Here is a 56,786-nt window from a genome sequence, read left to right as displayed (position 1 = left end):
ATCACCATCGCCTCGGCGGCGACGACCTGTTTCTGGAATGGCTTCCAGGTCAACATCATCGACACGCCAGGGCATGTCGACTTCACCGCGGAGGTGGAGCGTTCGCTGCGGGTGCTCGACGGTGCGGTCGCGGTCTTCGATGCCAAGGAGGGCGTCGAGCCGCAGTCCGAACAGGTGTGGCGTCAGGCCGACAGGTACGACGTGCCACGGATCTGTTTCGTGAACAAGATGGACAAGCTCGGTGCGGACTTCTTCTGCACCGTGCAGACCATCAGGGACCGTCTCGGCGCGACGCCGCTGGTCGTGCAGCTGCCGATCGGGGCCGAGGGCACCTTCGAGGGTGTCGTCGACCTGGTCGAGATGAACGCCAAGATCTGGTGTGGTGCAACGGATCTCGGTAAGCACTACGACGTTGTCGCGATTCCGGCCGAGCTGCGTGCGCTGGCCGAGCGGTACCGGGCCGAGCTGGTCGAGATCGTCGCGGAGTCGGACGAGGCGCTGCTGGAGAAGTTCGTCGGTGGCGTCGCCTTCACGGTCGCGGAGATCAAGGCGGCTATTCGGGCAATGACGGTGAAATCCGTTGTGTACCCGGTGTTGTGCGGTTCGGCGTTCAAGAACACCGGCGTGCAGCCGATGCTCGACGCCGTGGTCGACTATCTGCCTTCGCCGCTGGACGGCGGCGGCACGGATGGTTGCCCGCCGCAGGACGAGACGCAGGTGATCCACCGAAGTGCCAGCAGCAGTGCGCCTTTCGCGGCGTTGGTGTTCAAGATTGCCACGCACCCGTTCTTCGGCGAACTCGCCTACATCCGGGTGTATTCGGGCCGTGCCGAGCCGGGCACGGTCGTCAGCAATCCAGGACGAGGTCGAAAGGAGCGTTTAGGCAGGCTGTTCCAGATGCACTCCGACAAGGAGATTCCGGTCGGCGAAGCCATGGCGGGCCATATCTATGCCGTGGTCGGGTTGAAGGACGTCAGCACCGGCGACACCCTGTGCGATCCGCAGCACCAGATCGTGCTCGAGTCGATGACGTTCCCCGACCCGGTCATCGAGGTCGCCATCGAGCCGAAGACCAAGTCCGACCAGGAGAAGCTGAGCCTCGCGATCCAGAAGCTGGCCAGGGAGGATCCGACCTTCTCGGTGGCGCTGGATCAGGAGACCGGTCAGACCGTCATCGGCGGCATGGGCGAGTTGCACCTCGATGTCCTGCTCGACCGCATGAAACGGGAATTCCGGGTCGAGGCGAACATCGGCAAGCCACAGGTGGCCTACCGCGAGACGATCACCAAGAAGGTCGACAAGCTCGAACACACCCACCGCAAGCAGCGCGGTGGGAACGGGCAGTTCGCCAAAGTGGTTGTCGCCGTTGAACCGTTCCTCGGGTCCGACGGGGAGATCTACGCCTTCGACAACCGGGTGACCGGTGGCCGGGTGCCGAAGGAGTACATCCCCGCGGTCGACGCCGGTGCGCAGGATGCCATGCAGTCCGGCGTGCTTGCCGGGTACCCGCTGGTGAACGTGCGGGTGATCCTGCTCGATGGTGCTGCGCACGAACAGGATTCGTCGGAACTGGCCTTCCGCACGGCAGGTGCCCAAGCCGTACGAGAGGCGGTGCGTAAGGCCGGTCCGGTGATTCTCGAGCCGCTGATGGCGGTGGAGGTCATCACGCCCGAGGACTACATGGGTGATGTGATCGGCGACCTGAACTCCCGCCGTGGCCAGATTCAGGCCATGGAGGAACGCAGTGGTGCCCGTGTCGTCAAGGCGCTGGTTCCGCTCTCGGAGATGTTCGGCTATATCGGTGATCTGCGGTCGAAGACCCAGGGCCGGGCGAACTACTCCATGGTGTTCAACTCGTACGCGGAGGTTCCGGCCAACGTGTCGAAGGAGATCATCGCCAAGGTTGCCGGTCGCTGATCCGTCGGCGCCGCTCCTACAGGGAGCGGCGCCGGTCGGCGTTGTCGGGTCGGGCTTGTCCACCCTCGTGAGGTGGGCGAGCTTTTGGCCGCGGGCGAGACCGAGGATGCGGTCTACGTCGAGGGGTGATCTTCCGAGTGCTTGTCGGCGTCAGTCCTGCTTGCCGGGTTTGATGGGGTCGACGTGCAGGAGTTGGTGGGCAGGCTTGGTGCAGGCGTCGACGCTGAAGGGGAGGGGGCGTGCGGGCTGCGCCGGCGGGGAGACCAGGAGGTATTGGGCCGGGGTGCGTTCGCAGTCGAAGTTGCCTGCTTGGGCGTAGCGGAGGGTGGCGTGGGCGGCTTCGGTCGGGGCCAGGGTGACCGAGGCCGGGGCGGTGCTGTCGGTCTTGTGGTCGGCGGCGGGGCCGAGGGGCGTTGGGGGTGTGCCCGCGGCGAGAGAGATGTCGGGGTAACCGGCGAGCGTGCACGGGGTCTTGCCGGTGTTGGTGAACACGACGGGAACGTAGATGCTGCCTGCGGCTCCGCCCTGCCTGCCGAGTGCTATGTCGAGATCGGCTGCGGTGCAGGCAGCTTCGGCATTGGGGGCCGGGGGCGCCGCGGGTCGGTTCGAGGTCGGCTCGGCGGCAGGCGTGCCCACCACCGAGCTGGCTGTGGGCGACGGTCCTGGCGAGGAGTCGGTGCATGCGGCCAGGGTGAGTGCCGCAGCGAGGACGACCAATGCTGTGCCGCGCATAAGGCAACCCTAGACCTGTCGGTGGTGGTTCTCGGCCGATTGCGATGGGCGACCCGGGTTCGTCGCTGCCGCGGTCAGCACTTGAAGACTTGGCCGTCGTACTGCTCGCGGCGAGCGTCCGGGATCTCGTGCAGGCAGCCGAAGGGGACGATGCCGTCGTCGCTCAGTTGCACACCGCTCTTGGTGGTTGGGTTGACACAGGTGAGGCCGTTGGTGGCGATGCGGCAGGAGTATTTGCCGAAGGTCAGCGCGCTGTCGTAGGGCAGCGTCTGGCCGTCGCCGTAGATGAAAAGGCCTGGGTCGCCACGGAATTGGCCGACGGTGAGGGCGGAGCCCGTGTAGTGCACGTAGCCGCCGTCCCAGTTGCCGATGCCCTCGGCCGGCTTGGGGACCGGGTTCTTCAGTTTGACGACACAGTTGATGCCATCGATCTGGTATCCGGTGCCGGTGATGCAGCTGATCTTCCCGGACGGGCTGACGAAGGCGATATCGCTTTTGAGATCGGTGGCGGGTCCGGTGCCGGTGCTGGCGGAGTGGTATCCGCCCAGGTCCGCTTGGGTGCCGGCCTGGACCCAGGCGATCCGTTCCTTGAGCTGGCTGTCCCGGCTCGGCGGCTTCGAGGGTGTCGCCGCGGTCGAGGTCTCCGGGGGTCGGTCCGAGCTCGACTGTGGCTTGCCTGGGGTGGACTGGGAGCAGGCGCTCAGCGCCAGGATCAAAGCAGCGAGCGCCGCGATTCGCATGATCATCACACTAGTCGTTTGCGCCGCAACAGGTTCCGGCGGCGGACCCGGCCAGCCTGGTCGGAGCACATTTCCACACCTGGGAAAAGGTTGTCACGGCTGGTCGACACCGTCCGTTAGCGTCGACAATGGCAGACAACGATCAGTCGATCCGGAGGAACCATGAGTAAGTCATCCCTCGCCGCCGAGCTGAATATCACCGAGGGTGCCTTGAAGCATGGGATGCCGTACCTGGCGATGGGTTCCGGGCGACCGCTGGTCTTCCTGCGCTGGTTCACCCCCGACCACGCGAATCCCAGCGGCTGGATGCGCGACGCCGAGATCAAGATGCTCGCCCCGCTGGCCAAGCATTTCCGCGTGTACGCGGTCAACCGGGCGCCCGGCCTGTCCGAGGGCATCACGATGACCGACATCGCCACCCAGCATGCAGCGGCATTGCAGGACGAGTTCGGCGAGCCGGTAGACGTGCTCGGCATTTCCTCGGGCGGCTCGATCGCCCTGCAACTCGCCGCCGACCACCCGAAGGTCGTGCGCCGCTTGGTCGTCGCCTCCTCCGGCTACCGCCTGGATCCGCTCGCAAAGGAAATCCAACTCCGCTACGGCGAAGCGGTTTTCGCAGGCCGTCGCGCTCTGCACCTGATGGCCCCGATCGCCGTCTCCTCCCGAGCGCTCGCCCGCGTCCTCGGCGTCGCCATGTGGCTGTTCGATCCGCTGGCTCGCCCGAAGAACCCCGCCGACACGTATGCCTTCATCCGCGCCGAAGACGCCTTCGACCTGGATTCTCGCCTCCACGAAATCACCACGCCCACCCTCATTCTCGGCGGCGAACGCGACGCGGCTTACAGCATCGACAACTTCCGCCACACCGCCGACGGCATCCCCGACTCCCGCCTCACCATCTACCCCCGCACCACCCACACCGGCGTAGCCAAACACCCCAACTTCGCCACCGACGTCACCACCTTCCTCACCGCCGAAACCCCCTAACCCTCAAACCACGCCGCGAGTGGGACATGACAGAGGCGACACGCCGCAAACGCCTCCACCATGTCCCCTCACCCAACCCGCCCTCATCGAACAGGACACAGCCGAGCCAACTTTCGCCCCGATCACTCGCTCCCGGCCCGTTCTGGAGTTGGTCGGTTGATCACGGGGAACTGGTGTAGGCATCGCCCGAGAAGCCACCTGCACCAGTACCCCCTCGGCGCGAAACCACCCCGGTGATCCCACATACCGGGATCACGGGCACTCTTGAGACCGGCAAATACGGCGAGTGGCGCCCTAGCATCGAAATCCGCACCCCTTCCGTGCGTCCGCACCCCTTCTAGCAGCCCAGAACGAGTGCGAATCCCCAGAAGGGGTGCGGATCCGAGTCTTCGATCTTGAAACCCCCGCAGCCGCACACCTGCTGTCTTCCCGCACACGATTTGGCTAGCAAAATCGTGTGCGGTAACTCAAAAAGTGTGCGGCTGAGAGTTTTTGATCTTGAATCTCTGTCTTCGATCTTGAAGTTCTCGAAACGGGAGCACAGCCAAGTGACCCGGCTGGAACGAGAGAACCCGTGACTGACTGCGGAGGTCAGCCGGGTACGGCAGGCGACGCCACCACGCTATCCGGTGCAAACCCTTGGCTGCCGAATTCACAGGAGACCGTGGAGCCGAGGAAGCCTTTGCCTTCGCCGAGCCCAAAGCGGCACGGCCACAGCCCAACCCGCCCCGTGGGCCGCGGCCTCGGGCGGGCGCGGCTTCGGGCGGGCGCGGCTTCGGGCGGGCGCGGCTTCGGGCGGGCGCGGTCTCGGGCGGGCGCGGCTTCGGGCGGGCGCGGTCTCGGGCGGGCGCGGCTTCGGGCGGGCGCGGCTTTGGGGGTTGGTGCGGGTTTCGTAGGGCGTGTTGCGTTTGGGGTGGTGGGTTTATCCGCGGGTTCGACGGTTTCCTGGCGAGCGGGACGGTCTCGGGGTTTGCACTGGATAGCGTGGTGGCGTCGTGTGCCGTACCCGGCTGACCTCCGCTGTCAGGTGCGGGTTCTCTTGTCCCAGACCGGGTTGCTTGGCTGTGGTCCGGTTCAAAGATCTTGAAAGAAATCGACGGTAGTCAAATGGTGGGCGTCTCGGTGCGTACTGCCACCATATGACTCCCGTCGATGAAGTTGATCAACCATTTCACTCCCGTCGATGGGCCAACAACCATTTCTCTCCCCTCAACGAGGCTCACCAACCATTTGACTACCGTCAACGAGCCTCACCAACCTTTGACTACCGTCAATGAGGCTCACCAGCCATTCGACTCCCGTCAACGCGCCTCGGCAACCATTCGACTCCAGCCGATCCACGGTCTAACAGTCACTGGTGAAAACGCCCGGGCGGTCGATGTTTACGGCTTCGGACTAGGGATCCAGCTTCCCGAGCGGCGGGTGCGGGCGGCGATTGCCGCGGCGGCGTGGACCTTTCTGGCCAGGCGGGTGGGATCGTTCAGGTCGGTCCAGGTCCAGCGCACCACCATCCAGCCGAGAGAGCGGAGCTGGTCTTCGCGGTTCTTCTCCGCGATGACAACCTGTTCGGGCAGGTGTGCGCCGCGCAATTCGCTCCGATACTCGACCGCTTCGTCGAACTCGCCGATCACACCGAGTTCTGCGAAGAGGAAGTCGACTCGGCCGACGCATGCTTCCTCATCGGTGAAGACTCGCGCCTGCAATTCGGGTGCGGGTAACCCACCTCGTTGGATCGCTATTCGGCTCAGGGACTCGCCGATGCTTTCGCTACGGCCGTCCAGGAATGCAATGGCGTGCGCGGCTTTTCGGGCTCCCCGGCGCTGGCGTGCGCGCTCCAGGTGTGCCCGCAGTTCGTTGGTGGTCGTGAGCCCCATGCGCAGTGCGTTGTCACCGATGACGACCGCCTGCTCGAAATCCATGGAGCGTGCGATGTCTAAAACAGTCCTGGGTGGGGTGGTGACTCGGAGGTCGTTGACGATGGTGATCTCGTCCGGTTCCAGATGTGCTGCGTGGACGACGAGTTGTTTCTGGATTCGCCCACCGTTTATTCGACCCTGGGTCAGATGCACTCGGTCCAAAGGGATGGTCCAAGTGGGTATTCCGTGGAATACCAGCGCGGAGCAGTGGCTCAGGACGGGTTCAACGGACATCGCGTCGCACGTCGCGACGGCGAGCAGAATATGTCGCCCTTCGGGTGTGGGGTCCGGTTCCGGCGCATCGAGATAGCGCCCGGGACGAATCCGGCGCCATTGCCCGGATTCGCAGCGGCGCTGCAGTTCCCGGTCGGACATTCCCGAGGCGAGCGCCTGGCGCCGGGAGATCAGGTGCGGTGCGTCCATGTCCCGAGCGTGCCTGCCTGCTGAGCGCGACAACAGCCCCGCGTCAGCGAGTGTGCACAACACGCACCCTGTGGATAACTGGGGAAGGCCGCTAGCCGAGCTGCGTCATCCCGGCGGCGACCACCTGGGCGACGTTGAGGAGTTCCTCCGCGGTGGGGATGGGCACGCCGTCGAGGGCGTGCAGCCGATCGGTGCTCGCGATCGCGAACATCGCGGAAACCCAGGCGGCGGCGCAGGCGCTCAGGGTGCCGGGACGGACCGGGTTCGGCGCGCTCGCCTGCAACACCCGCGCGGTGACGTCGAGCAATTGGTCACGCAGACGGCGTAGTTGGCGGCGCACGTCGGGATGGGTGTCGGCCTCGCGCCACATGATGACGCGTAGCACGGAGGAATGGTGATCGCGCAGGTTGAGCGCGGCGTCGAGCGCGACGAGGCTGGCGGCGGGATCGCCGGGCGCGACGACGGTGCCGATGTCCTCGATCGGCTGCGCGGGCACCCGCTCGGCCATCAGCGCCGACAGTATCGAGTCCTTGGTCGGAAAGTAATAGAAGACAAGACCTTTCGGCACACCGGCGGCGCCTGCGATGGCCGCCGTCGCGGTGGCGTCGAATCCCTGTGCCGCGAAGAGCTTTTCGGCGGAGTCGAGAATGAGCTGGCGGGCGTCGCCGTCCACTTTCGCGCTACGGCGACGCCCGGCCCTCGGTTCCTTTCCCGGCCGTTGCCGGCCGGGTTTCGGCATCTGCATCAGTGGTGCGGCGCCATGTTGTGCAGACGTCCCGACACCGTCGGCAGCGCCGCTACCGCGACTACCGCCGTCACTACCCCGACTACCCATGCGGTCCAGGATGCGCCCCGGTATTCGGTGAAGTCCATGGCCCACGGGGAAATGAAGAGCAGCAGACCGAACAGACCCATCGCATAGTCGGCGGTCGCGCCCATGGCAGGCCGGTACATCTGGGCGAGACCGGTGAGCGCGATGAGGACGCCGAGCACGATCAGTGACCACTGCGCCTTGTCGGTGGTTTCCACCCACAGCGGTGACAGCGCGGCGAAGACGCCGAGCACGACGGCCAGTAAATCTTGTGCGCGACTTTCGGTGAACATGATGTGCCTCCTTGGGCTCAGGAATATGTCCTGCCTCTCGGTATAGACCTGATTGACCGCCCGATCAATATCGGTATGGCTACGATTGCACAGCGATCGCCGCGTGACCGGCCTCACTCCGGCACCGAACCAAGCAAACGTTAGGGTGAGCTCTGTGTCGCCTTCACCAACAGACCCCGGACCGATCGTGATCGTCGGCGCCGGGCTCGCCGGCCTGCGTACCGCCGAGGAACTGCGCCGCGCAGGCTATGCGGGTCCGCTGATCCTGCTGGGCGACGAGTCCAGGCCGCCCTACGACCGGCCGCCGCTGTCCAAGCAATTCGTCCGCGGCGAAACCGACGACACCACGCTGCGGCCGCCGGAGTTCTTCGCGGAGAAGCAGATCGACCTGCGGCTCGGCACCGAGGCGGTCGGCGTCGACACCGCGGCGCGGCAGCTGAAGCTCGCGGACGGCAGCACGCTCGACTACGACCAGCTGATCATCGCGACCGGCTTGCGCCCGCGCCGCCTGCCGGGCCTGCCGGAACTGCGCGGCGTGCACGTGCTGCGCGGCCACACCGACGCCACCGCGCTGCGCGCCGAATTGGCCGATGCCGCAACCGCACTCGTGGTCGGTGCAGGCTTCATCGGCTGCGAGCTCGCGGCCAGCTTCCGCACCCGCGGCGTCGAGGTGATCCTGGTCGAACCCCAGCCGACGCCGCTCGCCTCGGTGCTCGGCGCGGAGATCGGCGCGCTCGTTGCCAGGATGCACATGGCCGAAGGCGTCGATCTGCGCTGCGGCACCGGCCTGGACACGCTCCTCGCCGACGGCGACCGGGTCCGCGGTGCGCGCCTGTCCGACGGCGCCGAGGTGGCCGCCGACCTGGTGGTGATCGGCGTCGGATCGCGTCCGGTGACCGAATGGCTCGCCGACTCCGGCATTGCCCTCGCCGACCCGGCGGCAGGCGGCGGCGTGCTGGCCGACGAGGTGGGCCGCACCTCGGCCGACCGAGTCTGGGCCGTGGGCGATGTCGCCGCCTGGCTGCACCAGACCGGCCACCGCAAGCGGGTCGAACACTGGACCAACGCGGGCGAACAGGCGCGGCTCACTGCCTGCGCCCTGCTCGGCGCGGCCGCACCGACCGTTGCCCGCGTCCCCTACTTCTGGAGCGACCAGTACGACGTCAAGATCCAGGCCCTCGGCACTCCCGCCGCGACCGACGACGTCCATCTGGTCACCGACGACGGCCGTAAATTCCTCGCCTACTACTCCCAGGACGGCACGCTGACCGGCGTCGTCGGCGCAGGCACCACGGCTCAGGTCATGAAGACCAGGGCGAAGATCGCCGCTGGCGCGCCGGTCGCGGAACTACTCACCCCGAGCTGAGTCACCGACCCCGAGCTCCGGGCCGCGCGGTGCCCGACGGCCGGTCCGGGCGCTACCGCGCAAATCGCGTCGGAGCGCTGTAATACGGTTGTCGATGTGATCGTCGCGCTCATCGATTCGGGTCTCGGATTGCTACCCACATCCGCCTGGCTGCGCAAGCTGCGTCCAGACGTGGATTTGCTGCTGCAACTGGACCCGGATGGCGCGCCATGGGGGCCGAAGCCGGAGCAGTGGACGATCGAACGGGTGGTGCAGACGGCGCGGATATCGATCGATCTCGGCGCGGAAGTCATCGTGATTCCCTGTAATACCGCGAGCGTCACCGCGCTGGAGCACGTGCGCGCCGAGGTGGGGCCGGACGTACCGGTGGTCGGCACCGTGCCCGCGATCAAACCCGCAGCGGCCGTCTGCCGGTCGGTGGCGGTGTGGGCCACCGCGGCGACGACGGCAAGCCGGTATCAGGCGGATCTGATCGCCAAGTTCGGCGGCGACGCGGACGTGGTCGGCGTGGCCTGTCACGGCCTGGCCGATGCGATTGATCGGGGCGACCTGGTCGGCGCCCGCGAATCGATCGCCCGCGCGGTCGAGCAGACCCCGGACGACGTCGAGGGCGTTGTCCTCGGTTGTACGCACTACCCCCTGGTGATCGACTCCATCGTCGCGGCCCTGCCCGACGGTGTCCGTCTCTTCGACAGCGCGCAAGCCGTTGCCGCACAAACCATCCGGCGCATGGACGCGCTCGGCAGGCCCAACCCCGGCAACGGGGAAGTGCTGGTGCGCAACAGCGGACGGCCTGGCTCGTTGCCTGCCAGCGCCGCCACCTTCGAATCAGGCCGAATCCTCGGAGCCCAAGGCTGAATCGCTAAGGAGCCGTTCGATGAACGAACTCGCGCAGACCGCCGCCGACGTGCAGGCCGCCCTGGTTGCGGTCGCCGACGCCAAGGACGCGATCCATCTGCAGCGGTTCTTCAAAACCGGGCCGGGGGAGTACGGCGAGGGCGATGTCTTCCTCGGTGTGCGCGTCCCGATGACCCGCGGCATCGCGAAACGCTTTGCGGCACTGCCGCTCACCGAGATCGACGCGCTGCTCGACAGCGCCGTGCACGAGGATCGGTTCGCGGGGCTGATCATCCTCAACGCCAAGTTCGCCGCGGCCTCCAAGCCACGCACCTTCGACGACGAGGCGCGCGCCGCCATGGTGGATCTCTATCTGGCCGCCGTGCGCCGCGGCAGGGTGAACAACTGGGACCTGGTCGACGCCTCGGCCGAGAACATCGTCGGCCCATGGCTGGCCGACAAACCCCGCGACCTGTTGTTCGAGCTCGCTGCCGCCGATTCGCTGTGGGAGCGCAGGGTTGCTTTGCTCTCCACCTTCGCGTTCATCAAGAACGGCGACGCCACAACGACTTTCGCATTGTCCGAGCGGCTGCTCGACGACCACCGCGACCTCATCCAGAAGGCGCTGGGTTGGATGCTGCGCGAGGTCGGGAAGCGGATCGATCAGCGCCTGCTGATCGGCTTCCTCGACAAGCACGCGGCCCAGCTCGGCCGTACCGCGCTGAGCTATGCCACCGAGCACTTGGACGCCGTGGTTCGCGCCGACTACCGGGCGCGCTAGGGCCCCGTCCAGGAAGTTCGTTCCTGGCCGAGACACCGCTTCAGAACTGGATTTTCAGGTGGTCGGTCACCGGATGTGCCTGGCAGCCGAGGATGTAGCCGTTCTCGATGTCCTCCGGGTCGAGGATCTCGGCGTTGTCCATCTCGACCTTGCCCTCGAGCACCGTGCAGGCGCACGACCCGCATTCGCCCTCCTGACAGGAGTACGGCACGTCGAGACCCTTGGCCAGCATGATGTCCACCAGGGTCTGCTTGCGCGGCCAGCTCAGCTCGTGCACCTCGCCGTCGAGTTCCACCTCGACGGTGGCCGCATCGGCCGCTTCCTCGTCGGAAACCTCGACCGGCGCCTGATCCGCGAACGGGTCTCCTGCAAGGGAATTGAACACCTCGGCATGGGTCCGCGCGCGTGGCACACCGAGCTGGCCGAGCGCGTCGTGCACCCGATCCATGAACGGCTTCGGCCCACACATGAACGCCTCGAACTCCTGGTACGGGGTGACCAGGGTGGCCAACGCGTCCGCGGTCGGCAAGCCCTGCAAATACTCGAGCCAGTGAATGACGGTCAACCGCTGCGGATGCTTGTCCGCCAACTCACGCAGCTCGGCCGCGAAGATCACCGATTCGTGGTCGCGATTGGCGTACACCAGCACGACTCGGCCGTTGCCGCGGGCGAGCGCCGACTTGAGGATCGACATCACCGGCGTGATGCCGCTGCCCGCGCCGAACAGCAGCAGGTCGGCGTCGAGATCCTTCGGCGTGAAAACACCTGAGGGCGGCAGTACTTCGAGCGAGTCGCCCGCTTTCACGTTGTCGCACACCCAGTTCGAGCCGTAGCCGCCGACCGTCCGCTTGATGGTGACCTTCGGCCGATCGTCGGTGTACGGCGAGCTGGCCAGCGAATAGCACCTGGCCACCGAGCCGGTCAGCTCGCTCGGGATCCGCAGCGTGAGGAACTGGCCCGGCTGGTAGCGGAAGCGATCGTGCAGCTCGTCGGGAATGTCGAAGACCAGCGAGCAGGTATCGATCGTCTCGGTGATGACCGCGGCTACCCGCAGCACGACCGAACGCGAGCCATGCGGCACCTCGACTGTGGTCATGTCGTCCTCTCGAACCCGGCGCAGGCGGCCCGTGCCACGGGGCAACCGGGTTCCGCCAAAACTAGAACGTGTTTCAGTTTCATCGTACGTCGGACTTCGGCTGCCGGACAAGCTGGGCCTCGAGGCCTGCGACCAACACCTCCATGCCGAAGTCGTATGCGTACTTTCCGCGCAGGTCCGCCATGTACTTGGTGGCGCGTTCGACGGCGTCGGGCAGTGCCACATCCGACAGCGGCGCGCGATCGCGCGGGTTCACCCGGCTGCGGCCGAACAGGTAGGTGTGGATCGTCGCGTACGCGGCGAGCACGTTGCGCTCGGTGAACCCGGCCTCGAACAGGATCTCCATGATGGCCGCGATCAGATCCAGCTGTTTGCCGAGCATCTGCTCGATCAGCACGTCGCCGAGGCCGGGATGCTTGCGCAACTTGTCGTCGATCTGATCGATCAGATCGCGCAGCCGGTGCTGCCACGGGCCGGATTCCGGTGGTGGCGTGCGTACTCCGGTCAGCGCGGCGGTGGCGACCAGGTCGAGTAACTCGCGCTTGTCGGCGACGTAGTAGTACGGCGCCATCGGCGAGACGCCGAGTTCGCGGGACAGTCGCCGCATCGACAACTTCTCCACACCGTCTTCGCGGACCACCCGCAAAGCCGCCTCGACGATCTCGGACTCCGACAGAGTATTGCCGCCCCCGCTCGTCTGCATCCGTCCGACTCCCATGCCACCTCTACCACCGCGGGCGCGTGTCGCCCGTCACGTCTGTTCAGCAACTTTCCATCCGAAGTCTAGAGGGCGTCGCCGTCGGCCGGTTCGCCGTGCAGAGAAGTGGGCGCGACGGTGGCGACCAGCAAGATCGGCCTGCGACCGTCCCGCTTAGTGGAACATGTTCCATTTTGTCAGCGAATGACGTTATCGTGTGATCGCGGCTACATCGGGTGGCCGCGGCCACGGACCGCTCGCTCGGAGGTACACATGCCGGAATACGGAGCCACCGCACACACCGACACCGACAACTCGGGAACCGTCGGCACGGTCGAGACGACACAGGAATCCGCACCGCTGGTCGAGGAGACCCTCATCGAAGAGGTGTCCATCGACGGCATGTGCGGCGTCTACTGACAAGGCGGGACAGACCATGCTCGATCTCGATACCCGATGGCAACTCCATCCCCGGGTGGCGCTGCGGCCCGAACCGTTCGGCGCGCTGCTTTACCACTTCGGCACCCGCAAGCTCTCCTTCCTGAAGAGCCCGCGGATCGTCGAGATCGTGCGGTCGCTGCCCGCGCACCCGTCCGCGCGCACCGCACTGCGGGCGGCGGGCGTTTCCGACGAAAATTCCGCGCTCTATGTGAAAGCGCTGACACAGCTGGTCGATTCAGACATGATCGTCGGTGCGCCGACCGATGCCCCGTCGGCGCCCGCCGCCGAGCCCGCGCGATCGAGCGCGGCTCCGGCGCCGTCGACGGCGGGGGTGGTCCCGCCGTCCGACGCGGCGGTCCGACTGGTCGATCGGTTCGAAACCGGTCTCGCCGCACCGATTTGCCTGACCTGGGAGTTGACCTACGCCTGCAATCTGTCCTGTGTGCACTGCCTGTCCTCGTCCGGTAGGCGTGACCCGCGGGAGCTGAGCACCGAGCAGTGCAAGGCGTTGATCGACGAGTTCGAGCGCATGCAGGTGTTCTACGTGAACATCGGCGGCGGCGAACCCACAGTGCGCCCGGACTTCTGGGAGCTGGTCGACTATGCGACGGCGCACCACGTCGGAGTGAAGTTCTCCACCAACGGAGTTCGGATCACCCCCGAGGTCGCCGCCCGGCTGGTCGCCAGCGACTATGTCGACGTCCAGATTTCACTGGACGGCGCCGACGCCGCGGTGAACGACGCGGTGCGTGGTCCCGGTTCCTACGACATGGCCATCCGCGCGCTGGAAAACCTTGCGGCGGCAGGGTTCAAGGACGCGAAGGTGTCCGTTGTGGCGACCAGGCACAACATCGGCCAGCTCGACGAGTTCCGCGCCATCGCCGAAAGGTACGGCGCCACCTTGCGATTGACCAGACTGCGGCCCTCCGGTCGTGGTGCGGACGTGTGGGACGACCTGCATCCGACCCACGAGCAGCAGCGAGTGCTCTACGACTGGCTGCTGCGCAACGGCGAGGGCGTGCTCACCGGCGACTCGTTCTTCCACCTGTCCGCGTTCGGTCAGGCGCTGCCCGGTTTGAACATGTGCGGCGCGGGCCGGGTGGTCTGTCTTGTCGATCCGCTCGGCGATGTGTACGCCTGCCCGTTCGCCATTCACGACCGGTTCCATGCCGGAAACGTGGTGGCGGACGGTGGTTTTCGCACCGTGTGGCAGGAGTCGGAGCTGTTCGCCGAGCTGCGGGCGCCGAGCGGCGGCGGCGCGTGCGCGTCGTGCAGTCACTACGACGCGTGCCGCGGTGGCTGCATGGCGGCGAAGTTCTTCACGGGTCTGCCTGCCGACGGTCCTGATCCCGAGTGCGTCCAGGGGTACGGCGAGGCGGCGCTGGCCGACACCGCACGGATGATCCCGCGCTCCTCGGTCGATCACTCCCGGCGGGCAACGCCGCGGGCGGCCGCGCGCAAGCCCGCTCCGGTGCCGCTGACCCTGTCCGTGACGCGCCCGAGCGTTTTTCCACCTGAACGTCCGCCTGCGCGGGCCTGTGATGAGAGTCCGTTCGCGTGATGCCATGGCGATAGCCAGTCGTCTGCTGCCTGCCGCGCGGCGGTGGTCCTCCGGTTGCGACCGGCCGATTGCCGCCGCGTTGCCGGATGCTGAATTCGGCCGCGCGGTCGCGCGTCATCGTGCACTGCAACGAGTGTCACATCACTCGGCGGGACGGATTCGTGCGGAATTCTGTCCTTTTAACCGGACCGATGATGCTAATGCGCGAATCTCCGCCTAGCATGCCAGGAATGCGCCATGATCGCCTGCCCGACGGATTCGGGGTGCGGATTGATCCACGGGTACGCGCATACTCCGGAGGGCGAGTGCTGATCGGCGGTTCCCCCGCACGGTTGCTGCGACTTGCCCCGGAGGCCGCCGAGATGATCGGCGACGGGTACCTCGAGGTGACCGGTCCGAAATCCGCGACCGTTGCCAGACGGCTGCTCGACTCCGGAGTAGCCAATCCGCGTCCCCGCCTGCTTCCGTCGCCCGATGACGTGACGGTCATCGTGCCGTTGCACAACAACGCCGACGGGCTCGCCAGGTTGCTCGCCGCGCTGCGCGGGCACAACGTCATCGTGGTCGACGACGGCTCTGATCAGCCGGTGCAGATCCCGCGCGACCGCGGCACCCGCTGCCGGGTGACCGTGCTGCGCCAGGACGAGAAGCAAGGGCCTGCCGCCGCGCGCAACGCCGGATTGAAGGCTGCGACAACAGACTTCGTCGCGTTCCTGGATTCGGACGTGGTGCCGCGCAGCGGCTGGCTCGAGGTGATGCTCGGACATTTCAGCGACCCGGAGGTGGCGCTCGTTGCCCCGAGGATCGTCGCGCTCGACCCGGAGTCCAATGCACTCGCCCGCTACGAGCACACGCGCTCCTCGTTGGATCTGGGCAGGCGTGAGGCCGCCGTGCAGTCGCACGGGCTGGTGTCCTACGTGCCGAGCGCCGCGCTGCTCGTGCGCCGCCGCGCGCTGCTCGAACTGGACGGGTTCGACGAATCGATGCAGGTCGCCGAGGACGTCGATTTGTGCTGGCGGCTCGAGCAGGCAGGCTGGCGCCTGCGCTACGAGCCTGCCGCCCATGTCGCGCACGATCACCGGGTGTCGTTCCGCGCCTGGTTCGGCCGAAAGCTGTTCTACGGCACCGGCGCAGCGCCGCTCGGTGCCCGTCACCCCGGCATGGTCTCGCCGCTGTCGCTGCCCTCGTGGACCATGCTCGCCGCGTTCCTGTTCGCCACCCTGTCGAAGTGGGGACTGTTCGGCGGGCTGATCACCTTGGCCACCGCGCTGGTCCGACTACGGCGGGTCTTCGCGGAGCTGGACAATCCGACGCGGATCGCCGCGATCTATCTGGCCCGCGGATTCTTCGCCGGTCTGTGGCGGTTGGCGTCGGCGATGTGCAGGCACTACTGGCCCGTGACGTTGCTGGCGATGGTGGCCTCCAAGCGAATTCGGCGCATCGCGATCACCATGGCCGTCGCGGACGGGCTCGCGGACTGGTTCACCCATCGTGACGCGGGTGGCCTGGATCCGGTGCGTTACGTGGCGTACAAGCGGCTCGACGACATCGCCTACGGCACCGGCCTGTGGCTCGGTGCCTTCCGTGCGCGCAGCGTCGAATCGCTGAAACCCACTGCGCCGTCACACTGACCGATCGAGGTTCGGATGACCGACACGCTCATCGTCGGCGGTGGCACCGCGGGCTGTGTGCTCGCGGCGCGGCTGAGCGAAGATCCGAACCACACCGTGCGGTTGCTGGAAGCCGGTCCGCTGTGGACCGCGCCGGGGGCGATTCCGGCGGCATTGCGCGATGCCACCCGCCTGCCATTGGCGGCGGACGCGTCGTGGTTGTGGCACTATCCGGTTCGCCTCACCGACCGTGGCGGTATGGGAAATATCGTGCGCGGCAAGGTGTTCGGTGGCTCGAGTGCCGTGAACGGTAGCTATTTCGTGCGGGCCACCGCCGCGGATTTCGCGGCGTGGGCAGGTGTGGTGGGATCGTCGTGGTGGTCGCCGGATGCGGTGCTGCCCGCGTATCGCCGCTCGGAGAATGATCACGATTTCGGTGTACAGCCGTGGCATGGGCAGTCCGGTCCTATTCCGGTGCGCCGCACCGCAAATCCGACTCCCGTGAGCACCGGGTTCGCCGCCGCCTGTGCGGCCGTTGGCTTTCCAGCGATCGCCGATATGAATGCACCCGACGCCACCGGCAACGGTCTCGGTCTGGTGCCGTGCAATACCGAGGCAGGCAGCCGAGTGAGCACGGCGGACTGTTACCTGCTCCCGGTCTCGGCACGGCCGAATCTCGCCGTGCACGGTTCGGTATCGGTAGTGCGCATCCTTTTTCGCGGCACCGATGCCGTCGGTGTCGAGGTGCTCCGTGACGGCAGGGTGGAAACCCTCTCGGCCGACCGGATCGTGGTGAGCGCGGGCGCGATCGAATCCGCCGCGATACTGCAGCGTTCCGGAATCGGTCCCGCTGAACATCTTCGGGCGCTCGATATTCCGATAGTGCATCCCGCACCGGTCGGTGGCTGGTGCACCGATCATCCGGAAATCGGCCTCGAATACCGATTATCGGTGCCCGAGCACGCCACCGTTCCCCTGGAATACGTGCTGACCATCGACGACATCGAAATTCGGCCATATACGGTCCCTTTCACCCCGGGTCAGTGGCGACTCGGTGTGGCATTGATGCGACCGGAGTCCGCAGGCGTGCTGCGCCTACGCTCGGCCGACCCCGCGGTGCCGCCCGCGATCGAGTGCCGGTATCTCGCCGCCGAGCACGATCGGACGCGGCTGCGCGCGGCGGTGGCGACGGCGGCAGGGATCATCCGGGAGATGGGCGCGACGGCATGCACCGACCCGATACCGGGGCAGCCGCGCGCGGCCGACGACTGGCTGCACGCGAATCTGGCAACCTCGCAACATTTATCCGGAACCTGTCGGATGGGGCCCGCGCACGACGACCGCGCGGTGGTGGACGAGTTGTGTCGAGTGCACGGAGTCAGCGGTTTGTCGGTGGTCGATCTTTCCGTCGTTCCGGTGGCGTTGAGCCGAGGCCCGCAAGCGACCACGGTGATGATTGCGGAAAACGCGGCGGGCTTTCCCGTCCGATGAAAGTGAAAGACATTTAGGTCACATTTGTGTGTCGTGCAAATACGGTGTGACCTGGCGGACAAACCCGAACATCCACCCTTGTCGCGAGATACGCGCCGGTACAGTTTGGGGCGGAAAGAAAGGCAAATGGTCAGCAACATTTCAGGTGGGCGGCCCCCACAGCACGGCGTCGAGCCGGGAACGCAACTCGGCGCGCTCGAATCCTATGCCGCGCAGGCCCACGGCCACCTCGGCGCGGGTGGCGATCAGCTTACTCAGCTTGCCGGATTGTTGCGCCCGGCTGTGCTCGAATCCTGGCTGCGCAGTGTGCGCGGCGGCGTCGACCCGATGGAGCCGCTGGACGGGCGCGGCCTGCGTGGCGCCGATCTGCATCGTTACCGCGAGGCACATCCGACCGCCGCGCTGATGCCGCTGATCGACAAGCTTCTCGTACAGGACACGGCCGGAACGGGTTTGATCGTCGTGGTCGCCGATCAGTTCGGTCGCGTGCTCTCGGTGCAGGGCAACCAGGACCAGGTGAGCGCCGCGGCCGAGGTCGGCCTGCGGGCGGGCGACGATCTCAGCGAGCGTCGCATCGGGACGAACGCGGTCGGCCTCGTGGTCCGCACCGGCAGGCCCGCCTGGATCCACGGCCCGGAACACTTCCTGCATCGGATGCAGCAGATCACCGGAGCCGCTGCGCCCGTACATGATCCGGACGGCAGGCTGGTCGGTGTGCTGATGATCGCCGGTGGGGTGCGGGTCGCCCAGCCGGAGATCCTCGCGTTGGTGAAGGCGGCCGCGGCGGCCGCGGAGATGGATCTGCTGCTGACCGCGATGCGGTCGAGTCGGCACGGCTCGCCAGGCGGGCGGACCGTGGACGCGTCCGGCAGGCTCGGGCTCGACGTGCTCGGCCTCGGGCAGCCACAGCTGAGCATCGCAGGCGATCGGGTTGCGTTGTCGCAGCGGCATTCCGAGATCCTGCTGTTGCTCACCGAGCATCCGGAGGGGCTCGGCGCCGATCATCTCGCGTTGTTGCTCGACGATACGGATCTGGACAACGGCACCATCCGCGCCGCGGTGTCGCGGCTGCGCGCCGTCGTCGGGCCGACGGTATTCGGCTCGCGCCCTTACCGTTTGCTTGTCCATATCGCAACAGACGTGGAGGCGCTGCGCGCCGCGCTCGACTCCGGTGATGTCGATGCGGCATTACGGCTCTATGCCGGACCGGTGCTGCCGCGCTCGACCGCGCCGGGGATTGTCGACATTCGCGACGAGCTGCGAGTGCGGCTGCGGACCGCGGTGTTGAGCTCGGGGGAGGCCGCACTGCTTCGGCGGTGGACGGCGGGTGCGGCAGGGCGCGACGATGCCGCGGCCTGGGCCGCGTACCGGGCGACGGTCGACCGTGATTCGCCGCTATATGCGCAGATCGAGGCCAAGATTCGGGTGCTCGATCGACGGCTCGGCGCCGATGCAACGTGGATGCAACGTTCCCGCTCATAGTCTGCACTTCCACAAGTGTGGTAGCTCACATACGCGACAGCAAAGTGGTCGCGCGCTTCGCTCTGCGCCGGAGCTCCGGCTCAGGTGGTTGCGTTGGTCTAGCGCTCAAAGTTTTTAGTGGAAAAAGTTCCCTTTTATTAACTAAGGGCTTAATGTTCGCAATGCACGGATCACCTCCGTGTGACGTAGCTGACATGGCCGCGGCACCCGCATCGCCGCATCGCCTCCGCTGATCGACGCCAGGCGGCAGGGCCGAAAGCCCGTGCTGCGGTGGCTTGATCGTGCTGCCCACCTGCACTCCGGTCAGCTGTTGTTTCGCCGATCTAGGAGGCTCTGGTGCGCGGTAGGGATTCGAGTCCGACCGTGGCCGTCGTCGATGCCGGCTTTCCCGAAGCGACCGAGACCGATACCCTCTCCGTGCCAATCGGTGCGCCGGTATTCAATCCTCTACTGTCTGCTCTCGATTCGCGGCCACGGCCGGTGCCGGTCGGGCCGCCGGGTGAGCTGTATCCGTCGGGGGTACAGCTCGCCCGAGGTTATCCAGCGCGATCCGGTTCGGCAGACGCCACGGATCAGGTGGCTCCGTCGGTCGCGCCGGGTCGGGTGACGCCCGCCAACGACAATGCCGAGGCAATCGAGTTCGAACTGGCCGGTTTGTCGGCGGTCGCCAGTACCCTGGATACCGGAGTGACCAAGTTCGACCTCCAGCTGACGGTCACTGAAGGCCTTACGGTCAGCGCAGGTTCGGCGGTCATGCACGACTTCGCCGGTGCCGGACTCGGGGAAGGTCCGGCACCGGCGGGGATCCGCCCGGGGTTCGCCCGCATCGCGTACTTGTTCGACGAATCCACCACGGCCGACTACGCGCACCGGTTCACCCGATTCCTCCGCGCGATCATCGACGGTCCCTGGCTCGCGGCGCCTGCGCGGCCGCTCCTCGCCGCCGCCGAGTCGGCAGTCGATCCGGAAGGAAACAGCTGATGGCGCACGCAGATTCAGCCACATGTAGTGATCGCGCTCCGGCCGAGACCCTCGTGACGGAGTTCGAGCGGCAGGTGCGGCGCACCCCCGACGCAGTGGCCGTGGCGTATGCGGGGACCACCCTCACTTACGCCGAATTCAACGCAAGGGTCAATGCACTTGCTCGCCGACTGATCTCGTACGGTGTCGGCCCGGATGCCATGGTGGGACTCGCCATTCGCCGCTCGATCGACCTGATGATCGGTATGCACGCGATTCTCAAGGCGGGCGGCGCGTATGTGCCGATCGATCCTGACCATTCTGCCGACCGCATCGCCTACGTCCTCGAGGTCGTGCGCCCCGTTCTTGTGCTCACCACGGAGGGCGACCGAGCCCGACTGGGGGCAGACACGGTCGTGCTCGATATCGCCGGATGCGGCGCCACTGCCCTCGAATCGCCATCGGCCGCAGCGCTGTTGCCGCGCTTGTCGGCGGACAACATCGCCTACGTGGTCTTCACCGCTGGATCGACGGGTCGCCTCGAGGGCGTCGCGGTCTCGCATCGATCGATCCTGGCCAATCTGCGCTGGCGGCAGCGACTATATCGGCTTCGTGCGGACGACGTCGTCTTGCAGAAGGCGCCGTTGACCTTCGACGTCTCCGTGTGGGAGTTCTTCTGGCCGTTGCAGGTCGGCGCTCGTCTGATCATCGCCCCGCCGGATGGCCATCGTTCGCCCAGCCACCTGGCTGGAATAATCGGCGAGAATCTGGTTACGGTCGCCCATTTCGCGCCGTCCATGCTCGCGATATTCACCGCCGAGCCGAGAGCGCGGGCGGCAGTGGATTCGCTGCGCCTGGTCTTCGCGTCGGGTGGAACGCTGGCCGCTGTCACCGCGGCGGCCTTCCGCGATATCAGCGGCGCGACACTGCACGCCCTGTACGGCCCGACGGAGGCCGCGGTCGATGTGACCGCGCACGAGGTGACCGCCGACGACGCGACCGGTGTGCCGATAGGTGCGCCTGCGGATGACACCGAACTGCTTGTGCTCGACGACAACCTGCGCCAGGTTCCCACCGGTGTGGCCGGTGAGCTGTATCTCGCGGGCGTCCAGCTGGCTCGTGGATACCTCGCCCGCCCAGGCCTGACCTCCGCGCGGTTCGTCGCCAACCCGGACGGCCCGGTGGGCGAGCGGATGTACCGGACCGGTGACCTGGTGCGCTGGGTGCGCGGTAGTGACTGTGAACCGAGAAAGCTGGAATACCTGTACCGCCCGACCGAGGCGTCGGTGACCCGCTACCCGGCCGGGCGCAGCGCTCGGCACGTGATCGCGCCCGTCGGCGGGCCGGAAACCGGCAGCAAGGTCTACGTGCTCGACGATCGGCGGCATCCCGCTGCGCGCAGGGGCGGCGGATCGGCTGCCCGGCTGTCCCATGCTGTGGCACCTGGAGACGCTGCCGCGCAACGTGAACGCGAAGGTCGACCGGGCGGCGTTCCCGGAGCCGAAGGCCGATGAAATTCTTCGCTCCAGCGCCTGTTCCGCCGCTACCCGGTCGGCGGTGTTACCCGGCCCTTTCCGGGCATGGCGGTGCAGTTCGGCCCGCAGCGTGGCGGTTACGGCCCGCAATGGCCCGTGCTGAGTTACGTGGCGGCGCTACCGGAGTCGAGCGACGACCGAACGAATCTCCCTGAGGGTGCGGAGAACCCCCGAATCCACCCATATCGGCGGGGTGTGCCGGTTCACATCCCCCCTGCCAACCGGCACACCCCGCCCCCTACTCGTACTTCGCTGCGCCCCAGTGCATCATGGACGTATGACGAATCAACGGATCACCCCCACGCTGCAGGAGACGTTGATCCAAGCCGCCAACCGCTGGCAGGCCGGACGCCCGACACCCGCACAAACACAACAGATCAGCGGTTGGCTGAACGCGATCATGCACCGCGGCAGGCCGCAGGAAGCCGCGAATTCCTAGCGCCACAGCGGCGCCGACGGCCGACCCACCGCCGACCTCACCGATCGGCAATGCCACCGGTGAGGGGTCGAGCGAGCCGGTCGTCGAATGGTGCTCCGCTACGCCCTCGTTCGGGCGGACTCGACGACCGAGCGGGCGTGCTGACGCCACTCGGTGACGGCGCGGCCACGGAACCCGGCGAGCGCGGCGTCGAATTGCGTTGCGCGCTTGGTGACCGTGAGGCCGATATAGGTGTGATGACTGGTGATCGCTTGTGTCGCAACGGAACACGCCTCGTCGATCTCGCCGGCGCTCAGCAACGCGGTGGCGTGTTCGAAGCGGACAAGGGCGGGTTCCATTGTTTCCTGCGGGTCATATCGGACCAGCGCACAGGCCGCCGCCTTGGCGGTTTCCGCAGCGCGACCTAGGCGGGAATAGCCAATCGCTTGATAGAAAGCGAGCTTTTCCGGTCGATAGGAAAAGATCCCCACCGTAAGCTCTTCCTGGCCAGCATTTTCCAATGCGCGGGCCGATTTCTCGATGCACCGCGCAAACTGGTCGGCATTGTCGAGACTGGCGTATGCCCTGGCCGCCATTCCCCACAACCAGGCCGCCGCTGGACCGTTCGTCGGATTATCGTCGAGCCGCCCGGCGAGCAGGCTCAGAACTTCCTTCGGTTTATCGCTGTAAGTCGGTAGATATGCGAGGCCGGCGAGTGCGATGTCCTCGGAATAACGATCTCCGATGTCCTGCGCCGCATGAATTGCGGTGCCGTACCACAGCCTGGCCTGGCCGAAATGTCCTTCGTTGAACAAGATCTCGCCGACCACGTTGGCCAGCCTGCCCGCGGTGCGCACCAGCCGGACCTGATGGTGGGTAGCCTGCCGTTGCGCGAGAACGCCACGGACCGTGCGGAATTGCTCGAGCGTCGGGTGTAGCAGCTCGTGCGGCGGCACCTGCACCACTCGTTTGCCCAAGGCCTCGACCGTCTGCTCGAGCTGGCCGAGCCTTCGCTCGCTGATCGATCCGGCATCCAGGGTGGCCAGCATCTTCTCCGGCTCGCCCGCGACCAGCGCAGCCGCGGGGCCGGTGAGGCCAACCCCGATGCAGGCCAGCAACTCTCGCCTTCTCACGTCGTCATCCCCGACTTCCTTGTCGAGCCCGATTTCCCTACCGAGCTGGGTGTGTGTCTCGAGCGCCGAGTCGGTGTCCGCGTGGTCGACGGCGGTGTCTTGGCCTGTGGTGACAGACCGCTCGAACCGTGCGACGACGACCGGATCGGCTTCCGACACAACCCTGTCGAGCAGGCGCTGGCTTGCGGCATGCATCCGGGTTGTCCGGCCGTTTTCCCACAAGACCACCGTGCGCGGGGTGACGCCCACCAGACGCGCGAATTCGTAGCGGCTTCGCCGCATCGCGGCGCGAAGCGCACGGACATCCTCGCCCGTCCAGTCGATCTCAACCATAGGTTCTGCTTCCTCGTACCAGGCTGATACAAACGGAAACTACCCGCAATTACCGTATTCGGGTCTGTTATCTACCGAATCGCAACGTGCACGCTGAATCAGCACCCGGCGCCGGGGTTCTGCCCAAACCCTCACGAGGGCGCCGGTATTCCGGAACTCGACGCACGGTCCCGGCACGGCCCGATCCATCCGTGTCGCGCGCGAATCCGGAGGGCGCCTTCGGTGCCGGGTGCACTGACCTTTACGTGGAGGTGAACTGTGGACGTATTGCGCTCGGACGATCGGGAATTGTGGCTGATCCAAAGCCGAGATTGCACGCAGGAACCGGTCGGTCTCAGCTACGACCGAGCGCGCTTCATCCGCACCGTCCACGGTGGTCACGGCGCCCACTGTCACCAATACCTGGCGGCCTCGGCCTTCTGCCTTCGCCGAGCCGCCGACAAGTGAGCCCGGCGGGACTCGATCTGAGCCGAGTCCCCGCCGGGCTCACGAAAACAGTCAGGCCGCTGCCGAGAGGGCCTCGAACTCCGTGTCGGTCAGCGTGATCCGCGCCGCCTCGGTGTTCTCTTCCAGATGCGCGATGCTCGCGGTGCCCGGAATCGGCAGCATCACGGGCGAGCGCCGCAGCAGCCACGCGAGCGCGAGCTGAGCGGGTGTGGCGCCGTGGTCCTTGGCGATCGCGTCCAGCGGGCCGCCCGGCCTGGCGAGTTCGCCGGTCGCGATGGGGTACCACGGGATGAACGCGAGGTTCTCGCGCTCGGCGTACTCGAGCACGTCCTCGTCGGTGCGGTTGGCCAGGTTGTAGAGGTTCTGCACCGAGACGATGGTGGCGAGCTCGCGGGCCTGCTTCAGCTGCTCGACGCTGACCTGGGACAGGCCGATGTGACGAATCTTGCCCTCCTGCTGCAGCAGGGTGAGCTCGCCGAGCTGGTCGGCCAGCGGCACCTTCGGGTCGATGCGATGCAGCTGGTAGAGATCGATGCGGTCGAGGCCGAGGTGACGCAGGCTGAGTTCGGTCTGCTGCCGCAAGTACTCGGGCCTGCCGAGCGCACGCCAGTCGCCGGGGCCGCTGCGGGAGAAGCCACCCTTGGTCGCGATCACCAGGTCGTCGGTGTAGGGGTGCAGCGCCTTGCGGATGAGTTCTTCGCTGACGAACGGGCCGTACGAGTCGGCGGTGTCGATGAAGTTGATGCCGAGATCGACGACTCGTCGCAGCACCCGGATCGCCTCGTCGGGATCCTCCGGATCGCCCCAGACGCCGGGGCCGGTCAGTCGCATGGCGCCATAGCCGAGCCGGTGCACGGGTAGGTCACCGCCGACGGCGAACGTGCCCGACGCTGCGGCGGGCCGGGCGTGCAGGTTGGTGCTCATAGTGTTCGGTTCCTTCCGAAGTGGAATTACGCGAAAGCGGACGAGCAGAAGTGACGTCGCGCGGCAACGTCGATATCGCGAGCAACGTCACTATCGCGCGAGGGATTCCCGATATGAGTATCGCGTTCGCGGCCCGGACACGTCAGGTGAGCGAGTGCAGCAGCTCCTCGGCGACCCTGGCGGAGGAGGCCGGATTCTGCCCGGTGATCAGGTTCCGGTCGACCACGATGTTCGGCGCCCACGGCGCACCCGCGCGGAAATCCGCGCCGATCTCGACCAGCCGGTCCTGCAGCAGCCACTTCGCTTTGTCCGCGAGCCCGCCCTGGATTTCCTCCGCGTTGGTGAACCCGGTCACGGCGTACCCGGCGAAGGCGTTGGTGCCGTCCGCCTTCGTCGCGGCGAGCAGGGCGGCGGGACCATGGCAGACCACCGCCAGCGGCTTGCCGGATGCCAGTGCGGCGGTGAGGATTTCACCGGATTCGGCGTTCACCGCGAGGTCCTCCATCGGACCGTGCCCGCCCGGGTAGAAGACCGCGGCATAGTCGGCGAGGTCGACCTCGGACAGCTTGATCGGGGTCCGCAGCTCGGTGCTCGCGGCCAGCGTTGCGGCGAACGCGTCGGCCCGGTCCTGTCCGCCGTTGGCGGCCGCGGCGAGGCTGCCCTGGTCGACCGGCGGCACCACCCCGTCCGGAGTGGCCACCACGACCTCGTAGCCCGCCGCTTTCACCGCCGCGTAGGGCACGGCGAACTCCTCGGCCCAGAATCCGGTCGGGTGTTTGGTTCCGTCGGCAAGCGTCCACGTGTCGGCGCCGGTCATCACAAAAAGTATCTTCGCCATGAAGTCGACCCTAGGACCGGGCCAGTAAACTAGCCAATGGGAACGCCGATATCAGATATCGGAATTCTGATTGATCTTGCGCTCGGCGAAGACCGCGCGTGCCACCGAGATGCCGTTGAGCGCGGCGGGGAATCCCGCATATCCGGCCATCTGGATCAGCACCTCGACGACCTCCTGCTCGGTGCCGCCGACATTGAGCAGGCCGTGGATGTGCACGCCGAGTTGGGGTGCGACGCCGAGTGCGGTGCACATGGCGACGGTCACCAGCTCGCGGCTCTTCAGGTCGAGCCCCGGCCTGGAGTAGATGTCGCCGAAGGCGAATTCGATGAGGAGCCTGGCGAAATCGGGCGCGATGTCCTGCAGCGCGGCCACCACCTGTTCGCCTGCGTGCCCGTCGATTTCAGTCAAGGCGGCTGAACCGCGTGCGAATCGGTCACCTTCGGGTGCACTGGGAGCAGGCGGTTCGGCGGGGAGGTCGGTGCGAGCTGCGAAGACCTCCCTTGCGACGGTCAAACCGTTGAGCGCGGCCGGGAATCCGGCGTAGACGCTGGCGTGGATGAGGGTTTCGACGATTTCGGTGCGGGTGACGCCGACGTTGAGCGCGCCGTCGATGTGGAACCGCAACTGGGGTGCGGCGTTGCCGAGGACGGTGAGGGCGCCGACCGTGGCGAGTTGCCGCTGGCGCAGGGTCAGTCCTGGGCGCGACAGGATGTCGCCGTAGCCGAACTCCACGGTGAGACGGCCGAGGTCGGGGGCGATGTCGGCCAGGCTGTCGATCACGGCGGTCGCTGCCGGTCCGCCGACGCGCTGGAGCAGTGCCATGCCGCGCTCGTAGCGATCGAGCTCGGCTGCGGAGTTCTGAGTGCTGGTCATGGCACGACTGTAAAAGTTGGAGTGCACTCCAGCGCAAGCTCTCATCCTCGAAGTGGAGACAAGATCAGGGCGATCTCGGGGTCGGTCCCCGATGTGGGGGAGGCGCCGGGCTCCTAGCGTCGCAGGCATGCGATTCGCACCAGTAATTGCCGCCGTCTCCGGGGTCGTACTGTTCGCCGGATGTGCGTCCGATCCGCAGCCCGAACCGGAATCCGTGGTGTCGGACAACAGGATTCGCTCCGTTCAAGCCGACATCGACGGCGTCGTCGGTGCCGGTGTCACCGGGGCGATCGCCACCGTCACCGAGAACGGGAAGACGGTCGCACTCACCAGCGGGGTGGCCGATACCGCCACCGCGGCGAAGATTCCCACTGATCCGCCACAGCAGGTCAGGGTCGGCAGCATCGCGAAAACCTTCACCAGCGCGATCGTGCTGCAGCTGGTGTCGGACGGCAAGATTCGGCTCGACGAGCCGATCGACACCTATCTGCCGGGGGTGGTGCACGGCCAGGGGATTGATGGACGCGCGATCACCGTGCGCCAGATTCTGCGGCATCAGAGCGGCATACCGGACTTCGCCAAGGATGAGCGGGTCGACGAATATCGGGCGGCGCTGCAGAACCGCACGATGACGCCCGACGAGGCGATCGCCATCATCATGAGCAAGCCCGCGGACTTCGCGCCCGGCGCGCGCTACGAATACAGCAACTCGAACTACATCATCGCGGGGGTGCTGGTCGAGCGAGTCACCGGCGCACGGTACGTCGACGAGCTGGACCGGCGCATCCTGAAGCCATTGGGGCTCAACGACACCTACCTCCCAGGGCCTGGCGAACGCGACATCCGCGGGCCGCATCCGAAGGGCTACGCCGAGATCGACGGCGTGCTCACCGACGTCTCCCGCATCGAGCCGTCCGTCCCGTGGGCGGCCGGCGCGATGGTGTCGACCGGCGCGGATCTGAACCATTTCTATACAGCGCTGCTGTCCGGAAAGGTCCTCCCCGCCAACGAGTTACAAGAAATGCGCAACGGTGTCCCGATCGGCGAAGGTCTCGGCGTCACGATGCAATACGGCCTCGGCGTCGGCACCGTCCAACTACCTTGCGGCGCAGAGTACTTCGGCCACACCGGCGGCATCTACGGCTTCCTCAGCTTCTCCGGCGCCACCCCCGAAGGCCGAGCCGTCACCTACACCTTCACCAAGCCCCCGAAGGACCTCCCCGACCTTTCCGCCCTCCTGAGCCACGCCCTCTGCCCCTGAACCACCTGCCCTCGAGGGGTCTCCGTCGTCCGGGTGCCAAGCACCCGGACGACGGTGCCATATCCGGTTCCCGGTCGCTGACGCGATGATTGATGCCTGAGTTGGCCGTGCCGTGGTGAGTGGCTACGCCGGGCTCAGATCAGGTTCTTGTGGTGCCGGATTCGGCGGCGGACGTCGGCCATCATGGTGTGGGTGCCGGAGTGGCGGAGGAAGCGGGGAATGAAGCGGTTGACGAAGGCTACGAAGACGAAGAGGTGGTTGAAGCGGCGTTGATCGGTGGTGGTCCATTCGACGCCGAGTTGGTCGCGGAACAGGGGGGCCAGGAAGCCGATGGTGAGGAATCGCAACAGGTTTCGGAAGGGTAGGCGCAGGGACCAGTGGATCATGCGGAGGTCGAGCAGGTCGTTCAAGTAGGCGCGGACGAACTCGTCGATCTCGACCTGCGCGCACGCCTCGTTCCAGTACCGATCGAAATCGGCCCTGGTGGCAGGCCACATGTCTGCTGTCACTTGCAATGTGGTGCCGAGGGTCGAGGACGACACGTAGAAGGCCTCGGCCTGCTCGTCGCTCATCCTGCCCTGCAGTAGCTGGTAGGTGTCTTCGAAACCGATGTACAGGCAAGCGGCGACCCATAATTGGAGGTTGCGGTCGAAAGCGTTGTACTTCACCGGCGCACCCGGAGCCGAATGCACTTGCCGGTGCGCGACATTCACCGCTTCGCGGTAGGCGTTTCGCTCTTCTTCGGTGCCGAGGATGGCGACGGCGAGGTACTGGGTGGTGGTGCGGGCCCGCTTCCACGGATGCCGCATCAACGCCCCGGATTCGACCTTGCTCTCGGCAACCCCGTAGCCGACGCCGGGCCGCGCCATCTGCATCACCACATTGGCCGCCGCACCGGCGAAGGACCAGAAGTCCAACGCGTCGGTGAGCGCGAGCGGCCGTTTGGTGACCGGGCGGTGGGTGGCGTCGATCGGGATCCGGGTGCGGTCTTTGGTCAGCGTGGGTGCGGGCTGCGGGGACGGCGCTGCGGCGGTCATGGGAGTCCTTCCGTGTCTTGAACCGACTCCGGGGGCGAAGTATATGCTATGTGAACTGTTGCTAACTTATGTCTGCTTGCATCCTCCAGTCAACGGTCATGCATATGGTTATCGCAGCTAAAGCCCCTATGTATTTTCGCGGAACTCTTCCGAAGATGTCGGAATCGTGCGTAACATACGGGCGCATACCGGACCACGCGATGTCCGGCTGGATCCAGTGGCGGATCACCGACGATCCCGCCGCGGGCGGCCGGTCCCGCCCGACCGGCGCGCGAAAGGACACGCATGCTCAAGAGGCTGGATCGGATATTCAGCTACGAGATGAAGGTCTCGGAGTTCCTCGGCACGCTGATCATCCTCGGCGTTCCTTACGGGCTGATCGGCGTCGTCTGGACGCTCACCCACACCAGCCATCTGCGTGGCATGCACGGCATCGACGTGATCATCTCGTTCCTCGGATCGATCGTGTGCTGGCCGGTGCTCACCTTCTCGAATGTGTGTATGACCTGATGATGGCGGCGGTGTGGTTGATCGACGTCCTCGTGATCGGCGTCAAGGTGCTCGGCGGGCGCACGAGGGTGCACCCGGTACTCCGGCTCGGGCTGTGGCTGATGGTGCTCGGCGCCGTCGCGGCGGGCATCGCCGCGGTCGGCTACCTCCTGGTGTTGCTGCAGCGGCAGCTGATCGCCTGATCGTGGAGAGGGATAGCGAGTGACGATCGCCGAACGCGGCCGAACCGACCTGGAGCGGGCCGTCGACGACCTGCGCGGCCTGTGGCGGCGGCACCCACAGCGTTCGTTGGAAACCCTTGGCAGACAAGTGCTTCTCGGTCGCGACGCGGTGCTCGAGCTGGTGCGTGCGCTGCTTGCCCGACGGTTTCCGTTCCAGGAATTCATCAAGCAGTGCGCGTTCATGGCCAGTGTGTCCGCGGCACCGACCGTGTTCGTCGCCATCCCGGTGGCGGTCGTGGTCTCGATTCAGCTGGGCGCGTTGGTGAGTCAGGTCGGCGCGACCACCTTCATCGGCGCGGTCAGCGGGCTCGGCATCATCCGCCAGGGCGCGCCGCTGGTCACCTCGCTGATGATCGCGGGCGCTGTCGGCTCGGCCATCTGCGCGGACCTCGGCTCCCGCACCATCAGGGAGGAGATCGACGCCATGAAGGTGATGGGCGTCGATCCGATCCGCAGACTGGTCGCGCCACGACTCGCGGCCGCGGTCCTGGTGAGCATGCTGCTGTGCGGGTTCGTGGTGTTCGTCGGGTTCGCCACCGGCTACCTGTTCAACGTGTACGCGCAGGGCGGCACCGCGGGCTCGTTCATCAGCACCTTCGCGTCCTTCGCGGTGGCGAACGACCTGATCGTCGCGCTGCTGAAGGCCGCGATCTTCGGCGCGCTCACCGCGATCATCGCCTGCGATATCGGCCTGCACACCAGGGGTGGGCCCGGTGGCGTCGCGAACTCGGTGAACGCGGCGGTGGTCAACTCGGCGCTGATGTTGTTCGCCACCAACATCATCATCACGCAGGTGTACAACACGCTGTTCCCGGCGAAGGTGCTCTGAGATGGGCTCGCGGTACACCCCGCCGGCATTGCGGCCCTTGCGCGTGGTCGCAGGGGCGATGCGCGGGCCGGTGCGGCTCAACGAGCGGCTCGGCCACCAAGCCATCACGTTTGTTGCGGCGATCGCGGCGATTCCGTTCGTGCTCAAGCACTATCGCAAAGAGGTGCTGCGGCTCACCGCCGATGTCGGGTGGGGCAACGGGTCGCTGATCGTCGGCGGCGGGACCGTCGGCGTCGTGATCATCCTGTGCGGGTTCGGCGGCATCACCGTCGGCATGGAGTCCTACACGGCGTTGAACCTGCTCACGATGAACCCGCTGACGGGTGCCATCTCGGGGTTCGCCACCACCAGGGAGATCGGCCCGATCCTGGCCACATTGGCCTTCGCCATCCAGGCGGGCTGCCGATTCACCGCGCAGCTCGGCGCGATGCGGATCGCCGAGGAGATCGACGCGCTGGAATCCATTGCCATCCGGCCGCTTCCGTACCTGGTGACCACCAGGATGATCGCGGCGACGCTGACCATTGTCCCGCTGTACAGCGTGGGTCTTGCGGTCGCTTATCTGATGACCAAGTTGTCGGTGCTGTTCCTCGGCGGTACCTCCGCGGGCACCTACGACCACTACTTCTTCCAGTTCCTCAACGGCGCCGACGTGTTCTTCTCGGTGCTCAAAGTGATGGTGTTCGTGCTGCTTTCGACGTTCCTGCAGTGCTACTACGGCTATGTCGCCACCGGTGGACCGGAAGGCGTCGGCCAGGCGGCGGGCCGGGCGATCAAGATGGTGATCGTCGTCATGGTCTTCGCGAATCTGTTTCTCACGCTGGCGATCTGGGGCATCGACCCCGGCTTCCGGATCTCCGGGTAGGTGCCGGATGCTCATCGACCCCAGTGGCCGCGGACCGAGTCCGGCGCAGCTCGCGCTCGCAGGCATCGCCCTGACGACAGTGACCGCGCTGCTGCTCGTGCTGCTCGGGCTGCGCTACACCGGACGCTTCGAGGACAAGGTCGGCGTCGTCGCCGTGCTCACCAGCACCGGTGACGGCCTGCCCGAGCACGCCGACGTGAAATTCCGCGGCATGATCGTCGGCTCGGTCGCCGACGTGCAGGTCGTCGCCAAGGGCGAGCGGCAGCGCGCCGCGCTCGACCTGAAACCCGATGTGGCCTCGATGATTCCGGCCGCGGTGACGGCACGGGTCATCCCCAACAACATCTTCGGGGTGACCGCGATCGAGCTCGTCGACAACGGTAGGAGCGCCGAGACCCTGCGGGCGGGCGCGGAGATCCCCGAGGACACCAGCGCGGGCACGGTGCAGTTGCAGACCACGCTGACCGTGTTGCGTGAGGTGCTCAACCGCATCCAGCCGGAGAAGCTCGGCCGAGTGCTCGCCACCCTGGCCGACGCCCTCGACCCGGCCGCGCGGGTGCCAGGTTCCACGATCGAACGGTTGGACCGCTGGCTCACCGAGGTGCACGCGATTCCGGGGATCGGTGACCTGCTAGGCAATCTCGGCAGGGCCGCCACCGCATTGAGCGTGTCCGCGCCCGACCTGGTCGGCGTGCTGTCGGAGTCGGTGACCACCGCGCGCACGCTGACCGAACGGCGGGACCAGCTGGTGGCGTTGCTGACCAACGCGAGTGGGGCGGTGGACTCGGTGAATTCGTTGTTCGCCCGCAACCCTGACGCGGGCAAGGAGGTCGTCGCCGGCGTCGGCCAGCTGTTCGGCAGCCTGGCCGAGGATCCGCAGGCGCTCCAGGCCACGGCGGCGAATTTCAATGTGGCACTGAACAAGTTGCGTTCGGTGTTCAGCTTCGGGCCGAGCCGTCAGATGGTGTGGAAGATGGACGTGTCCTTCACGCCGTTCAAGCAGTACACGGCCGCCGACTGTCCGCGGTACGGCGGCATGGCCGGACCGCGGTGCGGCGGCGCCAGTGTCCCCGATGTCGCTGCGCCGCAGGACTTTCCGTCGCAGCTGGTGCCGAACTGGCTGCCTGCCGCCGGTCCGAAGCCGGTGCTGCCCACGGTGCCCGGCATTCCCGGGGTGCCGACGATTCCGGGAGTGCCGACGACGCCCGGACTGCCGATGATCCCCGGGCTCACCGCACCGGCGGCGGCGCGGGATCCGGCACCGAACTCTGCTGATCCCAACGGTTTACGCGGCACCGACGCGGTGGCCGCGCTCGTCGGCGGCCCACCGAACGCCGCGCAGTACCTGTTGCTGGCACCGCTGCTGGCCGGCGGCTCGCTCACCCCGGCGGACAAGGGCGGGCGCTGACCATGAAATCAGGAAAGGCACTGGCCGGGTTCAGCCTCTTCGCCATCGTCGCGATCGTGTTGACCTACACGATCTGGTCGACGCTGCAGCGTTCGGTGACCGGCGACACCGCTTCCTACTCCGCGACCTTCTCCGATGTGCTCGGCCTTCGCGTCGGCGACGACATCCGGATGGCGGGTGTGCGCGTCGGCCGGGTGGACCGGATCGACTTCGACGGTGACTACCGCGCCCGCATCGACTTCCGCATCCAGGACCGCCAGCGGCTCACCACCACCACGAAAGCCCTTGTCCGCTACCAGAATCTGATCGGCCAGCGCTATATCGCGCTGGTGCCGGGGGAGGGTGGCGGACAGGTCATGGCGGCAGGCTCGGCAATCCCGATCGAGCGCACCGAGCCTTCCTTCGATGTCTCCGGGCTGCTGTCCGGGTTCGAGCCGCTGTTCAGCGTGCTGCAACCGGATCAGATCAATTCGCTGTCGGAGACGCTGATTCAAGCCTTGCAGGGCAACAACGTCTCGCTCAGCGCGCTGATCACCCAGGCCGCCCAGCTGGCAGGCACTTTCGGGCAGCGCGACAAGATTCTGGGTGATGTCATCGGCAATCTCAGCAGCGTCATCGCCGGGCTCGCGCATCGCAGCGGCGAGCTGGAAACACTGATCACCCAGGCACGTTCGCTGGTCGAGTCGTTGTATGCGCAGGGCGAGTCGCTCAAGAGCTCCGTCGATCAGGTGGCGACCTCGACCGATGCGCTGGCGCGTCTGATCGGTCAGGTGAAGCCGAATATGGCTCGGGCCCAGAACGATGCGACAAACGGCGTGGCGCTGCTGCTGCTCAACGGCGCCTCGCTCGACCAGGCCGCGGTCGAATTGCCGACGCTGCTCAACGGCATCGCCAGGTTCACCAGTTACGGCGCGTACGGCAACGCCTACATCTGCCGGCTGGATGTGTCGCTCTGGGGCGTGCTGCTCCCACCGGGGCTGTTCTCGCAGATCGGCGGCAACGCGCAATCGGAGGTGTGCCGGTGAAGACACGGGTGCGATCGCTGTTCGGCCGGGTGCGGCTGCCGCGGAACCGGCTGCTGTGGCTCGGCCTGCTCGCGGCGGGGTCGGTGGTGCTGTTGCTGGTCGGCTCCAGCGTGCTGTCCGAGGCGCGGCTGGGCGACAAGACGATTCAGGCGGAGTTCGCCCAGGCGGCGGGGCTGCGGGCGGGCGCGTCGGTGGATGTGTCCGGTATCGAGGTCGGCGCGGTGCGCGCGGTGCGGCTCGACGGCGCCAAGGTCCTGGTCGACCTGCGCGTGCGCGGAGATCTGCGGCTCGGCCCGGACGCCCGCGCGGCCATCAAGATGACAACCATCCTCGGCAAGCTGCACGTGGAACTGGTGCCAGGCAACGGAAAAGGCCTGCCGGGCAATCGGATTGCCCTGGCGAACACCTCGGTGCCGTATAACCTCGGCAAAGTCATCCGCGATCCGGCGTACAAATCGTCGTTCGAGCGGATCGAGCGGATCGATCCGGCCAAGCTGCGGCAATCGCTCGACCTGCTGAGCAAGCAGATGGGTGATTCACCGCAGCTCACCGTCGAGGCGTTGAACAGCATCGGTGCACTCGCCAAGGTGATCAACGATCGGCGTGACGAGGTCGATGTGCTGTTGAAGAGCATGGATCAGGTCTCCCAACTGGTCTCGGACAACCGCAACAGCGTGCTGCTGCTGTTGACCAGGGGCGAGGCGATCGGCAACGCCGTCGCGCTGCGCCAGCGAATGCTGAAGTCGTTGCTGGACAACGTCGCCGAGCTCTCCCGCCTGCTGCAGGAGATGGGCCTAGAGAACAACGACCAGCTCGGGCCGCTGATCAACAGCCTGAACACCATGTCCGAGGGCCTGGAGAAGAACAGGGACAACCTCGACTCGCTCTACGAGATCATGCCGGTTGCCTTGCGCCAGTTCAACAATGCGCTCGGCAACGGACCGTACGGCGACGTGTGGGCGCCGTGGGTTTTCCCGGACAACTGGTTGTGTTTCGCGGGCGCGGTACAGGGGTGCAAATGATGAAGATAGGGACGTTCCTGAAAACCGCAGTCTTGTGTATGGCGGCGGGCGTGGCGTCCGGCTGCTCGCTGCTGCCGGACAGTCTGAGCGGGCTGCCGGATCAGTATCTTGCCGAACACCTGCGGATCAGCGCCGATTTCGAGAACGTCGCCGGGCTCTACGCCGGCAATGACGTCGCGATCCTCGGTGTCCCGGTCGGCCGGGTGGACACGGTGACGGCAAGGGGCAGCTACGTCGAGGTGACCATGTCCATCGACAAGAACGTCAAGGTGCCCGCCGATGCCATGGCCGCGCTGGTGTCTCCGCAATTGATCACCAACCGCCATGTCGAGCTCGCGCCCGCCTACGAGGGCACGGGACCGGTGCTGGCCGACGGCGCGCACATCCCGCTCGAACACACCCGCACCCCGGTCGAACTCGATCGCATTCTGGAGAACTTCGACCAGCTCGGCCGAGCGCTGAAGGGCGACAACGAGACAGGGCCGATGGCGAGCCGGGTGCTGTTCCCGCTGCTCGACGGCAACGGGGACAAGCTGCGCGCGACGCTCGACGCGATGTCCTCGGCCTTCGAGGTGAGCCTGGCCAACGGCGATCAAATCTCCAACACCATCGTCAAACTCAACGAGATCACCCAGATCATCGCCGAGAACGACCAGACGGTACGCGATTTCAGCGGCAGGCTCACCGACATGGTTCAGCTCATGGGTGATCAGGCGCCGGGGCTGCAGGCGGTGCTCACCCAGCTCAACGACTTCGTCACCAACACCGCGACCGTGGTCGGCGGCAATCGCGAGCAATTGCTCGGCGCCCTCACCCGATTCACCACGCTCACCGGGCAGATGCGCGCCAACGCCCGCTCGCTCACCGAGATCGTCGATGTCGGGCCGCTGTTCTTCCAGAACTTGAACAACGCGACCAGCCGCGAACATCAGGCGCTGCGCCTACACGGACTGCTGGACAAGTCGGTCCTCGACGGTGAAGCGCTTTCGGTGTTCTGCGAACGCGTGCAGATGCGGCTGGACGGGTGCCGCACCGGCAAGATTCAAGACTTCGGCCCGGACTTCGGGCTCACCGCGGCACTGCTCGGGTTGACCAAATGAGCAGGCGCACAGCAGCGTTAGTGGTCGCGATGACGCTCAGTGCGTCGGCAGGTTGCGCGGTCACCGTGGACAATGTGCCGCTGCCCAAGCCGGGTATCGGCGGCCCCGGCTATACCCTGCACGCCGAGTTCCGTGACGCGCTCAACCTGCCGGCGAACGCGCACGTCAAGATCGGCGGCACCGATATCGGCATGGTGTCCGCGATCAGCACCACCGATTTCGTCGCCGACGTGGAAATGCGGATCCGCGCGGACATTCAGCTGCCGCGCGGCACCACCGCCGAGCTGCGTCAAGCCACCCCGCTCGGCGACATGTTCGTCGCGATGACGTTGCCTGCCAAGCAGGACAGCGCCGAGTTGCTGCGCCCCGGCGACACCATCGCGCCCGACCGCACCTCGACCGGCGCCTCGGTGGAGCAGCTGATGATGTCGATCTCGCTGCTGCTCAACGGTGGTGGCCTCAACCAGGCGGCACGGATCACCGCCGAGATGAACTCCATGGTCGGCGGGCGGGCGCCCGAGCTGTCGCATCTGCTCACCGAGATGACCGATGTGCTCGCCGCACTCAACCGGCGCACCGCCGACGTCGACAGCGTGCTGTCCGGGTTGAACACGCTGACCGGTGAATTGGCGAGGCGCAAAGCCGAACTGGGCGCAGCGGCGGACACCTTCCCGCCGCTGATCGGCTTGGTCGCCGCAAACAACAAGGCCATCGCCGATCTCATCGCCAAGGTCTCGGTGACGATGGCCGCGCTCGGCGACTTCACCAACACCACCGGGCCGGAGTTCCTCGGCCTGTTCGACAGCATTCAGCGGTTGATGTCCGGGTTCGCGCAGATGGGTGACGATCTGGCGGGGACGCTCGATGGGCTGCATGCCATCTATCCGTCGGTGATGGCTGGGCTGGACGGCCCGGTGCTCGCGGTCGCGGCCACCGTGTCCTATCTCAGTGTCGGCGCACTCACCGACCCGAAGGGCTCGCGGCCGCCCGAAATCGGTGATGTGCCTGCCTTTATCGGCAGCCTGGCGCAGGTGATCGAGAAGGTGCTCGGTCGGCTGCAGGGCGGTGGCCGATGAATCCGCCGTTGTGGCAATGGCTGGTCCGGCATCGGATCGCGGTTGCCAATATCGGCCTGGTCGTCGTGCTCGTGCTCGGGGTGTCCTATCTCGGCGCCAAGGTGCTGCGGTTCAACCCCCTGCCGAGCACGTACCAGGTACGGGTGGAATTGGCGAACTCGGGTGGTCTGGCGCCGAACAACGACGTCACCTTCCGCGGCACCAGGATCGGCCGGGTCGACGATGTCCGCGTCTCCGGTGACGGTGTCGCGGCGATCGCCGAAATCGACAAGGCCACCAGGATTCCGGTGGGCGGCACGGTCGCGGTCGGCAGGCTGTCCGCGGCGGGAGAGCAGTATCTCGACTTCCGCCCCGACGCGGACAGCGGGCCGTATCTGACCGATGGTGCGGTGGTCGCGCGTGCCCAGACCGCCGTGCCGGTGACGGTGCAGTCGGTGCTGGCGAACATGAGCGGGCTGATCGGAGGGATGAACCCTGCTCGGCTGAATGTGATCATCGATGAGCTCGACAAGGCGCTCGCCGGCGGCCCGGATCGGTTGCGCAACATGATCTCCGGCATCAGCAGGGCCATGGCCGGGTTGACCGACCTGCTGCCGCAGACCCGCCAGCTGGTCGCGAATCTCCAGGTGATCGCGGAGACCACCGCACACGCGCAACCCGACCTGACCACGTTGACAACCGGGTCCAGCGCGCTGTTCCAGCAGTTGACCGCCGCGGATCAGGAGGTCCGTGCCTTCCTCGACCTCGGGCCCGGTCAGCTGGCCACCCTTGGCGGCATCGTGCACGACACCGAGGACCCGGTGACCAACCTGGTCACCAACTTCGTCGCGATCACCAAGGCCGCGAAGCTGCGCGCGCCCGCCATCGCCGCGCTGTTCCCCGCGCTGCGTGCAGGGTCGGAAGCCATCGGAATTCCCGCGCACGACAACGCCTATCACACCCTCATCGACCCGTGGCCGCGGCCGAGCTGTGATTACGACACGGTGCCCGTGGTGCCGACGACAGCGACCGTCGACACCAGGGTCCGCCTCTACAACTACTGCGTCACCAGCGATCCCGCGCTACAGATCCGGGGTTCGGCGAACGCGCCACGACCGAATGTGCCGGACAACGGTTCCGGTCCGCCGCCCGGCGTGACCGGTAACGAGCTGTCCCGTCCGGCACCTGGCAGATAGGAGCATTGCGCATGACCGACAACGACGGTGCTGCCGACGCGCAGCACGAGGAGACCGCGAGTTCCACGAAGGAGTCAGTGCCACAAGCTGTCTCGGCCGTGACCGTCGAACCGGTAGTGGCCGCGCGAGGCAAACGGCTGTCCGGAACGCTCGCCCTCCGGGCGACGGCTGCGGTAATCCTTTGTGCCGCAGTTGCTTCGAGTGTCTTCTTCTACATCCAGAACCGGGGCCACAAAGCCACCCTCGACGCCAACGCGGATGCCCGCGCCGCCGCATGCAAGTACGCTCCGGTCTTGGCCGACTACGACGCCAAGAACCTGGACACCTACTTCGCCGCCGTCCTCGCCGGTGCGACCGGCGATTGGAAGAAGCAATTCGACAGCACCAGTAAGGAATTGCGCGAGGTGCTCACCCAGGGTGCGGTGGTGTCGAAGGTGAACGACGTCCAGTGCGCGATCAAGACCGGCGACGAGAACTCCGCCGAGGCCATCGTGGTCATCGGGCAGACCGTCACCAGCCTCGGCACCCAGGGCAAGCCTGCGCCCGGTCAGTTGTCCATGGTGATGCGCTTGGAAAAGGCGGACGGACGGTGGCTGGTCAACAAGGTGAATTCGCCACTGGCTCCGCCGTTGCAGCAGTAGTCAGCCGAACAGGACGACCCGCATCAGGTGCACGACCCGCTCGCGGGAACAGGCCGGGTCGTCGGAGCCGAAGCGCTGGCCGAGGTCGACGACCAGTGCCAGCGCCGCGTGCACCAGCAGCCTGGCCTCGGCGGCACTGAGCGCGGGCCGCGCGCCGACGAGCAGCTTCGCCCACTCTTCGACGTTGAGCCGCTGGATGTTTCGCAGGACCGTCCGTTCGTCTGCCGGCACGTTGCTGATCTCGGCGTAGTAGACGAACGTCAGCGCGCGTTCGGCGAACGAGCCTGCGACGTACAGCTCGATCACCGTGCGCAACGCCTGTTCCGGGGAATCCGCGGCGGCGACGGCAGGGCCGATCGCGGCCGAAACCCGGTCGGCGACACGGCGGAACGCGGCCGCGAGGATATCGCCCTTGCCGCGATAGAACCGGTAGACCGTCGAGGAGCCGGGCAGGCCTGCCGCGGCGGCGATGTCCTCCACGCTGACATTCGGATAGCCACGTTCGTGGAACAGTTCGATCGCGCGCGCGAGCAGCAGCTCGTGCTTGAACGTCTCTGGGATCTCGCTTGCCACAACGGTTTCGGCATGAACGGGCGGCGGAAGGGTGCTGGCGGCCACCGCGCGGCATGCGGTGCTGAGCAGGGCGTGCAACGCGCGGACCGGGACCGACACGTGATGATCGCCGATGCTGCTGAGCACGCTCAACACCGCGGCGGCCAGCACGGACAAGTCCACCTCGGGGAGCTCTGGGCGAGTCTGGCCGAGCAACGAGGTGAGTGCCGAATTCACCGTCGCCAGTTGGTTGTTCAGGGTCGCGGTGTCGGCCTCGTCGAGGTAGCGCCGCTGCCATCGCAGGAGTGCGGCGCTACGCCGGTTCGTGATCGATGACGCGATGAGCGCGTCGATGACCTGGGTCAGCCTGGTCTCCGACGGTGCCGAGCTCGCGTTGTCCCGCACCGCGGCCTCGGAGAGTGCGCCGAGCCGCAGCGCCTCCTCGCGGAACAACGCGTACTTGCTCGGATAGTGGCGGTACAGCGCGGCCGAGCTGATGTCGAGCCGGGAGGCAATGTCCTCCATGCTCACGCCGTGATAGCCGAGTGACCCGAATGCCTCGGCGGAGACCGCCGCGATCTGGGCGCGCCGATCACGCGGCCGCCGCCGGATCACCCGCGGTGCGGTGCCGTCGGTCGCCTTGTTCGCGGTCCGGCGATCCTGGGCACCCATGCCGCGATGTTAGCCGAACCTCTGGCTTGTCACCGAGGCTTGAACCACCTCTGCTGGGAAGTGACTTGAAGATCACATCTCACGCAGTATTACCGTGGTTACCTCGATATATTTGGTTCACTCAGGTGGAATTCTGCTTAACATAAACGACCGGTTGGTACCCGGCCGACCGCTTGCTCGGCACGAGGCGCTACGCCGCTGCCGGACGCCCGAACAAGACCAGCTGCATCAACAAGCGCACTCGGCACTGCGCCGCCATCGGCTGATTGTCGAAGGCTCGCCCCAGATCGACCACCAACGCGAACGCGGCATGGGTGAGGAACCGCGCCTCGGCGGGCGAGAGCTCCGGCCGCACCTCACGGAGCAGCCGTGCCCACTCTTCGACGCTGAGCCGCTGGATGTTTCGCAGCACCGTGCGTTCCTCGGCCGGAACATGTTGGAACTCGGTGAAATACACGTAGGTGAGGGCGCGCTCGGCGAACGAGCCCGCGACGTACTGGTCGATCAGCGCCGTCAGGGCGCCCTCCGGGCTCGACGAGCTGGCCACCGCCGGGCCGACCGCGCCCGAAACCCGTTCCGCCGCACGACGAAACGCCGCGGCAAGCAGGTCGCTCTTGCCGCGGTAGAAGCGGTACACGGCCGAGGCCGCGGACAGGCCTGCCGCAGTGGCGATGTCCTCCACGCTGACGTTCGGGTAGCCGCGTTCATGGAACAGCTCCACCGCTTTGCGCAGCAGCAGTTCGTGTTTGAACGAATCCGGGATCTCGACCACCTGCAGCGGCTCGGCGGGCTGCTCCGCGGGCAGCTCGGCCTCGATGATCGACTGGCAGGCCGAACTCAGCAGGTGGGCAAGGGGTTTGGCCGGAAGATTGGCGTGGTGATCGGAGATGCTGGTGATCGTGCTGAGCAGCGAAAGCCGCAGCACCCTGACGTCGTCCTCGGTGAGTTCCGGCCTGAGCTCGGCGAGTTGGCTGCCGAAGGCGGCGAGTACGACGAGTTGCTGATCCTCGAGTGTCCTGAGGTCGTCGGGCTCGAGGTAGCGGCCCTCCCAGCGCACCAGGGTGATGGTCGCGCGATTCTCGATCGTGACGGCGATGAGCGCGTCGATCACCTGGCGCAGCCGCCGCTCGGGCGGCCAGTCCGTGGCCGCTGCAGGCAGCTCCACCGCCTCGGTCATTGCCCGGCCGACCCGCAGCAGTTCCTCGCGGAACAGCGCGTACTTGCTCGGATAATGCCGGTAGAGCGCCGCCGAACTGATGCCGAGACCGGAGGCGATGTCCTCCATGCTCACGCCGTGATAGCCGAGCGCGCCGAACGCGGCCGCCGAGGCCGCGGCGATCTGCGCCCGCCGATTCTTCGGCCTGCGCCGGATCTCTCGCGGTGCCGAGTCGCCGCTGCTCGCCTTCCGCGCCGTACGGCGATTGTCGACACTCATATCGGACATCGTACTGATCAGCGCTGATGGGAACGGCCACGGCTCGGGGCTGAGCCGGACGGGATGGATTGAGGACCGGTTCGCCCAGCGCGGGGCGTACCGAAATGTGCCAGACGACGCGGGCCGATCCCGTGGGTGACCGCTGTGCGGGCCGTCACAATCCGGTGCCGCGCCGTCCGTTTCTCACCTGTGCGTTATGCCGACAAGTCGTCGCGTGCGCGTCGTGCCGAATGCTGCTCACGTACGCGGGGTAAGGACGAGTCGCGCCTTCCCGCGCGGGACGGTGGTGATGTTGCGCGTCTTCGGTTGTTCGGGTTTCGCCCCTTCCGGCAGCGAAAGTGTGTGCCGCAAAAGGATTTCGCGTAGCACCGCAGTGCCCTCCATGAGCGAGAAACCTGCACCGATGCAGCGCCGGACGCCGCCACCGAAGGGGAACCAGGTGTTCGGGGCCACCTCGCCGGTGAGGAACCGATCCGGGCGGAAGGCACCGGCGTCGGGATGGCTGTCGGGATTGCCGTGCGCGAGCAGGATCGAGGTGTTCACCACCGTGCCTGCGGGCAGTCGCCTGCCGCCGATTGTCATGTCCCTGGTCAGTTTTCGGTTCGTGCCATTGATGACGACGTGCAGGCGCATCGCCTCTTTCAGCACGGCTTCGAGGTACTTTTCGTCGCCGTCGCGCGCTGCGTCGTACGCCTCGGCTTGGATCGCCGGGTGCGCGGCGATCTCGTACAGCGCCCAGGACAGCGCGGAGGCGGTCGTCTCGTGACCGGCGAGCAGCAGGGTGATGAGCTGGTCGCGCAGCTCGGCGTCGGTGAGCGGCGGGTCATCATCGTCGCCGGTGCCCGCGTGTAGCAGTGTGGACAGCACGTCGGTGCGTTCGGTCAGGTCCGGCGCGCGCCGCCGACCCGCGATCTCGGCGTAGAGGAGAGCGTCGAGCTCGTGCAGGTTGTCGGCGAACCGCTTCCACGGGCCGAACCTGGCAAGCAGAGCCGACTGGAAGCCGAGGAACACCAGCGGGTTGAGGTGCACGATGCGCTTCAGTCGTGGCGTCAGCTCGGCACGGGTCTGCGCGTCGGTGACGCCGAACACCACCTGGGTGATCACCTCGAGGGTGAGCGCGTTCATCCGGTCGAGCGTGATCAGCGTGGAACGTGTTGTCCAACTGTTGATCTCGGCTATCGCAATCTCGGTGACCAGATCGCGATAGCCGCGCAACGCCGAGCCGTTGAAAGCGGGCATCAGCAGTCGCCGCGCCCGCGCGTGCTCGTCCTCGTCGGTGAGCAGCAGCGAGTGCTGGCCCATGATGGTGCCGAGGATCTGGTTGCCCTCGCCCGCGTGCATGTCGCGCGGGTTGCCCGCGTAGATCTCCTTGATGTGTTCGGGACGGGAGAACACCACGGCGTTGTCCGCGAACGGCGGCACTCGCAGCGCGAACACGTCGCCGTAGCGGCGGGCGCTCGCGGAGATGAACCGCTGACGGTTGAGCTGGTACCAGGCGCCTTGCAGGAGCGCGGGCAGCCGAGGGCCCGGTGGATAGGCGGTGACCTCGGACTGCTCTCGGACGTCCTGTGCGGCCACGATGCCACCTCCCACGGGTAATACGAAGCCTGTTGATTACCACGCTAGGAGATACACGCGGCAAGGTCTATGACGCGGTCGTTTTCAACCGTACTTGACGGGACGTGCCGGAGCGGCCATCCTGGGTCCGTCAGCACCTCGCTAGGCGAGGCTCCTGCGCGAACACAGGCCACTGATCCGACGACGTCGAGAGACGCCCAGGATCAGGACAGATCGCTTCGGATTAAGGGGCGATCCCAGGTGGCTTCCCGGGTCCCGGGATACGTCGTGCAGTGCCGAAGCTCTGACGAGAGGGGTGCCCCCAGGCCGTTCCGGCCGTGGCGTTCCCTTGCCCAGCGTGGTCCGGCACCAGGTATCGGCGACGCGCCCGTGCGTCTCGGCAGCGAGGAGGTGAGGGTCGATGGAATCCGGCGATAGTCCTTATCCGAGTAGCGATTTCGCATCCCTCTTGCTCTCGGCCCGCTGCCGTCGTCACGGCGATTGAACCAGAACCGATCCTGCGCCAGGTCCGCGCGGTGCGGTCGCTGGTGTTTGTCGTGCCGGAAAACGGTTGTGGTGGTGGGCCTTCCGAAAGGAGTTCATCATGACGTTCGCATTTCCCCGGGAACTACCGCTGTGGCCAGGACTCGTCTATTCGGCCCGTCGCACCATGGCCAGGTATCGGCTGACCCCCGACGAGCGCCGCAATCTCGTCGCGGCACGCGCGGCGCGGGCGGCCATCTTCACAGCGTCCATGGGCGGACATTCCTACTACCGGTAACGGTGGCTGCGTGGTCATCCCCGTCGGTACGAACGGGGATGACCAGGCTTTCCTCATGGCGCAGTGGCGGGCCGGATGGTGGCGTACCAGTCGAGCAGGTCCGGGTTGTCGACCGCGCTGCGTTCGACGACGCGGGCGGGGTCGGCGCCCTGGAAGAGCTTTTTGATGGGCACTTCCAGCTTCTTTCCGGTGCGGGTGTGTGGAATGCCTGGGGCGACCAGGATTTCGTCGGGGACGTGCCGCGGCGACACCTCGGTGCGAATGGTGGTGTTGATCCTGGTCTTCAGGTCGTCGGTGAGCTCGGCGCCGGGGGCGAGCACGATGAACAGGGGCATCCAGTAGCCGCCGTCGGGTTGCTCGGCGCCGATGACCAGGGCCTCGGCGATCTCGGGGAGCCGCTCGACGGACTGGTAGATGTCGGCGCTGCCCATCCGGATGCCGTGCCGGTTGAGCGTCGAGTCGGAGCGGCCGTGCACGACGACGGTGTCCCGCTCGGTGATGGTGATCCAGTCGCCGTGCCGCCAGATGCCCGCGTACATGTCGAAATAGGCGTCGTGATACCGCTTTCCGTCGGGATCGTTCCAGAAGCGGACCGGCATGGACGGCATGGGCTTGGTGATGACGAGCTCGCCGACTTCGTCCCGCACTGGCTGTCCCGCGGTGTCGAAGGCGTCGAGTGCCGCGCCGAGGAAGCGCACGGAGAGCTCGCCGGGCCAGGCCGGGACGGTGGGCGCCCCGCCGATGAAGGCCGAAACCACGTCGGTGCCGCCGCTGATCGAGTTGACCTGCACGTGCTCACCGGTGTTCTCCCCGAGCCACACCGCCGACGAGGTGGGCAGCGACGCACCGGTGATGCCGACGGTGCGCAGCGCGGCCAGATCGTGTTCGGTGCGCGGCACCGCGCCCGCTTTGATGCAGGCGAGCACGTAGCCGGGGCTGGTGCCGAGCACGGTGGTCTTGGTCTCGGCGGCGATGCGCCACAACGCATCCGGCGCCGGATAGGTGGGGCTGCCGTCGTAGCAGACGATGGTCGCGCCCACCAGCAGGCCGGCGATCTGGAAGTTCCACATCATCCAGCTCGGGCTGGTGTACCAGAAGAAGGTGTCGTCGGCGCCGATATCGGATTGCAGCGCAACGGCTTTGAGGTGTTCCAGCAGCACGCCCCCGTGGCCGTGCACGATGCCCTTCGGCAACCCGGTGGTGCCGGAGGAGAACACGATCCACAGCGGATGGTCGAAATCGACCGGCTCCGTGGTGATCACGGCCGGAGCCGCCTCGTCGGTGGCGATCGCGTCGCGCCACGGCGTGGCGTCGGTGACCTCCAGTCCGAGCTGCGAGACGACGATCGTGCCGCTGAGGCCGGCGAAACCGGCCTGCAGTGCGGCGATGTCGGCGCGCTTGTCGTGCGCCTTACCACCGAAGCGGTACCCGTCGGCCGTGATCAGCACCGTGGGTTCCAGCTGTCCGAGCCGATCCAACGCGGCCTTGGGCGAGTAGTCCTGACCGCACGCGCTCCAGACGGCGCCGATGCTCGCGGTCGCCAGGAAGGCGACCACCGCCTCCGGAATGTTGGGCAGGTACCCGGCCACCCGATCGCCGGGCCGGACGCCGAGGGCGCGCAGGGTGCGCGCCAATGCCGCGGTGTCGTCGATCAATTCGGCCCAGGACACCTCACGGATCGGCGCGTCCTCGGCGAGCGCGAGGATCGCGGGCCGGTCGGTGCGGAACTGCCGGACGACCTGGTCGACGTAGTTCAACCGAGTGCCGGGAAACCATTGTGCGCCGGGCATTTCCATGCTGGAGATGACCTCGCCCGCGACCTCGCCCAGCTCGAAGTAGTCCCAGACCGCCCGCCAGAAACCGGCGAGATCATCGACGGACCACTGCCACAATGTGCGGTAGTCCGGCGCGGCAACCCCGGTGCGCGCCTCGACGAACGTCGCGAAATCGGTGATGCGTGCCTGCGCGATGTCCGCTTCGGTCGGCACCCATTGTGGTTGCACCGTGTTCCTCCTGGCTGTTCGAACTGGTGGTCAGGCGCGGTCGGCGCGCCGCACGATCTGCTCGGCATGGCGCAGCACGGGGGCGTCGACCATGCGACCCTCGAATGCGAACACGCCGCGATGGCGGGGTACCTCATCGAGCACCCGCCTGGCCCAGTCCACCTCGGTCGCCGATGGTGCGTAGGCCGTGCGGATGACTGGGACCTGACTCGGGTGGATGGCGACCTTCGCATCGAATCCGCTGGCGACGGCGTCCAGCGATTCGGCGTGCAGGCCCTCGAGATCCTTGATGTTCAGATACACCGAGTCGAGCGCGAACTTGCCGTACGCCTTGGCCGCAAGCAGGGTGGTCGACCGAACATGGCGCGCGACATCGCGATAGCTGCCGTCGTCGTGCCTGCTCGAGTTGCCGCCGAGCCCGGCGATGAGATCCTCGGCGCCCCACATCACGCCGATCGCGTTGCGCGCCATGGCCGCTCGGCCGACGGCGAGCGCGCCGAGCGGCGACTCGATCAGTGCGATCACCTCGTACTCGGCCAGCGCCGAGAGCTGTTCCGCGGATTCACATTTCGGCAGCATGATGCGCCGATACCTGGTGTCGGCCAGCGCGGCCAGGTCGAACGGGTGCTCGTCGGAGCCGACGGCGTTGATCCGGACCACGGTGGTCTCGGGATCCAACGGGGTCTCGACCAATGCCTTGCGGGCGGCCGTCTTGTCGCCCGCGGCGACGCCGTCCTCCAGGTCGAGGATCACCACATCCGCTGCCGCGGCGGCCTTTTCGTAGCGTTCGGGCCGATCGGCCGGGCAGAACAGCCAGGCGGGGCCTGGCACCTCCCAGGTCATGGCTGCTCGGCGCTGGGTCGCAGCCGGATCATCGCGTTGCGCACCGCAACCGCGACGACAACGCCGTGCTGGTTGCGGGCGGTGTGGCGGAAGGTGACGATGCCCTCGCCGGGCCTGCTCTTCGACACTCGTTTGTCGAGTACCTCGGTTTCGGCGTAGACGGTGTCACCGTGGAACAGCGGGGCGGGGAACTTCACCTCGGAGAAGCCGAGATTGGCGACCGTGGTGCCCTGGGTCAGGTGCGCCACCGCGAGGCCGACCATGGTTCCGAGGGTGAACAGCGAATTGACCAGGCGCTGATGGAACGGCTCCTGGGCGTCGCTGTAGGCCGCATCGATGTGCAGCCCTTGCGGATTCATGGTGAGGGTGCTGAACAGCACGTTGTCGGTCTCGGTCATGGTGCGGCCAGGCCGGTGCTCGTAGAGCACGCCGGTCTCGAGCTCCTCGAACCACATGCCGGTCTGCACGACCCTGCGCAGATTCGTTGTTTCGCCGGTGCTGGTCATAGTCCGAGCTCCCGTCCGATCAGCATCAACTGCACCTCCGTTGTGCCCTCACCGATTTCGAGGATCTTGCTGTCCCGATAGTGCCGGGCCACCGGGTATTCGTTCATGAAGCCGTAGCCGCCGAAGATCTGGGTGGCGTCGCGCGCGTTGTCCATGGCCGCCTCGCTGGACACCAGCTTGGCGATGGACGCTTGCTTCTTGAACGGCTTGCCCGCCAGCATCAGTGCCGCAGCGTCATAGTAGGCCGTGCGGGCCGTGTGGGCGCGTGCCTCCATCCGGCCGATCTTGAACGCGATGGCTTGGTTGCGGCCGATGGCCTGTCCGAAGGCCTCGCGTTCTTTGGCGTAGCGCACGCTCTCGTCGACACAGCCTTGCGCAGCACCGACCGAGAGTGCCGCGATCGCGATGCGGCCCTCGTCCAGGATGCGCAGGAAGTTGGCGTAGCCGCGGCCGCGCTCGCCGAGCAGGTTCTCCTCCGGCACTCTGACATCGGTGAAGCTCAGCGGATGGGTGTCCGAGGCGTTCCAGCCGACCTTGTTGTAGGCGGGCTCGGCGACGAAGCCCGGTGTGTCGGTGGGCACCAGGATGGTGGAGATTTCCTTCTTGTCGCCGGTCTGCCCGGTCACCGCGGTGACCGTCACCAGGCGGGTGATATCGGTGCCGGAGTTGGTGATGAACTGCTTGCTGCCGTTGATGATCCAGTCACCGCTGTCGACCACCGCGGTGGTCCTGGTGCCGCCCGCGTCGCTGCCCGCTCCCGGCTCGGTGAGCCCGAACGCGGCGAGCGAACGGCCACTGGTCAACTGCGGCAACCATTCCTGTTTCTGCTTGTCGTTGCCGAACCGGTAGATCGGCATCGCACCGAGGGAGACACCGGCTTCCAGGGTGATCGCCACGCTCTGGTCGATCTTGCCGAGCTCTTCGAGGGCGAGGCACAGTGCGAAATAGTCGCCGCCCATGCCGCCGTATTCCTCCGGGAACGGCAGGCCGAACAGGCCCATGTCGGCCATGCCCGAGACGACCTCGTAGGGGAAGGTGTGGTTGGCGTCGTGTTCGGCGGCCACCGGAGCGACCACCGACCGCGCGAAGTCTCGCACCGTCATGGCGAGATCGCGGTATTCCTCCGGCAGGGTGCCGGTGGACAGGAAGTCGGTCATGCTGGGTTTCCTTCTGGCTCAGTGGAGTTCGGGTCGGTGGCCGGTAGGTCGGCGGGCACGGTGATGCGGGCGAGCACCTGGTCGAGACGTACTTGTGTGCCGGGGGTCACCAGGATCTCGACGGTGCCCGCGACCGGTGCGGTGAGCGAGTGCTCCATCTTCATCGCCTCCACGATGACGATCGGCGCGCCCGCGGCAACGGTCGTGCCGGTTTCGATCGGTACCGCGATCACCGAACCCGGCATGGGGCTGCGGATTTCGGCGTCGCCGACGTGCTCGGCGACGCCGCGCACGCTCGCCTCCGCCATTTCGCGCAGCACGGCGCTGCCCGACGGTCCGGCCAGCCAGATCTGTCCATCGCCTTCGGCGACGCGGTACTCGCGGCGCAGGCCGTCCAGTGTCAGCGTCAGCACACCGCCAGTGAAAGCCGCAGTGACAGCGACGGATTCGCCTGTTCCGACGCGCGCTGTCGCGGCGTCGGGCGTGCCGGTGAAGGACACCTGCTCGACCCGGTCGCCGCCGGCGAGCCGGAGCGAGGTCGGCGCGGCGTCGCCGATCCGCCAGCCGGACGGGGCCTGCCACGGGTCGGCCGATGCCGTGGCCCAGCGGCCCAGCCATCGGTACGCGGCCGCGGCCAGAAATTCGTCTTCGCCCACCGGGGCCGGGTGGAAGTCGGCGACCCGCCGATCCAGCAGTGCGGTATCCAGCTGTCCCGCCGCGACATCCGGGTCGGCGAGCAGGAAGCGCAGGAACTCGATATTGCTGGTCACCCCGAGCAGCACGGTATCGCCAAGTGCCCGATCGAGTTTCGCGATCGCCGCGGTCCGGTCGGCGCCGTGCGCGATGACCTTGGACAGCATCGGGTCGTAATCGCTGCCGACCACCGTGCCGACGCGCAGCCCGGAATCGACCCTGACGCCGACCCCGTCCGGCTCGGACAGGTCGAGCACCGTGCCGCCGGTGGGCAGGAAGCCCCGACCGGGATCCTCGGCATACACCCTGGCCTCGATGGCATGCCCGATCATCCGGATCTCGTGCTGCTGCACGCCGAGCTTCTGCCCGGCCGCGACCCTGACCTGGCACTCCACCAGGTCGACGCCGGTTACCAACTCGGTGACCGGATGTTCCACCTGCAGCCGGGTATTCATCTCCATGAAGAAGAACTCGTCGGGCCGGTCGGCGGAGACGATGAATTCGACGGTGCCTGCGCCGACATAGTCGACGCTGCGCGCGGTGTTGCACGCGGCCGCGCCGATCTTGGCCCGCGTCGCCGCGTCGAGCAGCGGCGACGGCGCCTCCTCGATGACCTTCTGATGCCTGCGTTGCAGACTGCATTCGCGCTCGCCGAGATGCAGGACGTTGCCGAACCGGTCGGCGAGGACCTGGACCTCGATGTGCCGCGGCCGGGTGACGAAACGCTCCAGGAACAGAGTGTCGTCGCCGAACGCGGACGCGGCCTCACGGCGGGCGCTGACCAGCGCCTCCGGCAGGTTGGCCGGGTCGTCGACCAGCCGCATGCCCTTGCCGCCACCACCGGCGGAGGGCTTGACCAGCACCGGGTAGCCGACCTCGGCCGCCGCCTCGATCAGGTCGGCATCGGTGAGGCCTGGCCTGGCGATGCCTGGCACGACCGGGACATTGAAGGCGGACACGGTGTTCTTCGCGGCGATCTTGTCGCCCATCACCTCGATCGCCTTGGCGGGCGGGCCGAGGAAGGCGATGCCTGCGGCGTCGAGCGCGGCGGCGAACGCGGCGTTCTCGGACAGGAATCCGTACCCGGGGTGCACGCCTTGGGCGCCAGTGCGCACGGCCGCGGCGACGACCTTGTCGATGTCGAGGTAGCTTTCGCGGGCCGAGGCCGGGCCCAAGCGCACCGCGGTGTCGGCCTCGTGCACGTGCCTGGCGTCGGCGTCCGCGTCGCTGTAGACCGCGACCGAGCGAATCCCCATGGCGCGCAAGGTCTTGATGACCCGGACCGCGATCTCGCCGCGATTGGCCACGAGAATGGTGTCGAAACCGACGGGATGAGATTTGTTCAGCATCGCAGTCACATCCGGAAGACGCCGTAGGAAACGGGTTCGAGCGGCGCCTGCGCGCACACCGAAAGGGCAAGTCCGAGGACGGTTCTCGTGTCCGCGGGGTCGATAACGCCGTCGTCCCAGAGTCGGGCGGTCGAATAGTAGGGGTTGCCTTGGCTTTCGTACTGCTCGCGGATGGGCGCCTTGAACGCCTCTTCCTCTGCGGGTGACCACGGCTGACCGGAGCTGTCGAGCTGGTCACCGCGCACCGTCGACAGGACGGACGCGGCCTGCTCGCCGCCCATCACCGAGATCCTGGCATTGGGCCACATCCACAGGAAGCGCGGCGAATACGCGCGCCCGCACATCGAGTAGTTGCCTGCGCCGTACGAGCCGCCGATCACCACGGTCAGCTTCGGCACCCGCGCGCAGGCGACCGCGGTGACCATCTTGGCGCCGTGCTTGGCGATGCCGCCCGCCTCGTAGTCGCGCCCGACCATGAAACCGGTGATGTTCTGCAGGAACAGCAGCGGGATCTTGCGCTTGTCGCACAGCTCGATGAAATGCGCGCCCTTCATGGCGGATTCGCTGAACAGCACGCCGTTGTTCGCGACGATGCCGACCGGATGGCCGTGGATGTGCGCGAAACCGGTCACCAGCGTCTTGCCGTACTCGGCCTTGAACTCGTGGAAGCCGCTGTCCGCGTGCGGATCACCGTCGACAAGGCGGCTGATCACCTCGCGGACGTCGTACGGGCTGCGCAGGTCGACCGGGACCACGTCGTACAGCTCGTCGGTCGGTGCGGCAGGTGCCACCGTCGGCCGGATCGCCCACGGGCTCGCTGGGCGCGGGCCGAGAGTGGCGACGATGCGGCGCACGATGCGCAACGCGTCCTGGTCGTCCTCGGCCAGATGATCGGTGACTCCCGAGACGCGCGAATGCAATTCGCCGCCGCCGAGCTCCTCAGCGGTGACCACTTCGCCGGTGGCCGCCTTCACCAGCGGCGGGCCGCCGAGGAAGATCGTGCCCTGATTGCGGACGATCACCGCCTCATCGCTCATCGCTGGCACGTACGCGCCGCCCGCCGTGCACGAGCCGAGCACCGCGGCGATCTGCGGAATTCCCTTGGCGCTCATGGTCGCCTGGTTGTAGAAGATGCGCCCGAAGTGCTCGCGGTCCGGGAACACCTCGTCCTGCTCGGGCAGGTAGGCGCCGCCGGAATCGACGAGATAGACGCAGGGCAGCTGATTCTGCAGCGCGATCTCCTGCGCGCGCAGATGCTTCTTCACCGTCATCGGGTAGTAGGTGCCGCCCTTGACGGTGGCGTCGTTGGCCACGATCACGCATTCGCGGCCGGAGACCCGGCCGATCCCGGTGATGATTCCGGCGCCGGGGGAGTCGTCGCCGTACATCCCGGTCGCGGCGAGCGGGGAGAGCTCGAGGAACGGGCTGCCCGGGTCGAGTAGCTGGTCGACTCGTTGCCGCGGCAGCAGCTTGCCGCGCGCGACGTGGCGGTCCCGCGCCTTCGCGGGTCCGCCGAGCGCGGCGGCGGTCAGCCTGGCGCTCAGGTCGTCCACCAGCGCCTTGTGGGCGGCTCGGTTGTCGACGGCCTCTTCGGTAACGGTCATGAGGTGATCCTGTCCTTCAGTTAGTCACCGATAACTAGAATTCAGGTTAATCTTGGTTAACCGAGATGTCCAGGTAGGGCGAAAGGAGCGCGTGTGACCAGCATCGACACCGGCACGCTCACCCGCCGCGAACAGCTGAAGGCGCAGCGAAGGCAGCAGCTCCTCGACGCGGGCGCCCGGCTCATCGCGGACCGGGGATTCGTCGGCATGCGCTTGGACGACCTCGGTGCCGCCGTCGGCATCAGCGGTCCGGCGGTCTACCGCCACTTCCCCAACAAAGAGGCGTTGCTCGTCGAGCTCCTCGTCGGGGTCAGCCAGCGGCTGCTCGACGGCGGCAAGAACGTGGTGGCCAGCACGACGTCGGCGCAGGAGGCGCTCGGCGCGCTCGTCGATTTCCACCTCGACTTCGCGCTCGGGGATCCCGAGCTCATTCGGATCCAGGATCGGGACCTCGAGAACGTGCCGACCGCCGCACGGCGCGAGCTGCGCCGCACCCAGCGCCAGTACGTGGAGATCTGGGTCGAGGTGCTGCGCGAGCTGCACCCCGGGCTACCCGAGGAGACGGCGCGGGTGCAGGCCCACGCCGCGTTCGGCCTGATCAACTCGACTCCGCACAGTGCGACGAAGGCGACCGCCACCCGTGCGCGGCCCATCCTGCGTCGAATGGCGTTGAGTGCCTTGGGTTAGGCGCCCGTTGCCCGCGCTCGGGTGCTTGCTCATCGAGCGCTCCAGCCGCCGTCCATCGTGTAGGACGCGCCGGTCACCATGCCCGCCTGCGCGGACGCCAGCCAGCCGACCAGCGCGGCCACCTCGTCCGGCTCGACCAGCCGTTTGATCGCACTCTCGGTGAGCAGGATCCTTTCCAGCACCTCCTGCTCCGGGATGCCGTGCGCCGCGGCCTGGTCGGCAATCTGCTTGTCCACCAACGGGGTTCGGACATAGCCGGGATTCACGCAGTTGCTGGTGACACCGTGCCTGCCGCCTTCCAGCGCGGTGACCTTGGACAGGCCCTCCAGCCCGTGCTTGGCCGTCACGTAGGCGGACTTGAACTCCGAGGCCCGGAGCCCGTGCACCGACGAGATATTGATGATCCGGCCGAAGCCCTGCCGATACATGTGCGGCAGGGCCGCGCGGATCAGCAGGAACGGCGCCTCGACCATCAGCGTCAGCAGGGTACGGAAATCGTGCGGAGCGAAATCCTCGATCGGGCTGATGCGTTGTACCCCAGCGTTGTTCACCAGGATGTCCACCTCGAGGTCGAGGTTTTCCAAAGCCTCGACCTCGAGCAGATCCACCGCCCATGACGTGCCGCCGAGCTCGCGGGCCAGCGCCTTGGCGCCGACCTCGTCGATGTCGGCCAGGGTGACCGCCGCCCCGCGCGCGGACAGTTCCCGCGCGCAGGCCGCGCCGATCCCGCTTGCCGCGCCGGTGACCAAGGCGGAACGTCCTGCGAGGTCGGTCATTTGGCGGCCACCGGAGCGGGCTTGGCGGCCAGATACTCGGCGTCGGCGAGGTCGATGCTTGCCAAATCCAGGCCTTTCGTTTCGCGGGCGACGAGCACGGCGACCACGGTGACGGCCGCGGCGATGGCGAGATAGATCGCGATCGGCACCGCGGATTTGTAGGTGTTGAGCAGGCGGACCGCAATGATCGGCGCCAGCGAGCCCGCCACGATCGAGGTGACCTGATAGCCGAGGGACACACCGGAATACCGCATCCGGGTGGGGAACATCTCCGCCATGATCGCGGGCTGGCCCGCGTACATCAGCGCATGGAACACCAGGCCGATGATGATGGCGAACAAGATGACCGCGTTGTGGCCGCTGTCCATCATCGGGAAGGCGAAGAAGCCCCATGTCCCCGCGGTGAGCGCGCCGACCAGATACACCGGCTTCCTGCCGAAGCGGTCGGACAGGTTGCCCGCCACCGGGATCATCACGAAGTGCACGGCATGCGCCGCGAGCAGCCACCACAGGATGACCTTCGTGTCGACGTGCACCTGCACCTTGAGGTAGGTGATGGTGAAGGTGACCACCAGGTAGTACAGGATGTTCTCGCCGAAACGCAGGCCCATCGCGGTGAGTACGCCGCGCGGGTAGCGCTTGACCACCTCGACGACGCTCAGCGATGTCGCCTTGATCTGTTCCACTTCCTGTTGTGCCGCAACGAAAATGGGTGCGTCGGTGACCTTCGTGCGGATGTAGTAGCCGACGAGGACGACCACCGCGGACAGCCAAAAGGCCACGCGCCAGCCCCAACTGAGGAAGGCAGCGTCGGACAACCACGTGGTCAGCACCAGCAGCACCAGGGTGGCCAGCAGATTGCCCATCGGCACGCCCGCCTGCGGCCAGCTCGCCCAGAAGCCGCGACGGCGGCTCGGACTGTGTTCGGCAACAAGGAGTACCGCGCCACCCCACTCGCCGCCGACCGCGAAGCCCTGGATGAAACGCAGGACGACCAGCAATGCGGGTGCCCAGTACCCGATCTGGCCGAAGGTCGGCAGACATCCCATCAGGAACGTCGCGCTGCCGACCAGGATCAGGCTGAACTGCAGCAGCTTCTTGCGTCCGTACTTGTCGCCGTAGTGTCCGAAGACGATGCCGCCGAGCGGGCGTGCGGCGAACCCGACCGCGTAGGTGACGAACGCGGCGAGGATCGCGTCCAGATCGCTGGTGCCCTTGGCGAAGAACACCTTGCTGAACACCAGCGTCGCCGCGGTGCCGTACAGGAAGAACTCGTACCACTCGACGACCGTGCCCGCCATCGACGCGGCAACCACCCGTTTCAGCCCGGTCGGCGCCTTTCCTGGCTCATCCGCCGGCCACAGTGCGCTGCGCACGCTCATCGAACTCTCCTTCGTGCCCGGGCTCACAATCACGCTCATGTGTGACCGGCCCCACAAATCTTCGGCTGCACCGAGTATTCGTGCACATAACGATGTCCGCAATGCCCAGATCCGCACGACGCATCTGCGAGAATGCACATATGAGCGTGCTGTCCTCGGGATCCTCCCGACGACCGAGCGCCGACGACCTCCTCGTGCTGCTCGCCGTCGGCCGCTCCGGGCGCTTCGTCACCGCCGCCGACGAACTTGGCCTCAACCACACCACCATCTCGCGCCGCATCACCGCGCTCGAACAAACCCTCGGCGGACGCGTCCTGACCCGGGTCGCCGGGGGCTGGGAACTCACCGACCTCGGCCGGGAAGCATTGGTGGCGGCCGAAGCCGTCGAGTCGGCGGTGCAATCTCTCGCCGCCGACGCCAGCGGAAATCGGGTGCTCGAGGGGGTTGTCCGGATCTCGGCCACCGACGGATTCAGCGCATACCTCGCCGCCCCTGCCGCCGCCGAGGTGCGGCGGCAGCATCCGGGGATCACCGTCGAGATCGTTGCCACCACCCGGCGTGCCTCCACCCAGCGCTCCGGCCTGGATCTGGAGGTGGTGGTCGGCGAACCACAAGTCCACCGCGCCAAGGCGATTCGCCTCGCCGACTACTGCCTCGGCCTCTACGGTTCCCGTGACTATCTCCGCGAACACGGCACCCCGGCAACCATCGACGACCTCGCCGACTACCCCCTCGTCTACTTCATCGATTCCATGCTCCAGGTAGACGACCTCGACCTGGCCTCCAGCTTCGCCCCCGCCATGCGCGAATCCGTCACCTCCACCAACGTTTTCGTCCATGTCGAAGCAACCCGCGCCGCCGCAGGCATCGGCCTGCTCCCCTGCTTCATGGCCGACCGCCACCCCGACCTGGTCCGCGTCCTGGCCGACGCCGTCAGCGTCGAGCTCACCTACTGGCTGGTCGCCCGCCCCGAAACCCTCCGCCGCCCTGAAGTATCCGCCTTCGTCGACGCCCTTCGCGCCAAGGTCCACCACGAACGAAACGCCCTACTGGGCAAATAGCGCTACACAGAGCTACTCAACGCCGATATCCTCGGCGGCGGTGGCGTTGGCGGCACGGCGGAGCCAGGCGTCGAATTGCTCCCGATCTGTGCACTCCTGAATCCGCGTTCTGATCTTTTCCGAGACAGTGAGCCCTCGTGCTTCGAGCACCGTCAGGAGCGCCTCTGCTTCACCCTCGAAGTAGTAGGTCCGGATGAGCTCATTTTGGTACTCGTAGCCAGCGGTCATGACGCTCTCCAGGAAGTGTCGGGCGGCCTCGGGCAAGAGGCCCGATACCAGGTCAATGTACCTCGTGCCCCCGGGCCCCGGGAGTACGCAGGTGGCGAGGACGGTCAGGATGGCTTCGCGGTCCGGATGGCTGCCGTGTGCGATAGCCGAGAGGACCGTCAGCTCGGGGTTGGCTGTCGCGGCCTCCGCGTCGGTGACTACTGGGATGTCGGCAGGGCTCAGCACCAAGGGCTTGAGCGTGAACTCGGGGGCGACGGTAATGGGTTTGCGGCAATGCGTAGCAGTGCGTTGGTCTGGGCAGAGCACGAGCAGGATAGTCGGACACTTCAACCGAGCACGGAGCGTTGTCAGGTAAACCGGCCAACTCCAAGTCTTGTCTTTGTCCGGCTGCAATTGAATTTCTATTACCACCGCTACGGCAGGGGTGGTTCCCTCTGCAAACACCACGACGAGGTCGGCGCGGTACTCGGTGGGGTTGATGTCGGGAAAGTCGCCAGATTCCAAACGGGCGTGGTCGTATTCGGGTAGCTGGGTGTCCAGCACGGTCGTTAGCAGTTCGGCGGCCAGTTGCGGACGTTGCCGGAACAGGTCGACTAGGCAGTGTTTCGAAGTGGTGAGGGCGGGCCGGTTGGCCCGCCCTCATTGGTGTCGTAGCCATTGGTTGATTGCGGCGATGTGGATGGTGGCC

General features: G+C 66.8%; 52 protein-coding genes and 1 riboswitch (1 of these 53 running past the window's edge). Of the genes, 28 read left to right on the top strand and 24 right to left on the bottom strand.

All coding sequences use genetic code 11. The features are described 5' to 3' along the window. Positions 1-1,917 carry the 3' portion of an elongation factor G gene (gene fusA / locus ACGFNJ_RS00260; protein ID WP_393441749.1) on the top strand. Its footprint begins 186 nt before the window's first position, so 1,917 of the gene's 2,103 nt are visible here — the last part of the coding sequence; its start codon lies off the left edge, out of view; the stop codon is at positions 1,915-1,917. A gap of 150 nt (positions 1,918-2,067) precedes the next feature. Here the strand turns inward: fusA and ACGFNJ_RS00255 are convergent, their stop codons facing one another. Then, the gene (locus ACGFNJ_RS00255) at positions 2,068-2,649 is read right to left on the bottom strand and encodes a DUF4232 domain-containing protein (protein ID WP_393441747.1); all 582 of its coding nucleotides are present in this window, start codon (positions 2,647-2,649) and stop codon (positions 2,068-2,070) included. Between the two features lie 74 nt (positions 2,650-2,723). Further along, positions 2,724-3,389, bottom strand: a complete 666-nt coding sequence (locus ACGFNJ_RS00250; protein WP_393441745.1) for a hypothetical protein — start codon at positions 3,387-3,389, stop codon at positions 2,724-2,726. Positions 3,390-3,551: 162 nt separating this feature from the next. Between ACGFNJ_RS00250 and ACGFNJ_RS00245 the strand changes: the two genes are divergently transcribed. Next, a complete protein-coding gene (locus ACGFNJ_RS00245; RefSeq protein WP_393441743.1) occupies positions 3,552-4,376 on the top strand; it encodes an alpha/beta fold hydrolase in 825 nt (274 codons plus the stop codon). A gap of 1,382 nt (positions 4,377-5,758) precedes the next feature. Here the strand turns inward: ACGFNJ_RS00245 and ACGFNJ_RS00240 are convergent. The 3 genes from ACGFNJ_RS00240 to ACGFNJ_RS00230 all read right to left on the bottom strand — a co-directional run bounded on the left by ACGFNJ_RS00240 (position 5,759) and on the right by ACGFNJ_RS00230 (position 7,819). After that, positions 5,759-6,715, bottom strand: a complete 957-nt coding sequence (locus ACGFNJ_RS00240; RefSeq protein WP_393441741.1) for a type IV toxin-antitoxin system AbiEi family antitoxin domain-containing protein — start codon at positions 6,713-6,715, stop codon at positions 5,759-5,761. Positions 6,716-6,806: 91 nt separating this feature from the next. Then, complete coding sequence (locus tag ACGFNJ_RS00235) at positions 6,807-7,454, bottom strand: TetR/AcrR family transcriptional regulator (RefSeq protein ID WP_393441739.1); 648 nt, start codon at positions 7,452-7,454, stop codon at positions 6,807-6,809. A 5-nt stretch (positions 7,455-7,459) separates the two neighbouring features. After that, the gene (locus tag ACGFNJ_RS00230) at positions 7,460-7,819 is read right to left on the bottom strand and encodes an SPW repeat protein (protein WP_393441737.1); all 360 of its coding nucleotides are present in this window, start codon (positions 7,817-7,819) and stop codon (positions 7,460-7,462) included. Positions 7,820-7,964: 145 nt separating this feature from the next. Here ACGFNJ_RS00230 and ACGFNJ_RS00225 point away from each other — a divergent pair, with 145 nt between their 5' ends. From ACGFNJ_RS00225 to ACGFNJ_RS00215, 3 genes are all read left to right on the top strand, one after another. Then, the gene (locus ACGFNJ_RS00225) at positions 7,965-9,185 is read left to right on the top strand and encodes an NAD(P)/FAD-dependent oxidoreductase (protein ID WP_393441735.1); all 1,221 of its coding nucleotides are present in this window, start codon (positions 7,965-7,967) and stop codon (positions 9,183-9,185) included. 96 nt (positions 9,186-9,281) lie between these two features. After that, positions 9,282-10,043, top strand: a complete 762-nt coding sequence (locus tag ACGFNJ_RS00220) for a glutamate racemase (RefSeq protein WP_393441733.1) — start codon at positions 9,282-9,284, stop codon at positions 10,041-10,043. A gap of 19 nt (positions 10,044-10,062) precedes the next feature. Next, a complete protein-coding gene (locus ACGFNJ_RS00215) occupies positions 10,063-10,803 on the top strand; it encodes a DNA alkylation repair protein (RefSeq protein WP_393441730.1) in 741 nt (246 codons plus the stop codon). Positions 10,804-10,843: 40 nt separating this feature from the next. Here ACGFNJ_RS00215 and ACGFNJ_RS00210 read toward each other — a convergent pair whose 3' ends face one another. After that, positions 10,844-11,899, bottom strand: coding sequence for a 2Fe-2S iron-sulfur cluster-binding protein (locus ACGFNJ_RS00210; protein ID WP_393441727.1), 1,056 nt, complete (start codon positions 11,897-11,899; stop codon positions 10,844-10,846). Positions 11,900-11,978: 79 nt separating this feature from the next. Beyond that, positions 11,979-12,602: a mycofactocin system transcriptional regulator MftR2 gene (gene mftR2, locus ACGFNJ_RS00205; RefSeq protein ID WP_084654947.1), complete on the bottom strand. Its 624-nt coding sequence runs from the start codon at positions 12,600-12,602 to the stop codon at positions 11,979-11,981. A 267-nt stretch (positions 12,603-12,869) separates the two neighbouring features. Here mftR2 and mftA point away from each other — a divergent pair, with 267 nt between their 5' ends. The 8 genes from mftA to ACGFNJ_RS00165 all read left to right on the top strand — a co-directional run bounded on the left by mftA (position 12,870) and on the right by ACGFNJ_RS00165 (position 22,115). Next, complete coding sequence (gene mftA / locus ACGFNJ_RS00200) at positions 12,870-13,016, top strand: mycofactocin precursor MftA (protein WP_069163919.1); 147 nt, start codon at positions 12,870-12,872, stop codon at positions 13,014-13,016. Positions 13,017-13,032: 16 nt separating this feature from the next. Continuing rightward, the gene (mftC, locus tag ACGFNJ_RS00195) at positions 13,033-14,598 is read left to right on the top strand and encodes a mycofactocin radical SAM maturase (RefSeq protein ID WP_393441724.1); all 1,566 of its coding nucleotides are present in this window, start codon (positions 13,033-13,035) and stop codon (positions 14,596-14,598) included. 230 nt (positions 14,599-14,828) lie between these two features. After that, positions 14,829-16,229 (top strand): mycofactocin biosynthesis glycosyltransferase MftF, encoded by a 1,401-nt coding sequence (gene mftF / locus ACGFNJ_RS00190; RefSeq protein WP_069163962.1) that lies wholly within the window; start codon positions 14,829-14,831, stop codon positions 16,227-16,229. A gap of 15 nt (positions 16,230-16,244) precedes the next feature. Further along, positions 16,245-17,699, top strand: coding sequence for a mycofactocin system GMC family oxidoreductase MftG (mftG, locus tag ACGFNJ_RS00185; RefSeq protein ID WP_393441721.1), 1,455 nt, complete (start codon positions 16,245-16,247; stop codon positions 17,697-17,699). 126 nt (positions 17,700-17,825) lie between these two features. After that, positions 17,826-19,181 carry a GAF domain-containing protein gene (locus ACGFNJ_RS00180; RefSeq protein WP_393441719.1) on the top strand — a complete coding sequence of 452 codons (1,356 nt, stop codon included), beginning with the start codon at positions 17,826-17,828 and terminating at the stop codon, positions 19,179-19,181. Positions 19,182-19,757: 576 nt separating this feature from the next. Beyond that, positions 19,758-20,162, top strand: a complete 405-nt coding sequence (locus ACGFNJ_RS00175) for a hypothetical protein (protein ID WP_393441717.1) — start codon at positions 19,758-19,760, stop codon at positions 20,160-20,162. Between the two features lie 53 nt (positions 20,163-20,215). After that, positions 20,216-21,655, top strand: coding sequence for an amino acid adenylation domain-containing protein (locus ACGFNJ_RS00170; protein WP_393441714.1), 1,440 nt, complete (start codon positions 20,216-20,218; stop codon positions 21,653-21,655). Between the two features lie 298 nt (positions 21,656-21,953). Beyond that, positions 21,954-22,115, top strand: coding sequence for a hypothetical protein (locus ACGFNJ_RS00165; RefSeq protein ID WP_167837704.1), 162 nt, complete (start codon positions 21,954-21,956; stop codon positions 22,113-22,115). A 98-nt stretch (positions 22,116-22,213) separates the two neighbouring features. Here the strand turns inward: ACGFNJ_RS00165 and ACGFNJ_RS00160 are convergent, their stop codons facing one another. The 4 genes from ACGFNJ_RS00160 to ACGFNJ_RS00145 form a co-directional block, all read right to left on the bottom strand. Further along, positions 22,214-23,560 carry a helix-turn-helix domain-containing protein gene (locus tag ACGFNJ_RS00160; protein ID WP_393441712.1) on the bottom strand — a complete coding sequence of 449 codons (1,347 nt, stop codon included), beginning with the start codon at positions 23,558-23,560 and terminating at the stop codon, positions 22,214-22,216. A 498-nt stretch (positions 23,561-24,058) separates the two neighbouring features. Further along, on the bottom strand, positions 24,059-24,931 hold the full coding sequence (locus tag ACGFNJ_RS00155) for an aldo/keto reductase (protein WP_393441710.1): 873 nt from the start codon (positions 24,929-24,931) through the stop codon (positions 24,059-24,061). Between the two features lie 142 nt (positions 24,932-25,073). Beyond that, a complete protein-coding gene (locus tag ACGFNJ_RS00150) occupies positions 25,074-25,769 on the bottom strand; it encodes a type 1 glutamine amidotransferase domain-containing protein (RefSeq protein WP_393441708.1) in 696 nt (231 codons plus the stop codon). A gap of 51 nt (positions 25,770-25,820) precedes the next feature. Further along, positions 25,821-26,642 (bottom strand): carboxymuconolactone decarboxylase family protein, encoded by an 822-nt coding sequence (locus tag ACGFNJ_RS00145; RefSeq protein ID WP_393441706.1) that lies wholly within the window; start codon positions 26,640-26,642, stop codon positions 25,821-25,823. A gap of 127 nt (positions 26,643-26,769) precedes the next feature. On the opposite strand from ACGFNJ_RS00145, the gene ACGFNJ_RS00140 reads away from it, so the two are divergent. After that, complete coding sequence (locus tag ACGFNJ_RS00140) at positions 26,770-27,903, top strand: serine hydrolase domain-containing protein (protein ID WP_393441704.1); 1,134 nt, start codon at positions 26,770-26,772, stop codon at positions 27,901-27,903. A 134-nt stretch (positions 27,904-28,037) separates the two neighbouring features. Here ACGFNJ_RS00140 and ACGFNJ_RS00135 read toward each other — a convergent pair whose 3' ends face one another. Next, complete coding sequence (locus ACGFNJ_RS00135; RefSeq protein WP_393441702.1) at positions 28,038-28,940, bottom strand: oxygenase MpaB family protein; 903 nt, start codon at positions 28,938-28,940, stop codon at positions 28,038-28,040. A gap of 285 nt (positions 28,941-29,225) precedes the next feature. Between ACGFNJ_RS00135 and ACGFNJ_RS00130 the strand changes: the two genes are divergently transcribed. The 11 genes from ACGFNJ_RS00130 to ACGFNJ_RS00080 are packed head-to-tail and all read left to right on the top strand — an operon-like array spanning position 29,226 to position 38,812. After that, on the top strand, positions 29,226-29,450 hold the full coding sequence (locus tag ACGFNJ_RS00130) for a hypothetical protein (RefSeq protein ID WP_393441700.1): 225 nt from the start codon (positions 29,226-29,228) through the stop codon (positions 29,448-29,450). Next, the gene (locus ACGFNJ_RS00125; protein WP_393441698.1) at positions 29,450-29,632 is read left to right on the top strand and encodes a hypothetical protein; all 183 of its coding nucleotides are present in this window, start codon (positions 29,450-29,452) and stop codon (positions 29,630-29,632) included. The genes ACGFNJ_RS00130 and ACGFNJ_RS00125 overlap by 1 nt, the downstream gene beginning before the upstream one ends. Before the next feature lie 19 nt (positions 29,633-29,651). Beyond that, entirely contained in the window at positions 29,652-30,500 is an 849-nt protein-coding gene (locus ACGFNJ_RS00120) for an MlaE family ABC transporter permease (protein ID WP_393441696.1), read from the top strand. A gap of 1 nt (position 30,501) precedes the next feature. Further along, complete coding sequence (locus ACGFNJ_RS00115; protein ID WP_393441694.1) at positions 30,502-31,365, top strand: ABC transporter permease; 864 nt, start codon at positions 30,502-30,504, stop codon at positions 31,363-31,365. 7 nt (positions 31,366-31,372) lie between these two features. Then, the gene (locus ACGFNJ_RS00110) at positions 31,373-32,773 is read left to right on the top strand and encodes an MCE family protein (RefSeq protein ID WP_393441692.1); all 1,401 of its coding nucleotides are present in this window, start codon (positions 31,373-31,375) and stop codon (positions 32,771-32,773) included. Positions 32,774-32,775: 2 nt separating this feature from the next. After that, on the top strand, positions 32,776-33,798 hold the full coding sequence (locus tag ACGFNJ_RS00105) for an MCE family protein (protein WP_393441690.1): 1,023 nt from the start codon (positions 32,776-32,778) through the stop codon (positions 33,796-33,798). Continuing rightward, positions 33,795-34,820 (top strand): MCE family protein, encoded by a 1,026-nt coding sequence (locus ACGFNJ_RS00100; RefSeq protein ID WP_393441688.1) that lies wholly within the window; start codon positions 33,795-33,797, stop codon positions 34,818-34,820. Before ACGFNJ_RS00105 ends, ACGFNJ_RS00100 begins: the two co-directional genes overlap by 4 nt. Continuing rightward, positions 34,820-35,920, top strand: coding sequence for an MCE family protein (locus ACGFNJ_RS00095; RefSeq protein WP_393443662.1), 1,101 nt, complete (start codon positions 34,820-34,822; stop codon positions 35,918-35,920). The genes ACGFNJ_RS00100 and ACGFNJ_RS00095 overlap by 1 nt, the downstream gene beginning before the upstream one ends. Continuing rightward, complete coding sequence (locus ACGFNJ_RS00090; protein WP_393441686.1) at positions 35,917-36,996, top strand: MCE family protein; 1,080 nt, start codon at positions 35,917-35,919, stop codon at positions 36,994-36,996. The genes ACGFNJ_RS00095 and ACGFNJ_RS00090 overlap by 4 nt, the downstream gene beginning before the upstream one ends. Next, positions 36,993-38,171 (top strand): MCE family protein, encoded by a 1,179-nt coding sequence (locus tag ACGFNJ_RS00085; RefSeq protein ID WP_393441684.1) that lies wholly within the window; start codon positions 36,993-36,995, stop codon positions 38,169-38,171. Before ACGFNJ_RS00090 ends, ACGFNJ_RS00085 begins: the two co-directional genes overlap by 4 nt. Before the next feature lie 11 nt (positions 38,172-38,182). Then, on the top strand, positions 38,183-38,812 hold the full coding sequence (locus ACGFNJ_RS00080) for a hypothetical protein (protein ID WP_393441682.1): 630 nt from the start codon (positions 38,183-38,185) through the stop codon (positions 38,810-38,812). Here ACGFNJ_RS00080 and ACGFNJ_RS00075 read toward each other — a convergent pair whose 3' ends face one another. The 3 genes from ACGFNJ_RS00075 to ACGFNJ_RS00065 form a co-directional block, all read right to left on the bottom strand. After that, the gene (locus ACGFNJ_RS00075; protein ID WP_393441679.1) at positions 38,813-40,036 is read right to left on the bottom strand and encodes a TetR/AcrR family transcriptional regulator; all 1,224 of its coding nucleotides are present in this window, start codon (positions 40,034-40,036) and stop codon (positions 38,813-38,815) included. Between the two features lie 190 nt (positions 40,037-40,226). Beyond that, the gene (locus ACGFNJ_RS00070) at positions 40,227-41,471 is read right to left on the bottom strand and encodes a TetR/AcrR family transcriptional regulator (protein WP_393441677.1); all 1,245 of its coding nucleotides are present in this window, start codon (positions 41,469-41,471) and stop codon (positions 40,227-40,229) included. 237 nt (positions 41,472-41,708) lie between these two features. Further along, a complete protein-coding gene (locus ACGFNJ_RS00065) occupies positions 41,709-43,049 on the bottom strand; it encodes a cytochrome P450 (protein WP_393441674.1) in 1,341 nt (446 codons plus the stop codon). A gap of 130 nt (positions 43,050-43,179) precedes the next feature. Beyond that, positions 43,180-43,351: riboswitch (M-box (ykoK) riboswitch) on the top strand. A gap of 281 nt (positions 43,352-43,632) precedes the next feature. Here ACGFNJ_RS00065 and ACGFNJ_RS00060 point away from each other — a divergent pair. Then, positions 43,633-43,809 carry a hypothetical protein gene (locus ACGFNJ_RS00060; protein WP_167837705.1) on the top strand — a complete coding sequence of 59 codons (177 nt, stop codon included), beginning with the start codon at positions 43,633-43,635 and terminating at the stop codon, positions 43,807-43,809. Between the two features lie 53 nt (positions 43,810-43,862). Here the strand turns inward: ACGFNJ_RS00060 and ACGFNJ_RS00055 are convergent, their stop codons facing one another. Genes ACGFNJ_RS00055 through ACGFNJ_RS00030 form a run of 6 tightly spaced genes read right to left on the bottom strand, consistent with a single transcriptional unit; the run spans position 43,863 to position 51,964 of the window. Continuing rightward, entirely contained in the window at positions 43,863-45,812 is a 1,950-nt protein-coding gene (locus tag ACGFNJ_RS00055) for an acetoacetate--CoA ligase (protein WP_393441672.1), read from the bottom strand. Between the two features lie 30 nt (positions 45,813-45,842). Beyond that, positions 45,843-46,655: an HpcH/HpaI aldolase/citrate lyase family protein gene (locus ACGFNJ_RS00050; protein ID WP_393441670.1), complete on the bottom strand. Its 813-nt coding sequence runs from the start codon at positions 46,653-46,655 to the stop codon at positions 45,843-45,845. Further along, positions 46,652-47,161 (bottom strand): MaoC family dehydratase, encoded by a 510-nt coding sequence (locus ACGFNJ_RS00045; RefSeq protein WP_393441668.1) that lies wholly within the window; start codon positions 47,159-47,161, stop codon positions 46,652-46,654. The genes ACGFNJ_RS00050 and ACGFNJ_RS00045 overlap by 4 nt, the downstream gene beginning before the upstream one ends. After that, on the bottom strand, positions 47,158-48,318 hold the full coding sequence (locus ACGFNJ_RS00040) for an acyl-CoA dehydrogenase family protein (RefSeq protein WP_393441666.1): 1,161 nt from the start codon (positions 48,316-48,318) through the stop codon (positions 47,158-47,160). The genes ACGFNJ_RS00045 and ACGFNJ_RS00040 overlap by 4 nt, the downstream gene beginning before the upstream one ends. Further along, positions 48,315-50,360: a biotin carboxylase N-terminal domain-containing protein gene (locus tag ACGFNJ_RS00035; protein ID WP_393441664.1), complete on the bottom strand. Its 2,046-nt coding sequence runs from the start codon at positions 50,358-50,360 to the stop codon at positions 48,315-48,317. Before ACGFNJ_RS00035 ends, ACGFNJ_RS00040 begins: the two co-directional genes overlap by 4 nt. Before the next feature lie 5 nt (positions 50,361-50,365). Then, the gene (locus ACGFNJ_RS00030; protein ID WP_393441662.1) at positions 50,366-51,964 is read right to left on the bottom strand and encodes a carboxyl transferase domain-containing protein; all 1,599 of its coding nucleotides are present in this window, start codon (positions 51,962-51,964) and stop codon (positions 50,366-50,368) included. Between the two features lie 93 nt (positions 51,965-52,057). Here ACGFNJ_RS00030 and ACGFNJ_RS00025 point away from each other — a divergent pair, with 93 nt between their 5' ends. Continuing rightward, positions 52,058-52,651: a TetR/AcrR family transcriptional regulator gene (locus ACGFNJ_RS00025; RefSeq protein WP_393441660.1), complete on the top strand. Its 594-nt coding sequence runs from the start codon at positions 52,058-52,060 to the stop codon at positions 52,649-52,651. Between the two features lie 29 nt (positions 52,652-52,680). On the opposite strand, the gene ACGFNJ_RS00020 is transcribed toward ACGFNJ_RS00025, so the two are convergent. After that, the gene (locus ACGFNJ_RS00020) at positions 52,681-53,427 is read right to left on the bottom strand and encodes a 3-hydroxybutyrate dehydrogenase (RefSeq protein WP_393441658.1); all 747 of its coding nucleotides are present in this window, start codon (positions 53,425-53,427) and stop codon (positions 52,681-52,683) included. Continuing rightward, the gene (locus tag ACGFNJ_RS00015; RefSeq protein WP_393441656.1) at positions 53,424-54,809 is read right to left on the bottom strand and encodes an MFS transporter; all 1,386 of its coding nucleotides are present in this window, start codon (positions 54,807-54,809) and stop codon (positions 53,424-53,426) included. The genes ACGFNJ_RS00020 and ACGFNJ_RS00015 overlap by 4 nt, the downstream gene beginning before the upstream one ends. A gap of 140 nt (positions 54,810-54,949) precedes the next feature. On the opposite strand from ACGFNJ_RS00015, the gene ACGFNJ_RS00010 reads away from it, so the two are divergent. After that, the gene (locus ACGFNJ_RS00010) at positions 54,950-55,870 is read left to right on the top strand and encodes a LysR family transcriptional regulator (protein WP_393441654.1); all 921 of its coding nucleotides are present in this window, start codon (positions 54,950-54,952) and stop codon (positions 55,868-55,870) included. Positions 55,871-55,882: 12 nt separating this feature from the next. Here ACGFNJ_RS00010 and ACGFNJ_RS00005 read toward each other — a convergent pair whose 3' ends face one another. Further along, positions 55,883-56,641: a hypothetical protein gene (locus ACGFNJ_RS00005; protein WP_393441653.1), complete on the bottom strand. Its 759-nt coding sequence runs from the start codon at positions 56,639-56,641 to the stop codon at positions 55,883-55,885. Between the last annotated feature and the right edge of the window lie 145 nt (positions 56,642-56,786).

The organism is Nocardia sp. NPDC049149 (genome assembly GCF_043197455.1).
Classification (GTDB): Bacteria; Actinomycetota; Actinomycetes; order Mycobacteriales; family Mycobacteriaceae; genus Nocardia.
Note: the sequence above shows the minus strand (reverse complement) of the source record. Positions and strands in the feature narration are given on the sequence as shown.

Coding starts and splice junctions, on each gene's coding strand:
- ACGFNJ_RS00110 (WP_393441692.1), top strand. CDS start 31,373: ATGCTCATCGACCCCAGTGGCCGCGGACCGAGTCCGGCGCAGCTCGCG.
- ACGFNJ_RS00140 (WP_393441704.1), top strand. CDS start 26,770: ATGCGATTCGCACCAGTAATTGCCGCCGTCTCCGGGGTCGTACTGTTC.
- ACGFNJ_RS00035 (WP_393441664.1), bottom strand. CDS start 50,360: ATGCTGAACAAATCTCATCCCGTCGGTTTCGACACCATTCTCGTGGCC.
- ACGFNJ_RS00015 (WP_393441656.1), bottom strand. CDS start 54,809: ATGAGCGTGCGCAGCGCACTGTGGCCGGCGGATGAGCCAGGAAAGGCG.
- ACGFNJ_RS00130 (WP_393441700.1), top strand. CDS start 29,226: ATGCTCAAGAGGCTGGATCGGATATTCAGCTACGAGATGAAGGTCTCG.
- ACGFNJ_RS00135 (WP_393441702.1), bottom strand. CDS start 28,940: ATGACCGCCGCAGCGCCGTCCCCGCAGCCCGCACCCACGCTGACCAAA.
- mftG (WP_393441721.1), top strand. CDS start 16,245: ATGACCGACACGCTCATCGTCGGCGGTGGCACCGCGGGCTGTGTGCTC.
- ACGFNJ_RS00020 (WP_393441658.1), bottom strand. CDS start 53,427: ATGACCGACCTCGCAGGACGTTCCGCCTTGGTCACCGGCGCGGCAAGC.
- ACGFNJ_RS00115 (WP_393441694.1), top strand. CDS start 30,502: ATGGGCTCGCGGTACACCCCGCCGGCATTGCGGCCCTTGCGCGTGGTC.
- ACGFNJ_RS00040 (WP_393441666.1), bottom strand. CDS start 48,318: ATGACCGACTTCCTGTCCACCGGCACCCTGCCGGAGGAATACCGCGAT.
- ACGFNJ_RS00155 (WP_393441710.1), bottom strand. CDS start 24,931: ATGAGCACCAACCTGCACGCCCGGCCCGCCGCAGCGTCGGGCACGTTC.
- ACGFNJ_RS00235 (WP_393441739.1), bottom strand. CDS start 7,454: ATGCCGAAACCCGGCCGGCAACGGCCGGGAAAGGAACCGAGGGCCGGG.
- ACGFNJ_RS00050 (WP_393441670.1), bottom strand. CDS start 46,655: ATGACCTGGGAGGTGCCAGGCCCCGCCTGGCTGTTCTGCCCGGCCGAT.
- ACGFNJ_RS00165 (WP_167837704.1), top strand. CDS start 21,954: ATGACGAATCAACGGATCACCCCCACGCTGCAGGAGACGTTGATCCAA.
- ACGFNJ_RS00230 (WP_393441737.1), bottom strand. CDS start 7,819: ATGTTCACCGAAAGTCGCGCACAAGATTTACTGGCCGTCGTGCTCGGC.
- ACGFNJ_RS00060 (WP_167837705.1), top strand. CDS start 43,633: ATGACGTTCGCATTTCCCCGGGAACTACCGCTGTGGCCAGGACTCGTC.
- ACGFNJ_RS00160 (WP_393441712.1), bottom strand. CDS start 23,560: ATGGTTGAGATCGACTGGACGGGCGAGGATGTCCGTGCGCTTCGCGCC.
- ACGFNJ_RS00245 (WP_393441743.1), top strand. CDS start 3,552: ATGAGTAAGTCATCCCTCGCCGCCGAGCTGAATATCACCGAGGGTGCC.
- ACGFNJ_RS00180 (WP_393441719.1), top strand. CDS start 17,826: ATGGTCAGCAACATTTCAGGTGGGCGGCCCCCACAGCACGGCGTCGAG.
- ACGFNJ_RS00045 (WP_393441668.1), bottom strand. CDS start 47,161: ATGACCAGCACCGGCGAAACAACGAATCTGCGCAGGGTCGTGCAGACC.
- ACGFNJ_RS00145 (WP_393441706.1), bottom strand. CDS start 26,642: ATGACCAGCACTCAGAACTCCGCAGCCGAGCTCGATCGCTACGAGCGC.
- mftC (WP_393441724.1), top strand. CDS start 13,033: ATGCTCGATCTCGATACCCGATGGCAACTCCATCCCCGGGTGGCGCTG.
- ACGFNJ_RS00150 (WP_393441708.1), bottom strand. CDS start 25,769: ATGGCGAAGATACTTTTTGTGATGACCGGCGCCGACACGTGGACGCTT.
- ACGFNJ_RS00240 (WP_393441741.1), bottom strand. CDS start 6,715: ATGGACGCACCGCACCTGATCTCCCGGCGCCAGGCGCTCGCCTCGGGA.
- ACGFNJ_RS00255 (WP_393441747.1), bottom strand. CDS start 2,649: ATGCGCGGCACAGCATTGGTCGTCCTCGCTGCGGCACTCACCCTGGCC.
- ACGFNJ_RS00215 (WP_393441730.1), top strand. CDS start 10,063: ATGAACGAACTCGCGCAGACCGCCGCCGACGTGCAGGCCGCCCTGGTT.
- ACGFNJ_RS00080 (WP_393441682.1), top strand. CDS start 38,183: ATGACCGACAACGACGGTGCTGCCGACGCGCAGCACGAGGAGACCGCG.
- ACGFNJ_RS00250 (WP_393441745.1), bottom strand. CDS start 3,389: ATGCGAATCGCGGCGCTCGCTGCTTTGATCCTGGCGCTGAGCGCCTGC.
- ACGFNJ_RS00105 (WP_393441690.1), top strand. CDS start 32,776: ATGAAATCAGGAAAGGCACTGGCCGGGTTCAGCCTCTTCGCCATCGTC.
- ACGFNJ_RS00010 (WP_393441654.1), top strand. CDS start 54,950: ATGAGCGTGCTGTCCTCGGGATCCTCCCGACGACCGAGCGCCGACGAC.
- mftA (WP_069163919.1), top strand. CDS start 12,870: ATGCCGGAATACGGAGCCACCGCACACACCGACACCGACAACTCGGGA.
- ACGFNJ_RS00210 (WP_393441727.1), bottom strand. CDS start 11,899: ATGACCACAGTCGAGGTGCCGCATGGCTCGCGTTCGGTCGTGCTGCGG.
- mftR2 (WP_084654947.1), bottom strand. CDS start 12,602: ATGCAGACGAGCGGGGGCGGCAATACTCTGTCGGAGTCCGAGATCGTC.
- ACGFNJ_RS00090 (WP_393441686.1), top strand. CDS start 35,917: ATGAGCAGGCGCACAGCAGCGTTAGTGGTCGCGATGACGCTCAGTGCG.
- mftF (WP_069163962.1), top strand. CDS start 14,829: ATGCGCCATGATCGCCTGCCCGACGGATTCGGGGTGCGGATTGATCCA.
- ACGFNJ_RS00070 (WP_393441677.1), bottom strand. CDS start 41,471: ATGAGTGTCGACAATCGCCGTACGGCGCGGAAGGCGAGCAGCGGCGAC.
- ACGFNJ_RS00125 (WP_393441698.1), top strand. CDS start 29,450: ATGATGGCGGCGGTGTGGTTGATCGACGTCCTCGTGATCGGCGTCAAG.
- ACGFNJ_RS00085 (WP_393441684.1), top strand. CDS start 36,993: ATGAATCCGCCGTTGTGGCAATGGCTGGTCCGGCATCGGATCGCGGTT.
- ACGFNJ_RS00095 (WP_393443662.1), top strand. CDS start 34,820: ATGAAGATAGGGACGTTCCTGAAAACCGCAGTCTTGTGTATGGCGGCG.
- ACGFNJ_RS00030 (WP_393441662.1), bottom strand. CDS start 51,964: ATGACCGTTACCGAAGAGGCCGTCGACAACCGAGCCGCCCACAAGGCG.
- ACGFNJ_RS00075 (WP_393441679.1), bottom strand. CDS start 40,036: ATGGGTGCCCAGGATCGCCGGACCGCGAACAAGGCGACCGACGGCACC.